The organism is Micromonospora sp. 067-2 (assembly GCF_046549295.1).
In the GTDB taxonomy this organism is placed as follows: domain Bacteria; phylum Actinomycetota; class Actinomycetes; order Mycobacteriales; family Micromonosporaceae; genus Micromonospora.
In genome coordinates, this window is record NZ_JAJPWB010000005.1 from 56,239 (window position 1) to 110,307 (window position 54,069).

Here is a 54,069-nt window from a genome sequence, read left to right on the forward strand (position 1 = left end):
CCCGGTGAGCAGGATGCCGGCACCGGCGTCGATCAGCTCGTCGGCGATCCGGATCCCCGTCCGCACCGCCGCCTCCGCCTCGTCCCGGGTGAGCGCGGCGGTCACCGCGAGGTCCCGGGTGCCCCGGCGCACGGTCGCGGCGACGAACCGCGGCGCGGACGGGTCGAGGGCCGGGCTGGCCGGGGCGGGCCCGACGGGAAGCGGGGTGGCCACGCCGACGTCGACCACGGTGACCGAGGCGCCGGCCTGCCGGGCGAACGCGTTGACGACGGCCCCGCCAGCGAGGAAGTTGCCGATCATCTGCGCGGTGACCTCCTGCGGCCACGGGGTCACCCGCTGGGCGTGCACCCCGTGGTCACCGGCGAAGATCGCCACCGCGGCCCGCTCGGGCACCGGAGGCGGGCAGGTCGCGGCCAGGCCGGCGAGGCGTACCGACAGCTCCTCCAGCGCGCCCAGCGAACCCGCCGGCTTGGTCAGCCGGCCGTGCAGCTCGCGGGCGTCGGCCATGGCCGCCTCGTCCAGCGGGCGGATCGCCGCGATCGTGGTCTCCAGCATCATGCCTCCATGGTCTCTCGTAGCACCTCGACGAATGCGTCGGTGGTGGATTGGTCGCGCACCGCCACCCGCAGCCAGTCCGGGCCGAGGCCGGGAAAGGTGTCGCCCCGGCGTACCGCCCAGCCCCGGTCGCGCAGGGCCGCCCGGATCCGGCCCGCGCCAGCCAGGTGCAGCAGCACGAACGCGCTGGCCGGGCGGCCGGCGACGCGTACCCCGGGCAGGTAGGCCAGGCGGGCCACCAGGTGGTCGCGGTCGGCGGCGAGTTCGGCGGCGATCGCGCGTTCGGCCCGGACCGCGACCGGGGTGGCGCAGGCCGACGCGGCGGCCAGCGCGGGTGTGGAGACGGCCCAGAGCGGCTGGACGGCGGCCAGCCGGGACAGGAGATCCGGCGCGCCGAGCAGGTAGCCGATCCGCAGGCCGGCCAGACCCCAGGTCTTGGTCAGGCTGCGCACCACGAGCAGCCCGGGCAGGTCACGCCTTTCCGCGAGCGACTCCGGCTCGCCGGGCCGCCCGGTGACCGCCGTGGTGTCGGCGAACGCCTCGTCGATCACCAGCACCCGGCCGGGGCGGGCCAACGCGGCCAGGGTCCGCGCCGGGTGCAGCACCGAGGTGGGGTTCGTCGGGTTGCCGATCATCACGAGGTCGGCATCGGCGGGAACCCGGTCCGGGTCGAGACGGAAGTCCTCGGCAGGGTCCAGCAGCACCCGCTCCACCTGGTGCCCGGCGGCCCGCAGCGCCGCCTCCGGCTCGGTGAACTGGGGGTGCACCACCACCGGCCGGCGGACGCCGCGCAGCGCCTGGGCGATCAGCACGAAGCCCTCGGCCGCGCCGGCGGTGAGCAGTACCTCGTCCGGGTGACGCCGGTGCCGGGCGGCGACCGCGGCACGGGCCGGCGCCGGGTCCGGGTAGCGGGCCAGGTCGGTGAGGGTGTCGGCGATCGGACCGGCCAGCCAGGTCGGCATCGGCGCCCGGCGTACGTTGACGGCGAGGTCGATCAGGCCGGCGCTCGCCTCCGCGTCGCCGTGGTGGGCCAGGTCCGGCTCACAGGCGCCCACGGAACCGGCGACCGGCGTCGGCGCGCTCGGCTGATCAGACATGTCCGCGATCCTGCCGGGAAGGCGGCCGGTGGGACAGCCGGTGGCGACGTAAGACGCATCACCACCGGATGGTTTATGAGTTCTTCTCATGTCGGCATTCGAATTGTCATAACTTGACCAGGTGAGCAACCGACCCCTTGCTGCCGCTGGTCGACTCGTTCCTCTCCTCCGCGCCGGACTGATCGCCGGCATCGTGATCGCCGCCGCCGCGTACCCGCTGGCCGCCGTCACCGGGCTCGGCGCGAAGGCCACCGCGCACGCCGTGGAGCACAAGACCAAGCTGCTGACCACCGCCCTGCCCGCCGAGACCTCCTACCTCTACGCCCCGGACGGCAAGACCGTGCTGACCATGTTCTACGAGGAGTACCGGCAGTACACCAAGCTGTCGGACATGTCGCCGAACATCCAGCAGGCGATCGTCGCCGCCGAGGACTCCCGCTTCTACCAGCACCACGGCGTCGACCCGAAGGGTGTGGCCCGGGCCTTCGTGGCCAACGCCCGCTCCAGCGGCGTGTCCCAGGGCGCCTCGACGTTGACCATGCAGTACGTCCGGATGGCCCTGCGGGACAGCGCGGTCACGCCCAAGGAGGTCCAGGAGGCCACCCAGCAGACCAGCCTGCGCAAGGTCAAGGAGATGCGGATGGCCCTGGACCTGGAGAAGGAGATGAGCAAGGAGCAGATCCTGGAGCGCTACCTGAACTCGGCGTACTTCGGGCACCGGGCGTACGGCATCTACGCGGCCAGTGAGATCTTCTTCTCCAAGACTCCCAAGGACCTCACCCCGGTCGAGGCGGCCACCCTGGCCGGGCTGGTCAAGTCGCCGTCGGAGTACGACCCGGCCGACTCCGACCAGAAGGACGCCACCGGTCGGCGCAACTACGTGCTGGACCGCATGAGCCAGCTCGGCTACCTCTCCCCCGACTCGGCCACCGCCGCGAAGACCGAGCCGATCAGGCTGAAACTCACCAACCCGCCGAACGACTGCGCCTCGATCCCGGAGAAGTACCAGAGCTGGGGCTTCGCCTGCGACTACCTGAAGAACTGGTGGAGCACGCAGCCCGCGTTCGGGGCGAACCGGCTGGAACGGATGGACAAGCTCCGCCGGGGCGGCTACCGCGTCGTACTCAGCATCGACCCGAAGATCCAGGAAGCGGCGGAGAAGAACGTCAGCGCCAAGGAGGGCACCGGCAGCCCGTTCGCCAACGGCATCGTGGTCTCCGAACCGGGCACCGGACGGGTCAAGGCGATGGCGGTGAACCGGACGTACTCGCTGGACCTGAGCGAGAACCCGCAGAGCTCCAACCCGGAGGCCGGACCGAAGGTGAAGGCCAACTATCCGAACACGGTGGCGCCCCTGCTCGGCGGCGGCGACCTGCCGGGCTACCAGGCCGGGTCGACGTTCAAGATGTTCCCGATGCTCGCCGCACTGGACTCCGGCATGACGCTCTCCACATCGTTCAACGCCCCGTACCGGTACAAGTCGGCGGTCTACGACGGCTGGGCGCCGTCCAACGCCAGCGCTGCCATGACCGGGCAGCAGACCATGTGGTCCGGCTTCGGAAAGTCGGTCAACACGTACTTCGTGTGGCTGGAGGAGAAGGTCGGTGCGGACCGGGCGGTGCGGCTGGCCGAACAACTCGGCCTGCGCTGGCGCACCGACGTCGACCGGGACCAGGCGTCACCGACCAAGGTGAAGAAGTGGGGCGCGTTCACCCTGGGTGTCTCCGACGCCACCCCGCTGGAGATGGCGAACGCCTACGCCGCCGTCGCGGCCGACGGCCGCTACTGCGAGGCCATCCCGGTGTCCGCGATCATGAACCGGGACGGGACTCCGGCCGCGTACGTCACACCCGCCGGCATCCAGCGCGAGGTGGCCAAGCCGCGCTGCCGCCAGGTGGTCAGCGCGGACGCCGCCCGGGCGGCCACCGACGCGGCCCGCTGCCCGACCGGGGACACCCCGGCGCGCGGGGGCTGCGGCGGCTGGTCCACCGCCGACAGCGTCCGGGGTACGGTCGGCCGCCCGGTGGCCGGCAAGACGGGTACCACCGACAGCACCCGGTCCGCCTGGTTCGTCGGCTACACCCCGGAGTTGGCTGCGGCCAGCTTCATCTCCGACCCGGACAACCCGTTCAACGCGGTCGGTGACGGGCAGTCCCAGATCCCGGTCGCGGCGGTCGCGCAGACCCTGCGCGACGGCCTCAAGGGCCAACCGACCCGCCAGTTCACCCCACCCTCGGAGGCCATCGTCGGCTGACCTCCGATCGGCGCACCGCCGCCCGACCGGTCAGGCCGGCACCACGCCGGGCTGCGCGGCCACCGCCTCGGCCGCCGGCTCGGCTGCCGCCGCCGCGACCAGCCGGGCCGCGGTCGCCGGGTGGGCGGCCCAGTGCAGGGCGAGCTGGGAGGCGTGCACGTTACGCCACACGAAACCCTCCGGCGTGCCACCGTCCCAGCTCCACGCCGGGCGCTGACCGGCCCGCGGGGTGAGCACCGCCCGATGCTCCTTGTGCCCCATCAGGACCGTGCCGCTCGCGGCGACCACGCTGTCGGTCTGGGCGGTCGCCTCCCGGTAGCCCACCACCAGGCCGTCCCGGCTGACGCCGACCGCGTCCAGCACCCCGCACATCGGCAACCCGTCCAGCTCCCGGGCCAGCCAGAGCAGGCCGGCTCCCTCGGCGACCACCGGACGTCCGGTACGCGCCAACTCGGCGACCGCGATGCAGAGCCGCCGGTTGGCCGACAGCTGCTCCGCGTACGCCTCGGGCAGCGCGCCGCCGACCACCAGCGCGCGGGTGCCGGCCGGCAGCGCCTCGTCGCGTAACGGGTCGACCATCACCACCTCGGCACCGGCGGCCCGCAGCAGCTCGGCGGTCTCCGGGTGGCTGAAGCTGCCGCCCGGTCCACCGGCCAGCGCCACCAGGGGGCGGTCCGCCGGAACCGACACCGGACCCAGCGCCTCCCGCGGCGACCAGGGCGCCGTGGGCAGCGGTGGGGCGGAGCGGGCCAGCCCGAGCAGACGTTCCAGGTCGACCGTCGCGGCTACCGCCTCACCCAGCCGGCGGACCGCGCGGACGGCGTCGGCGGACCCGTCGACCACCGGCGCCACACCGTGCCGGCGCGACGGCAGCACCGTCGGCAGGTCCTGCCTGCGCAGCGCGCCGTAGACCGGCACACCCACGTCGTCCAACGCCTCCCGCAGCATGCCCTCGTGCCGGGACGACGCCACCCGGTTGAGGATCACCCCGCCGAGCCACAACTGCTCGTCGTACGAGCGGAAGCCGTGCACCAGGGCGGCGACCGACTGGCCCATCGCGGCCACGTCGACCACCAGCACCACCGGGCTGCGCAGCGCGGCGGCCGCGGCGGCCGTGGACTCCTGCTCCGGGCGACCGCTGACCGAGTCGTACAGCCCCATGCTGCCCTGCACCACGGCGAGCCCGGCGCCCGCTGCGCCGTGCGCGACCAGCGCGGCGATCTGGTCGACGCCGACCAGCCGCGGGTCGATCACCCGGCCGGGCCGACCGGCGGCGAGACCGAGGTAGGCGGCGTCGACGTGGTCGGGGCCAAGCTTGAACCCGGCGACATCGACATCCCGGTCGGCCAGGGCGGCGAGCAGCCCGATGGCCAGCGCGTTCTTGCCATGCCCGGAGGACGGCGCGCTGAGCACCAGACGCGGCACGACGGTCATCATCGACTCCTCGCGGGGGCGGCGGGGGTACGCGACGGCCGGCCGGGGGGCCGATCCGTCCGCGTGACGATACCCGCCCGTCCCGGCGCGCGAGCACCGCCAACCTCGGCCGGTCGAGCCCTCCCGGCCCGGCCCAGGTCAGTGGCCCCCGTCATACGGGTAACCTCGGTGCCGTGTACCGGTTCCTGCTGAGCCCACGCTGGCTGGGCGCTCTCGCGCTAACCCTGGTCGCCTCGGCGGTCATGGTGCTGCTGGGCAACTGGCAGCTGGATCGCTACCGGGCGCGTACCGAGGTCAACGAGCGGATCGACGCCGGCCAGCGGATGGCTCCGGCTCCACTGGGTGACGCGCTGCGCGCCCCCACCGGGGGCGCGGGAACGGTCGGGCCGGCCCCCGCCGAGGACAAGGTCTGGACCAGGATCACCGCCACCGGCCGGTACGACCCGACGAACACCGTCCTGGTTCGTGGCCGCACGGTGGACAGCCGGGTCGGCTTCGAGGTGCTGACCCCGCTGGTGCTCCCCGACGGCTCGGCGCTGCTGGTGGATCGCGGTTGGATTCCGCCGGCACCGGGCGGGGCGACCGCCCAACCGTCGGTGCCCGCCGTGCCCACCGGCGACGTGACGGTGAGCGGCCGGGTGCACGAGAGCGAGAGCGGTGGCGGCGCGGTGGACCGGCGCGACGGCCGGCTCGAAACCCGACGCGTCGGCATGCCGCGACTGGCACGCGAACTGCCCTATCCGGTGTATGGCGGTTACCTGCTGCTGGACGCGCAGACCCCGGCCGCCGACCCGGTGTTCACGGCGGTGCCGGTGGGGCACACCAACAACTGGCAGAACTTCGGCTACGTCGTGCAGTGGTGGCTCTTCGCCGGAATGGCGCTGTTCGGCTATGGCTGGGTGGCCCGTCGGGAGGCCCGCCGTGCCGCCGGCCTCGGCGCCACCGGTGCCCCGCTGGACCGGGCCGCCGAGCCGACGCCGAGCCCGTCCGTCTGACCACCGGTCAGCCGCTGGGCCGCCCGGCGTGGATGGCGCGGACGGCATCGATGGTGTCCGCCTCGGCGGCCGACTTGTCGTCGCGGTAGCGCACCACCCGGGCGAACCGCAGCGCCACCCCGCCCGGGTAGCGCGGACTCGTCTGCACCCCGTCGAAGGCGATCTCGACCACCTGCTCGGGGCGCACCCGGACCACCCAGTCGCCGCGCTCCACCGCGAGGCCGAGGAAGCGTTCGGTCTGCCAGCGCAGCAGCTCGTCGGTGAGCCCCTTGAACGTCTTGCCCAGCATCACGAAGTCACCGGTGCGCGGGTCGCGGGCGCCGAGATGCAGGTTGGACAGCCACCCCTTGCGCCGGCCACTGCCCCACTCGACGGCGAGCACCACCAGGTCGAGGGTGTGCCGGGGCTTGACCTTCACCCAGGCCGCGCCGCGCCGGCCGGCGTCGTAGGGCGCGTCCGGTGCCTTGACCACGACACCCTCCTGGCCGGCGTCGAGGGCGGCGGCGAACGCGGCCCCGGCCTGCTCCGGGCCGTCGACCTCCATCCGCCCGACCAGCAGCGACGCGTCGACCGCGCCGGCGAGCGCGGCCCACCGCTCCCGGCCGGGCAGGTCGATCAGATCCGTGCCGTCGAGGTGCAGCAGGTCGAAGAAGTATGGCGTCAGCACGGTCTGGCCGGTGCTGGCGGCGGCTGCGAGCACGGCCGGGGCGACCGGTGTACGCCCCGTGGTGCTGGCTGTGGTGCGCCGGGCGGCCCGGCTCGAGGTCTGCTGGAACGGCAGTGGGCGGCCCGTCTCGTCCAGGCCGATCGCCTCACCGTCGAGCACCAACTCCCGACCGGGCAGCGCGCGGACCGCGGCGACCACCTCGGGCACCCGGGAGGTGATCTCGTCGAGGCTGCGGGTGAAGACGGCGATGTCGCTGCCGGAACGGTGCACCTGGATGCGGATGCCGTCGAGCTTCACGTCGACCACCGCCGGCGTGCCGGTGGCGGCCAACGCCTCGTCCACCGACGGGGCGCTCTGGGCGAGCATCGGCGCCAGTGGCCGGCCGACCCGCAGGCCGAACCCGGCCAGCTCGGCGGCGCCTCCGGCCAGCGCGGCCACCGCCACCGCGCGCAGGTCCCCGGCGAGCAGCAGTGCCCGACGGACCGCCGCGACCGGCACCTCGGCGGCTCGGGCCACCGCGTCGGCGAGCAACCCGGCCTGGGCGCCCTGGCGCAGCTCGCCGCCGAACAGGTCGGTGAGCAGCCGCTGCTCGTCGGCGGTCGCCGCCGCGAAGAGGGCACCGAGCAGCGCCCGGCGTCGGGCCTGCGAGCCCGTGCCCTGCACCGCCGCGATCTGCGCGATGGCCGCGTCGACGTCGGCCACGCTCAACGTCGGCTCGACCGCCGGTGGCGGCAGGTCACGCAGGCTCGCATAACCCACCCCGGTCTGCCGCTGGCGCAGCTCACCCGCGAGATAGCCCGCGCCGGGCTCCACCTCGGCCGGGTCGAGCCGGCGTAACGCGTCGGCGAGCAGCTCCACCTTGGCCCGCCGGCCACTGGTGGCGCCGACGGCGGCGGAGGTGGCTGCCAGGTCGAGAAACCGCACGGAGCTCATCCTGCCAGCCGCCCCCGACACCGCCCGGGCATTGCCGTGCCCGGGCGGTGTCGGCGGGGCGCCGCCACCCAGCCGGGCGGCGGGTCAGGCGGAGACGGGTTCCTCGATGCGCAACCCCCGGGCGCGGACCTCGCCGGCGACCCGGGAGAGCACCGTGTCGAGGGCGACCAAAGCGGCGGAGAGCTCACCGAGCTGTTCCTTGAGCGTGTCCTCGGGCCATGCGGAGACATCGACGTCCCCCAGCGCGCTGACCGCGGCCCCCAACCGGGCCATCACCTCGTTCGTACTCATGTACGAAAGGCTATAACAGCCGCGCGCTCGACACGCCGTAAATCCCCAGATCAGCCCACAAGTTACTGTTCCGACACCTAGCTCCCGTTCGAGCCCGCCGCGGCCACGTTGCCCAGCAGCAGCGCCTCGGCGAGGCAGACCCGGGCGAACTCGCCGAGGTGCAGGCTCTCGTTCGGGCCGTGCGCGCGGGCGTGCGGGTCCTCCACACCGGTCACCAGGATCGCCGCGTCCGGGAACATCTCCTGGAAGGTGGCGATGAACGGAATCGAGCCGCCGACGCCGATGTCCACCGGGTCGGTGCCGTCCCAGGCCGTACGGAACGCCGAGCGGGCGGCGTCGAACATCGGCCCGGACGCGTCGATCACACACGGGTCGCCGTCGTGCTCGAAGCTGACCGTCACCTGGGCGCCCCACGGCGCATGCTTCTCCAGGTGCGCGCGCACCGCCGCGTACGCCCGCTTGGGGTCGTCGCCCGGGGCGAGCCGGATGCTCAACTTGGCCTTCGCGGACGGGACCAGCGCGTTCGGCGCCTCGCCGGTGGACGGGGCGTCGACGCCGAGCACCGCCAGCGCTGGCTTGGTCCAGAGCCGGTCGGTGATCCGGCCGGTGCCGATGAACTGCACGCCCTCGGCCAGCCCGGCCTCGACCCGGACCCGGTCCTCCGGGTAGTCGACGACGGCGCCCTCGCGGCCCACCAGCCCGTCGACCGCCACGTCCCCGGCGTCGTCGTGCAGCGTGGCCAGCAGCCGGACCAGCGCGGTGAGCGCGTCCGGGACGGCGCCGCCGAACATGCCGCTGTGCACCGCGTGGTCCAGCGTGCGGACCTCGACGAAGCAGTTCACGATGCCGCGCAGGGAGGTCGTCAACGCCGGTACGCCGATGTCCCAGTTACCGGAGTCGGCGATCACGATGACGTCCGAGGCGATCTCGTCGCGGTGCTCGACCAGCAGCCGCTCCAGCGAGTCGGAGCCGTACTCCTCCTCGCCCTCGATGAACAGGACCACGCCGACCGGCAGCGCGTCGGAGTACGCGCGCAGCGCCGCGACGTGCGCCATGATGCCGGCCTTGTCGTCGGCCGCGCCCCGGCCGTAGAGCCGGCCGTCCCGCTCCACCGGCTCGAACGGGTCGGACTCCCACAGTGACCGGTCGCCGACCGGCTGCACGTCGTGGTGGGCGTAGAGCAGCACGGTGGGTGCGCCGGGCGGGGCGGCCCGACGGCCGATCACCGCGGGCTGGCCGCCGGAACGCACGATGTCGACGTCCAGGCCACAACCGCGCAGCAGCTCGGCGACCGCCTCGGCGGAGCGCTCCACGTGCGAGTGGTCGAAGCCCTCGAAGGCGATGCCGGGGATGCGGACGAGGCGTTCCAGGTCGGCCCGTACGCCGGGCATCTCCCGCTCGACGGCGGCCCGCACCTCGGACTCGGACATGATCGGTGTGGTCATGACCGGCATCGTATGCCGGCCTTACCCCGGCGTGCCGGGCGAGCCCGTGCCGTCACCGCCGGCCGGTGAGCCCGTGCCGTCACCGCCGGCCGGTGAGCCCGTGCCGTCACCGCCGGCCGGTGAGCCCGTGCCGTCACCGCCGCCCGGTGAGGCCGCGCCGTCACCGCCGCCCGGCGCGGTGGCACCAGCGGAGGCGCCCGGCGCGGCCCGGCCGGCTCGGCGGGCCCGGCCGGCGGCCTCGGTGGCGGCGTCCATCCAGGAGCGGGCCCGCCCGGCGCCGCCGCCCACCCACTCGCCCACGTCGGCGGCGCCGTCGCCGAGCCGGCGCAGCAGCCCCACCAGCGGGTCGGTGGACCGGTTGAACTCCTCCCGGTACGACTCCGCAGCCGCCTTGATCTCCTCCGAGACGCTGGTCGAGCCGTCGTCGTCGCGGCGCGGGTAGTCCCCGGCCAGCACCCGCCCGTACGCCCCGGAGTCGACCCACTGGCGCAGCTGGGCGGCGCGGGCCACCGGCGCCGGGTGGGTGCTCCACGCGGTCATCCTGATCTTGTGCAGGCTGTCCCGCAGGTCACCGCCTCCGGCGTACTCGGCGGCCTGCTCCAGGAACGCGGTGGTGTCGACCTGGGACAGGTCTCCCCCACCGGCGAGCTTCATGAGCAGCCGCAGCGCGGCGGCCGGATCCTGCCCGGCGAGCAGGCCGGCCCGGTCGGCGGAGAGCTCCGCCTTGCGCCACCACTCCAACATCGCCGCGATGATCGCCCGCAGCGCGATCGCGCCGACCGGCAGCCAGCTCAGGTTGGCCGCCCACCGGGTGAGGATCATCAGCATCGTCTTGTAGACCGCGTGCCCGCTGCCCACGTGGCCCAACTCGTGGCCGAGCAGGCAGCGCAGCTCGTCCTCGTCGAGCTGTTGGACACACGCGGAGTTGAGCACGATGAACGGCCGGTCCAGGCCGACGGCCTCGGCGCCCAACCAGGGCGACTGGGTCACGTACAGCTCGGGCAGCTCGGCCACGTCCAGCGTCGCGGCCGCCTCGGCGTAGCGCTGCCAGACCGCCGGGTACTGCCGGTGGTCGACCCGGATGCCGGAGGCCAGCACGGAGAGCCGGAAACCACGCTCGTTCCACATTCCGAAGAACGTGCGCAGCACGTCGTCGAACCCGCGCAGCTCCCGCAACGCCACGAGGGCGCCCCGGTCGGCGGGATGCTCCCAGGCCCGGGAACTGATGCCGGTGAGTGTGATCCGACGCCGCGCGGGCGTCTCCGCTGCCGTCATGCTGGCTCCCCGTTCCGCCGTACCCGACCCTGCACGCATCGTGCCGCAGCTCGCGGCCAGCGTCCATGGCCTACCCGGTCAGGGGATCCGCAGGTAGTACCGGTCGGCGTCGTGCGGCAGGTCCGGCGCGCCGTCGACGCGCAGGTCGGCGTGCCCGGCCGTACGGTCGGCGGCGAAGTGCGCCCGCTCCCCGGCGTGCCAGCGACGCAGCTCCGGCAGGATCTCCGGACCGTCGCGAGCCACCGCACGGGCCAGCCGCAGCGGCCCGGGCGCGCTGACGAAGATGGCCCGGGTCAGCTCCGGGCGCACCGCCGCGCGCGCGGCACTCACCCCCTCCACGATCAGCACCGGCGCGACCGGCACGGGCACCGGCCGGGGCAGGAAGGCACGCCGCACCCAGCTGTAGCGGCGGTAGGCGCCGGGCCGCCCGGCGCGCAGCGGGCCCAGCACCCACTCCTCCAGCCGGGGCCAGAAGCTGAGCTGGTCCTCCCAGCCGTCCAGCAGGTCGTCGGTGTGCACCACCGGCGGCCGCACCCCGCCGGTCAGCTCCGCGAGGGCGTCCGCGAGGCGCGCGGCGAACCGGCTCTTGCCCGCGCCGCTCGGTCCGTCGACCGCCACCAGGCGGGTCGGCCCCAACCGCGCCGGGTCCGCGAGCACCCGACGACCCAACTCGGCGTACGCCTCGACGACCGCCACGCTCGACCTGCCGGTTCCGTGGCCGGACGTCTCCTCGACGTCTCCGGCCATTCCTGCGACGTCCATGACCTCGCGGCCCGGTGCCGGCCGGTCGGTTCCGGGGCTCAGCGCGGCCTCGCGTGTTCGGGCCGCCTCCAGGCGGAATGGTGGATGCCGTCGACGAGTGGCCCTCGGCCGACGAGTTCGTACACGACCGCAGTATGCCGCCGTCGACGCTGGTTACCGTGGTCGACTCCACGGCACTGATCCAGCGGCACCATCACGTCCGGGGGAATTGGGGCGACGACGGGTGATGCGCGCCCCGTTCACCGTCGCACACGCACCCGAATCGGCATGATCGGGTGGTGCTCCGAGACGTGATGAGCCCCGGCATTGACGCCCTGCTCGAACAGGCCCGTGCCGGGCTGCACCGACTGACTCCGCAGCAGACCGTCGAGGCGGTCCGCGGCGGTGCGCTGCTGGTCGACACCCGTACCGAGGTGCAGCGCCGCGAGCAGGGCGATCTGCCCGGGGCGGTGGTCATCGACCGGACGGTGCTGGAGTGGCGGCTCGATCCGGCCAGCGCCTGGCGCATCCCGGAGGCCACCGCGTACGACCGGGAGATCGTGCTGGTGTGCCGACAGGGTTACAGCTCCAGCCTGGCCGCCGCGAGCCTGCAGACCCTCGGGCTGCGCCGGGCGACCGACATGATCGGCGGCGTCGACGCGTGGCTCGCCGCTGGCCTTCCCACCACCGACCGCCCCGCCGACATCCGCCTCTGACACTCGGCCCGGTCAGCCCGGTCAGCCCGGTCAGCCCGGTCGGCCCGGTCAGGCCGGTGGTGGGCCGGGTGGGACGAAGGGAAGCCCCGGAGGTGGACCCGCCTCGATGAGCTGCCAGAGGGCGGCGGTGTCCAGGTGTTCCTCGACCAGGTCACCGAGCAGGTCGAGTGAGCGCTCCCGGGCGGCGGCGAACGCGGTGTCCGGTGCCACCCGGAATCCGCTGCGGCCGGCCAGTCGGGCCGCCTCGGTGAGGAACCAGCGGCGGAAGCCGTCGGACTCGAAGGCGCCGTGCCAGTGCGTGCCGTGCACGACCCCGAGCACGGCACCCTCGCCGACCCCGTCCAGATCGGTGAGCAGCGGGGGCAGGGCGGGGTCGGTGTGCGAGACGTACCCGTGGTGGATCTCGTAGCCGCGTACCGGCAGACCCCCGGCGGCGGTGCCCACGGACTGGCGGACCGTCTTGCGGGGGTCGAAGGTGATCTCGACGGGCAGCATGCCGAGGCCCGGTACGCTGCCCCGGCGGCTCTCCACCGGATCGTGGATGGCTCGGGCGAGCATCTGGAAGCCACCGCAGAGGCCGAGCAACGGCTTGCCGGCTGCCGCGTGCGCGACGACCGCGTCGGCGAGGCCGCTCTCGCGCAGCCAGGCGAGGTCCGCCACGGTGGACTTCGAGCCGGGCAGGACCACCACGTCGGCGGCGGCCAGTTCGGCCGGCTCGACGGTGAGGCGTACGCGCACGCCGGGCTCGGTGGCCAGCGCCTCCACGTCGGTGGCGTTGCTGATCCGGGGGAGCCGGACGACGGCGACGTCCAGCCACTCGGTGCCGTACGGGGCGGCCGGGCGGCCGAGCACCCGGCCGTAGGCGAGCGAGTCCTCCGCGTCGAGCCACAGGTCGAGTGACCAGGGCAGCACCCCGTACGTGGGTCGACCGGTGACCTGACGCAGCATGTCCAGCCCCGGCTGGAGCAGGCCGAGGTCACCCCGGAACTTGTTGATCACGAAGCCGGCGATCAGCGCCTGGTCGGCCGGGTCGAGCAGCGCCACGGTGCCGAACATCGACGCGAACACCCCGCCCCGGTCGATGTCGCCGACCACGATCGTGGGCAGGTTGGCGTGCCGGGCCAGCCCCATGTTGACGTAGTCGCCGGTCCGCAGGTTGATCTCCGCCGGGCTGCCGGCGCCCTCGCAGATCACCACGTCGTACGCGGCCCGCAGCTCGGCCAGCGCCGCGTACGCGGTCTCGGCGAGCCGGGGACGCAGGTGCCGGAACGTGCCGGCGGTGATCGTGTCGACCGCCTCGCCGAGCAGCACCACCTGGCTGGCCAGGTCGCTGCCCGGCTTGAGCAGCACCGGGTTGAAGCGCAGATCCGGGGCGAGCCCGCACGCGGCGGCCTGCATGGCCTGGGCCCGGCCGATCTCGCCGCCGCGCCCGTCCGGCCCGACCACCACTGCCGAGTTGTTCGACATGTTCTGTGCCTTGAACGGCGCCACCTTCACGCCCTGCCGGTGCAGCCAGCGGCAGATGCCGGCGGTGAGCACGCTCTTGCCGGCGTCGGAGGTGGTGCCCGCGACCAGCAACCCGCCGCTCATCGACCGCTCCCCTGCCTCGCCCTGACGACGCGCCGCCCGATGGCGCCGGCCAGGCGTCCGATGGTCAGTGGGTACGCGGCGGCCAGCCCGAGGGCAGCCAGGCCGACGGCGCCGGAGATCCGGGCGGCCCGCTTCAGGTGCCGCGCCTCGGGGCGGGGGCCGTCACCCAGGAACGGGCGCACCTCGGATCGTCCGAAGTACACGTTGTGGCCACCGAGGCGGACGCCGAGAGCGCCGGCCATCGCCGCCTCGCACTGGCCGGCGTTGGGGCTGGGGTGGTCGTTGCGGTCGCGTCGCCACACCCGCCAGGCGCGGTCCCGGTCACCGTTCGCGACCGGCGCGACGGCGACGGTGAGCAGCCCGGTCAGTCGGGACGGCACCAGGTTCAGCAGGTCGTCCAGGCGGGCTGCCGGGGTGCCGAACCGGGCGTAGCGCGCCGACCGGTGCCCGACCATCGCGTCGAGGGTGTTCGCCGCTCGGTAGCCCAGCAGGCCGGGCAGGCCGGCGACCGCACCCCAGACCAGCGGGGCGACCACCGCGTCGGAGGTGTTCTCGGCCACCGACTCGACGGTGGCGCGGGCCAACTCCGACTCGTCCAGCGTCGACGGGTCCCGGCCGCAGAGGTGACCGAGGCGTCGGCGGGCGGCGGGCAGGTCACCGTCGCGCAGCTTCCGCCCCATCACGGTGGCCTCGTGCCGCAGTGTGCGACCGCCCAGCACCGTCCACGTGCCGGCGGCCACGAGCACCGCCCGGGTGACCGGCCGGTGCCGGGTGGCTGCCGCGACAACCGCTCCGAGCAGCACCGGCCCGCCCACGGCCAGTGCGGTGAATGCCGCACCGGCCGCTCGGTCCGGCCGGTAGAGACGACGCTCCAACGCCCCGGCGGCCTGCCCAAAGCCGGCCACCGGATGCCACCGGCGTGGATCGCCGAGAAGCCTGTCCAGCGCGTAGCCGGCCAGTAGCCCCACCGCGTTCGCCACCGGCGCTGTCCGTCGCACGCGCACCACCCCCGGCCGGCCAGCCTAGACGAGCACCCTAGGAGACCGTGGCCGCCGCGATCCTCGTTCGGCGCGGGCGAGGCTCGGCCGCCCCGGGTGCGGCCGGCCTGGACGAGGTTCGCCCCCGGTCGGTCGTCGCAGGCGACGCTCGGCCGCGCCCCCCGAGCCCGGCCGGACCACGCGAAACTCGCCCTCCTCACGCGGGGTGACGACGCCGGTCGCGTCGCCACCCCGCCCCCGTCGTGGTGTGCCGCCGGAGCGCCGACCGTCAGTGCGGTATCCATACCGGTACGGCCGGCCCGGCCGCCGCCCTGGCCGCCGTCCGCGGATGCCGGGGCTGGGGCGAGCATCGGGTCACGCCGGCTGCGGGACCCGCCCCCTGCCACGCCGCCCCCGGCCCGACGGCGCGGGCTCGGCCTCGTCAGGCACCGGGGTCAACTCGTCACCCAACTCGCCGTCCAGGTCGTCGCTCCGCGGGTCGACGCTGTCCGGGTCGTCGCCCTGCGGGTCGCCGTCCGGGTCGTCGTCGTCCGGGTCGAGCGGGAGGGTCAGTTCGGCGTCGAAGTCCCCACTCCGCGCACCGAGGCCGACGGCAGGGCCGGCGTACGTCGTGCCGTAGTCGGACAGCTCGAAGTCCTCGTCGAGCGGACGGCCGTCGGGCCGGACGGGCACCTGCCCGGCCGGCACGGGCTCGGTGGGCTCTCCGTGCACCCGGCTCTCCGCGTCCGCGTCGTCCACCGTGCTGGTGGACATGCTGGGCCGGTTGCGCAGGAATCGGGCCCGCCCCCGAGACAGGTCGTGGCCGACGGCGACGGCCTCCAACTCGTAGAGGGTGCGGTGGTTGCCGGCGTCGTCGGTCCAGTCGCGGGTGTAGAGCCGGCCGCAGACCACCACCGGGTCCCCGACCATCACCGAGGCCGCCACGCCTTCGGCGAGCTTGCGCCAGCAGTTGACGCGGACCCGGAGCGAGTTGCCGTCGACCCAGCGGCCGGTCTCCCGGTCGAGCCGGCGGGCGGTAGACGCGACCTTGAAGTTGGCCACCAGGGTGTTGCTCTGGGAGGTGCGGCGCCAGTCGGGCACCGTCAGAACATTCCCGACAATTGTCACGTACGTGTCGAACATCGTCCCTCCAGGGGGATCGGGGGCCTGCCAGCGCGAGTCGACTCGACACCGAGCCTGGACCGCGCCCAGCACCGCCGCCAGCACCCCACCTCGGCCTGTGGACGACGAAGCCACCTGTGGACAACGCCCTGATCACATCTCTCTGTGGTACGACCGACCAGCCCGAACGGTCGACGGCGGTTTCCGGAGCCGACCGAACTGGGTATGGATTTGATCAACGCAACACCGACAGCTCCACGTCGACGAGAGGTCAGCGCCATGATGATCACCACCATCGGCTCCGCAACCGCTTCCGAGGCGCGGCGATGAGCGCCGTGGCGAACCCGGCCACCGTGGCGGAGTGCCTGCGCGTGGGCACCGGGTTCTCCCAGGGCGACCGCAACTGGATCGCCGAGCAGTTCGCCACCCTCGACGCGCGGCTGGCCAGCTTCCACGCGGACGCCACCGAGCTGGAGGTGTCGGTGAAGGACCGGGAGGCCCGGGGCCAGAAGGTCACCCTGGAGTGCTGGATCGCCGGCCGCCAGAAGATCGTGACCACCTCTGCGGAGTTGGACCTGCACGCCGCGCTCAACGACGTCCGTGACGACCTGCGCCGGCGACTCAACGACGCCAAGACCCGCCAGGAGCCGCGGCACAACAAGCACCTGCGCGACGTCGGTCAGCCGCAGGTCGACCTCGACCCGGCCGAGGACGCGGAGGCCCTGCCCGCCGCCGACCCGTCCCGCACCGACGCCGAGACGGCGTAACCGCACCCCGCCAACCCCGCGATCTTGCGCCTGGGAAACCCCTTGCCGCGCCTTTCGTGCGCCACGAGGAGGCGGCACGTGCGAGATCGCGGGGTACGGCGCTGCGGGGCTACCGCTGGGTAGGTTGCCGGCGTACCGTCGCGGTCGTGGAACCGGACGTGTTGGGGCCGCCGTACGAGCGGCAGACGATCGACCTGGGCACCGACGACGAGGGGCCGGTCGTCGCAACCCTGGTGCGGCGGCGGGCCGAGCGGCCCACCGGGCGGGCCGTGCTCTACGTGCACGGGTTCGTCGACTACTTCTTCCAGACCCACCTGGCAGACTTCTTCGCCGAGCGCGGATGGGACTTCTACGCCCTCGACCTGCGCAAGTACGGTCGCAGCCTGCTCCCGCACCAGACCCCCAACTTCTGCCAGGACATCAGCGACTACTTCCCCGAGCTGGACGCCGCCGCCTCGATCATCCGCAGGGACGACGGGCACGACACCCTCCTGGTGATGGGCCACTCGACCGGCGGCCTGATCATCTCGCTCTGGGCGGACGCCCGCCGCGACACCGGCACCGTCGACGGCCTCGTGCTCAACAGCCCCTTCTTCGACCTGAACGCACCCTGGGCGGTGCGCCGACCCCTCGCGGCCGCCGTCTCCCGGCTGGGCCGCAGGGCGCCGCACCGCATCCTGCCGTTCGGGCTCGGCACGGTGTACGGCGAGAGCATCCACGCCGACCACCGCGGCGAGTGGACCTACGACCTGGCGTGGAAACCGCTGGCCGGGTTCCCGGTCCGAGCCGGCTGGCTGAACGCGATCCGCACCGGTCAACGCCGGCTGCGCGCCGGGCTGGACATCCCGGTGCCGGTGCTGCTGGCCTGCTCGACCCGCTCCTTCCGGGGCACCCGGTGGCACGACAACGCCACCCTGGCCGACGCCGTCCTGGACGTCGAGCACATGGTCCGGTACGCGCCGAGGCTCGGCCGGCACGTCACCCTGGCCCGCTTCGACGGCGGGCTGCACGACCTCACGCTCTCCGGCCCCGCCGTACGCCGAAAGGTCTTCGACGAGGTCGGCCGGTGGGCCGAAGCGTTCCTGGCCGCCGGCCCCACCGCCCCGGCGGGTGCTGCCCCGACGGACACCGGCTCGATCGACGACTCGTCGCCCACCCCCACCGCACCGGCCGCCGGCTCGACCGGCGACGAAGGTCGGCCGCCGGAGAGCCGACGGCCGGCGGACGATCCGGCCGAGGCGACGACGGCCGTCGGACGATCGGCCGAGGCGACGACAGCCGGCGACTGACCCCGCCGAGGCGACGACGGCCGTCGGACGATCGGCCGAGGTGACGGCGGCCGGGCTGACGCCGACCACGGCGGCACACCTCGCCGGGCCGGCAGGCCGGGCGCGTCTCAGACGTCGCTGGCCGTCGGCGGGAGGAGGGCCCGGATCCGGTCGAAGGTCGCGACCGGGTGACCGTCGACGCCGGGCAGCACAAGGCCCAGGCAGTACGGCGACATCTCCCCGGTCGCGTCGGCCTGCACGACGAAGACCGGCGCCCCGACATACCCCGGCGGCAGCTCGGCGGTGATTCCCACGGCGTCGCCGTCGCGGACCACCCGCTCGATGGCCACCTCCAGCGGGCGCGACCCGTCCTCGCGTACCCCGTGGGCCAGCACGAAGGCGGAAGTGGCGGCGGCGCCGAGGCGGGCGACCACCTCGGGCCCGGCGGCGATCCCGGCGGGAACCTGCTGCACCCGCCACCGCCAGCCGCCGTCGCCGGCGTAGCGGTGCAGCCCGGCGGTGGGCAGCACCGCGACGCCGTCGCCCGGGAAGCGGGCCCAACCGGGCCTGATGTCGCCCTCCGCGACGGCGGCCGGGGCGACCCCGGCGGGCTCGGTGACACTCGCCCGAAGGCCGAACTCCCCACCCTGGACGCCGACCAGGTCGGCCGCCGTCAGCAGCGACTCCCCCACCGGGTCGTCGGTGCCCTGATAGAAGAACGCGGTGCCGAAGCGCTGGTCGACGGCGTCCGACGACCGGTACGGCAGGATGGCGCGGCCGACGATCTGGCACAGCTCGTAGGCGACGTCGTTCTCGGCGTCGGGGTCCAGCAGCACCAGCCGAGGGTACGGTCCAGCGCCAGGGCGGTCCCCGGGAACCCGGATGCCGGCTGTCCCACCTCCGTGAGACGCTGCTCGGCGACGTGGACGCGGGCACCCTTTTCGCCGCCGACCGGCGGGGCGGCGGTACCCTCTTGGCGCGACATCCACGCCACGCGCCCGTAGCTCAGCGGATAGAGCAGGGGACTTCTAATCCCAAGGCCGCAGGTTCGAATCCTGCCGGGCGCACCACCTCTTATCAGCCGAATGACTGATCCCCGCCGCGCCTCGGTCGGCGGGATTCGCGCCGGGCCGGGCACAGCAGCATGCACAGCTGCCCGGTCCCTGAAGCAGAGACCGGGCAGCGGGATCGCGCGAGGATCAGACGTTGTGGGCGGAGCGGCTGCCGGCCTTGGCCAAGCCCCGGCTCACCATGTAACCGATGGTCAGCATCACGACGTAGAGCCACGCGCGGTCGGCGCGGAAGAAGTCGCCAGCGGCGCCGTTGTCGCCGTTGCCGTTGCCGTCCACCACGAGGGAGGCGATCAGCACGCCGAGGACGGCTACCACGTACGCGATGAACTCGGTGGTCTTGAACGCCGGCTTGGTCTCGTCGTGCAGGCGACGCGGCGAGGAGTCGGTCGTGTTGACGCCGCGCGAGGTGGAGGGGGACGTAGTCATGTGAAGCTCCTGTATCTGATGTGCCCAGGCGAGCAGAAAATTCCGTTCTGCGCCAGCCGTGGGCACGGATGCCGTATGGCATCGAAGAATTTGGTGCTGGTCACGGAAGCCGGGTGACCTGCCGAAAGCGCTGGTGTCCGCAGTGACGCGGTGAAGCGCTGTCGCCTTACCTGCCCTGCAGCGAATCGGGCAAACATCAATGTCGACCCCAAGCGGGGACAGTGGCGTACGACACGCCGCCGTCGCGCCTGTGGTTGTTTGGCGGCGCGACTGACGGGCATCTCTCTATCGAGGTCGATCGACCTCTTTGGTTGTGTCGCCAGCACGGTGCGTCGTACCGCATCGTCCGGCGGCCGGCTGCCCAGACTTCGCAGCCTTCCCGAACCCCGTACTACGGTTCGTGATCGTCACCCGTTGGCGTGGACTTCCCGCCTCGGTGCTCGATGATCGTCGGATCACTCGGAAGGCGAGTGGTGTGAGGCACGGATACGTACGCCCTTTCCGCCGGAGTGAGCCGGCCCGTGCCGAAGCCACTGATCGAGGGCACCCAGGCGACGGGCTCGCTGGTGCTGCTGTGGATCTTCCTGTTGGTGCCGATCGCGGCGCTGATCGCGGCGGTGCCCGTGGCCTGGGGTCGGGGCATGTCCGCGCTGGACGCCTCCATGGCGGTCGTGGGCTACGTGATCGCGATGGCCGGCGCGACAGTCGGGTTCCACCGGCACCTGACGCACGGATCGTTGCTGCTACCGGCCCGCCGCGCCGGACGATAACCGACCACCACTGATGACCGTCAGCACAGGCCCAGCTGACATCTCGTGCCGCGTACGGGCCAGTTGTCCGGACGTTCGGCGATCACCCATCACCACGAGGGCTTCCTGTCTCGAACGCACACCGCGCCCTGTCCACATACGGAGGAAACGATGAATGAGCGTCACACCGTAATCCGCAGCCTGCACGACGTCGGAGCCGCTCTGTGGCTCGGCGGATCCCTGATGGGTGCGGTCGGCCTCAACGGGGCCTCCCGGACCGTCAACGACCCCGACGAACGCGCCCAGGTCGCGTCGGCGGGGTGGGCCAAGTGGGCACCGGTCTCCGCTGCCGCGATCGGCGCGCACCTGATCGGTGGCGCTGGTCTGCTGATCGCGAATCGGCGCCGGGCCAGCACCCAGGCCGGTGTCACCGCCAACACCGCCGTCAAGACGGCGCTGACCCTCGCCGCGGTCGCCACCACCGCCTACAGCGGGCTGCTCGGCGCACGCATCGCCCGCGGGGGTGCGGTGCCCACCGACGGCGCCACCGATCCGTCGTCGGCTACTCCGCGGGACATCGCAGCCGCGCAGCGCCAGCAGCGGATCCTGCAGTGGGCCACCCCGGCGCTGACCGCGGTGATCGTGACCCTCGGTGCCCAGCAGGGCGAGCAGCAACGGCCCAGTCAGATGCTCGGCGGCATCGGCGCGCGGCTGGGCCGAGTGACCGGTCGCAGCCGGTGATCCTCCCGCCGGGTCAGGCCGTCGACGACGTCTGTGGTGGCATCGGCGGTGGCCTGCCCGCTGAACTCTGATCGATGTGACCTGTCAGGACGGCGAGAGGGGCCGCGACGATCGTCGCGGCCCCTCTCGTCACGTCTGATCGGTGCGCATGCGCGTTTGTCGATTAGCGACGTGGCCCCGCCGGCCGAGCCCGACAATCAGGACTATGCAGGCACGATGGATTCAGGAGAAGGTCATGGCACGTCGGCGAAAGTCCACGGCGCGGCGCGCGCTCATTCTTGCCTTCGCCGCCGGGGCGCTGACCGGCACGGCGGGCACGTTGACGCTGCGTCGCCGTCGGCAGGAAGACGGCTTCGCTGCGGGTGATGTCGCTGCGCAACTCGGCGGCGGCTCGGCTCCGTCCCTGGGAGGGCGTATCGACGGCCCTCAGCAGACCTCGACGAGCACGGCGGCGGCGCATCACAGCTGACCCGATCAGCGTCTTCGGGCGGTTCGAGCGAGAAAGATGAGGTTGCTCATGGCAGAACGTCCCAGCGACAGCCCCCGCGCGGCATCTGTTGACACGCCGGTCGCCGAGTTGGTGCAGCGCGCCACCGAGCAGATCACCCGGCTGGTGCGCGACGAGCTGACGATGGCGCGGGCGGAGATGACCGCGAAGGGCAAGCGCGCGGGCGCCGGTGCGGGGCTGCTCGGTGGTGGTGCCATGCTCGGCTTCTTCGCCGGGGGAACCGCCGTCGTCACGATCGTGCTGGCCCTGGCAGCGATCATGCCCGACGCGGTGGCCGCCCTGATCGTCACGGTGATCCTGGCCATCGCCGCCGCCATCGTGGCTCAGCGCGGTAGGAAACAGGTCAGCAGCGCCATGCCGGCAACGCCCACGGCGACCAGGGACAGCGTACGAGCCGACACCGAGGCGGTCCGTGACGCAGCGAGTCGGAGGCAACCATGAGCACGCCGTCGGGAAGCAACGACCCGGACCAGACGAGGCGCGACATCCAGCAGACCCGCACGGAACTCAGCGAGACCGTAGCCGCTCTGAGCGCCAAGACCGACGTCAAGGGCCGAGCGCGCACCAAGGCCACCACCACCGTCGGCGGGCTTCGCCAGCGCGTCACCCAGGCGGGCCAGTCGGCAAAGACCAGCGCGACCCAGCTCGCCCGCGCGATGAGCCAGAAGGCATCCCAGCGCGCCAGACCGATCATGAACAAGGCACAGCAGGCCACCAGAGCGATCGACGACTCCGCTCATGCCAGCGCGCAGGCCACCGGCAAGGCAGAGTCGGCCCTCCTCAGCAGCGCCCGCACAGCGAAGACAAGAATCGGCAGCTCGGTGCGCGGAAAACCCGGACCGGTCCTCGCGATCGCAGGCACCGCGGCCGCCCTCGCGGTCGTTGCCGTCCGGCGCCGTCGGTGGCGATGACCATCACGCAGACGCTGACGTGATTCGGGTCCGGGGCCGACGATGAGGTGCCCGGTCGCAGGGGCCGATGAGACGACGCGCCGCCTCAGGCGTAGAGGACCTGGGCCAGCATGGCGGGATCGCTGAGGAAGGCATGGGCCACGTCCGTCAGTTTCCGGTTGTGGCGCCGGGCGTAGCTGCGGATGACGACGAACGCCTCGTCGACGTCGACTCCGGCGGCTTGCGCGACCGCGCCCTTGGCCTGTTCGATGACGATGCGGCTGTTCAAGGCGCCCTGCAGTTGCTCGGTCAGGAGCTCGCCGCGTCGGATGGCGCGTTCCTGCAGCAGCCCGATCGCGGCGACATCCGCGAGGGCCTGCATGACGGGCACGTCGGCGTCCTCGAAGTCACCGCCCTTCGTGCCGCCGAAGACGTTCAACGCTCCGATCACCTGGTTGCGCAGCCGTAGCGGAAACGCGTGCACCGACTGGAAGCCCGCCGCGTTGGCGCGGGGCGCGAACCGGGGCCAACGGTCAGCGGCTGCGCTCAGGTTGACGTTGATGACGGGCACGCCGGTCTGGAAAGCTTCAAGGCAGGGGCCCTCGTGGGTCTGTATCTGGAACAGCTCCACGAGTTTGACGTTCTCGTTCGAGCCCGCCATGAACTCGAGCCGACCGTGTTGGTCAGCGAGGACGAGTCCGACGGCAGCCGCGTCAATCAGGTCGGCCGCCCGATCAGTCAGCATCTGTAGAAAGTCAATCAGGTCGAAGTCGTCCACCAGGGTGTCGGCGACCTCGACGAAGATCGTCGCCATCCGTTCGGCTGAAACGATGGTCATCCTTGCCTCCCGGCTTGTCCGGCCCTCACACACACAGTCATAGGAACCTGGGTTACCGCTCGTCGCGGTCGAATCGCAGCCGGCGGGCGACGATGTCTCGGGTCACATCGCCGAGGCGGCGATCCTCCGCATACGCGTAGGCCCGGATCCGCATCATCGCCTCACCGAGGGTGATCCCAAGTTGGACCATGACCATGCCCTGAGCCTGGAACAACTCCGCACGGTACTCGGCCGCGTCGTCGTAGATGTCGTCGATACCGCTGTCGCCGGTCCGCTCCTGCCGGTCGAGCAGGGCGGTCACGGTGACGTCGGCGAAGGTGAGGGCGTCGGCGAGTTCCCCGTTGGTCAGCGGGCCGACGCGGTCCCGGAACACGTCCAGGACGCCCAGGCGGGCAGCGCCGATCTGCAGCGGGAACGCGAACACCGCGCGGAGACCTCCCGCATGGGCGGCGGGTGCGTAGAACGGCCAACGACCGCCCGCGCTGGCCACGACGTCACCGAGATCGGAGATCAGCACCGGGCGACGGCTGCCGAAGGCGTCTATGCAGGGTCCCTCACCAAACATGAACTGCAACTCCTCGAGGCGCTCGCTGACCGGGTCGGACGAGGCGGTCGCCCCCCGGACCCCGCCCTCGGTCATCACGCTGATCCCGGCCCCGGACGCTGACAACTCCTGTGCGGCGGTACTGCACACCTGCCGCAGAAGGCCCTCCTTCTCGCCAGATCCGGCGGGATTCCGCAGGATGAGGTTCCTGATGACGTCGGCGCGGTCATCCATCACTCGCACCGACGTCACGACTGGCACCGGAGGTCGAGCACGGCGGCGACGGCCACCAGGACATCACGAGATGCGAATGCGGCACAGCGACACCTTCCAGATAAGGTGCCGCCGAGGGCTGGGGCAGCAAGACTCGCAGAGCCGGTTGGTCAACCCTAACCCCGAATCGACTGCAACGCATGGCCAACTCTGGCCGTCATGATCAAATCAGCGTTCGCGCAACGGGTAACCAGGCGGTAGCATCCGGGGCACGGCCTGTTGCTGGCCGTTGCCCCAGCCCCCGGCATGAGTCGAATCATGCCGAGGTGTGGCCATGGCCCAAATGTCCGGCGAGCATTTCGTCATCACCGTGCTGGCCGCTCCCGGCGGACCCACCGCCCTGGTCTGCCTCGCGGGTGAGATCGACCTGGCGGCCGGCCCGGCGTTGTCAGGCGTGGTCGACCGCCTGTCCGCCAGCGCGCCGACCGAGGTCGTCGTCGACCTGGCCGATGTCACCTTCGCCTGTTCCACGCTGCCCAATTTTCTGGTCCGGGTGCATCGCGCCCTCCCGGACAGCTCCGCACTGGTCGTCTGCCGCCCCACGGTCAACACCCGTCGGTTGCTACAGGTGACGAACATGACGCGAATAGCGACGCTGCGCAGCGACCTGCCGACGTCGGGTCACTGGGCACCGCGCACCGCCGTACGACCGATCACCCTGCCCGCCCCAGGTCGTATCGGCTGACTCACCCCCCCGGTCGCCCCTCCGTGCACCGATGCGCCTGATCGACGCACCTCATTTCGAGGAGTTTTGATGCCTGTACCACCTTCTGACACCAAGGATCCGGGCACCACCTGGGTCGACACCGCCCGGCGTAGGGCGCGAAACCGCCTCGCCGTGGCCCGGCGGGGCTGGGAGCCGCCGCCATTCACCGCGGGCGCACACCTCCAGGACGCGACCACGCCGGTCATGGTCGTGGAGCAGGCACCCACCGTCGATGACGGCCTTCCTCGTGGCGTACGCACGGCAGGCGCGTGGGCCTGGCGGATCATCCTGTTCATCGCGGCGGCGTACCTGCTCATCCGGGTTGTCGGCCTGTTGCGCGTGGTGGTGATTCCCATCGTGATCGCTCTGCTGCTGGCGGCGCTCCTCGAGCCGATGGCCGCGGCCCTGCGTCGGCGGGGCGTGAACCGTTCCGTGGCCGCCGTACTGGTCCTCATCACCGGGCTGACGGTCGTCTTCGGTGGCCTGACGCTGATCGTGCGGACCTTCATCTCGCAACTGGACGATCTGGGTACGCAGGTCGGCGAAGGCGTGGACCAGGTCCAGACCTGGCTGGCGCAGGGCCCGCTGCATCTGTCCCAGACCCAACTCGATGACGCCGTCGACCGCCTCCAGGCGTCGGTCACCGACAATCAGGCAGCGCTCACGTCCGGTGCGCTCAGCACGGCCGCCACCGTCGGTGAGGTTGCCGCAGGCTTCTTCCTCGTCCTCTTCACGCTGTTCTTCTACCTGCGGGACGGTGGTCAGATCTGGGCCTTCCTCTGCCGGCTGCTCCCCCGCGCCGCGCGGATTCCGACCGCTCGGGCCGGGCACTACTCCTGGCACACCCTGGTGTCCTATGTGCGCGCCACCGTTCTGGTGGCGCTCGTCGATGCCATCGGTATCGGCATCGGTCTCGCGGTGCTGGGCATTCCCCTCGCGCTGCCCCTGGCCGCGCTCGTGTTTCTGGGCGCCTTCATTCCGGTGGTCGGCGCCACCGTCACCGGCGCGGTCGCCGTCCTCGTCGCGTTGGTGACCGAGGGGCCGGTCAGCGCGTTGATCATTCTTGGCGTCGTCATCGCTGTTCAACAGGTCGAAGGGCATCTCCTCCAGCCGTTGATCATGGGCCGCGCGGTGGCGCTGCACCCGCTCGCCGTGATCCTCGCGATCGCCACCGGCGTCGTCGTCGCGGGCATCGTCGGCGGCCTGGTCGCCGTTCCGCTGCTCGCCGTGCTCAACACCGCCATCCGCTACCTGGCTCATCACCCCGACGGCGAACCCACCCCGGACCGGACGTCACCGGGCACCACGCCAACCGACGACGAACAGGCCGAGGTCGAGGAGGCAGCCGACCACGCCGACCAGCGCGCCGACCCGACCGCACCGCCACCCGCCGCCACCTCCGTCGACCCGACCGACGAGGCACGCGCGCACACCGATCAGCAGCCGTTCGCCACCAGCAGCACCGGAAAGGACGCGCTGTGACCACCATTCGCGCAGCGGCCGCGTCACATCCCGAAAGCCGGCCGAGCCGCCACAGCGATTCCGGCGGGAATGACCTGTTGCGGCAGATAGCCGCGACACCGACCGGCGATCCCCGGCGGGCGGAGATGCGGCAACACGCGATCGAGGCGTGGCTTCCGCTGGCCAACCACCTCGCCAAGCGCTACGCGGGCCGCGGCGAACAGCTCGACGACCTGACCCAGACCGCCGTGATCGCCCTGGTGAAGGCCGTCGACCACTTCGACACCACCCGGGGCGTCGACTTCACGGCGTACGCCATCCCGACCATCATCGGTGAACTCAAGCGGTACTTCCGTGACCGCGCCTGGGCGGTCCGGGTGCCCCGCCGCCTCCAGGAACTCCGCATGGCGATCAGCGCGGCGAACAGCACCCTGACCCACACGCTGGGACGCTCCCCGAAGGTCGCCGACATCGCCACCTATCTCGGCGTCACCGAGGAGGCCGTCCTGGAGGGCATCGAAGGTGCGCGCGCCTACCGGAGCACCTCGCTGTCCACCCCGCTCGGCACGGAAACCACCACCGAACTCGGCGACACCCTCGGCAGCACCGAACGCGACTACGAACTGGTCGACCTGCGCGTTTCCCTCACCCCCGCGATGGCTGCCCTCCCCGACCGTGAACACAAAATCCTCATCATGCGCTTCTACGGCAACATGACTCAGGCCCAGATCGCCGATCAGATCGGCATCTCCCAGATGCACGTGTCCCGCCTGATCAGCAAAGCCCTGACCAGGCTGCACGGTCGCCTCGCTGACGACGTCCGCTGAGGAGGGCGTCGTCTCCGGGAGCAGGCCCAGGGCGGCCTGGCTGGACTCAACCCGGCCAGTCGATCTCGTCCAGGAACTCCTGCACGGTGACCACGACCCTGCTGAGCACCCCGATCGAATCCGTCAGCGGACCCGGTACGTACATCCCGTGGTCCGCGTCGGGCACCTCGAGCACGTGGGGGTGACAGCCGGCGGGCAGCGCCGCCGTCCCACAGCTTGTCGGCGGTGCCGCCGACGAGAAGGAACGGTGCGGTCGCGCGGCTCAGCGCGTCGACCACCCACGGCAGCGTGAGCACGGGCGTGAGCCACACCACCTCAGGCCGGCGGGTCGTCCCGGCTGTCGGCCGTCTCTTCGCGGTACCGGTCGATCCACTGCCGGTTGAGGTCGTCGGCCTGGCGCTGATGCCGGGCAACGATGGTGCGCCCCGCTGGCAGGGCCAGCCCGAGAAAGTCGAGGATGCGCCGCGTGGTGGCGACCATGTCGGTGTCGAGTTCCTCGTAGCGCACGACCAGCGGTCGGATCCCCCACGCGGCGAACCACGACTCCCACGCCGCGTCGTGTTCCCTGATCATCTCGATGATGTCCGTGATGCCGGCCGCGTCGAAGCGGGGCACCTGCCCGTTGCCGGCGTCGCCGCCGATCTCCCCGTTGCCGCCGACGAACCACCGGGCCGTCTGCTCCGCGCGCAGCCAGGACACCGCCTGCGCCAGTACGTCGTCGCGTCGCACGAAGACGAAGCGGGTACGGCCGAAGGCCCGGTTCAGTAGTGCGACGTCGTTGCCGGCAAGATCCGGGTAGACCCGCGCGAGCTTGTCGACGACCTCCTCCAGGGTCCCCCACATGAGCTTCGCGCCGAACACCCCGTTGTCCGTCCGGCCGGTGGCCAGCGCAGCCCGCACGTAGTCCGCGTAGTCGAAGCCACCCTCGGCGGTGCGGCGGATCTGCCAGCGATCAACCCACCGCGGCTCGTCAGGTGAGCGGAAGTACGCCTGCGGACGGCCGGCGACACCGGTGGACTCCAACAACCCGAGCAGTAGCGAACTGCCGGTGCGGGGAGTACCGCAGATCAGGTACGAGTCGACGCGATCGATGGGATCCGGCATGCCCGGCAGACAACCGCAACGCCGGTACCTCCGCAACGGAATTGCGCCCGTGGTGGCGCTGGCGTGGGACACGCATCCCAGCTCGGGCCAGTCCAACGACGCCGGCGCAGCCTGGAGCTGGTGCGGCGTCGTCACCGCCCCGGATGCAGCAGGACCTTGGTGTAGCCGTCGACCCGGCGGTCGAACTTGTCGTACGCCTCCACGGCGTCGGTCAGGGGCAGGTCGTGCGAGACGACGAACGACGGCGTCGCACGCCCTCGAATGATCAGGTCACGGAGCTGTCGGTTGTACCGCTTGACCGGGCACTGCCCGGAGCCGATGGCGATGCCCTTGGTGAACACCTGCCCGTAGTCGAACCCGTAGCGGCCATGCTTGGCGCCCTCGGTGCTCGCCTTAGGGTCTTCCGGCTCGTAGACACCCACCACGCCAATGCGGCCGGCGGCGCGTACCACCTGGACCAGGTTGTCCAGGACCAGGTGCGGGTGCTCCTGGCCGGACGGGTCGTGGGCCTGGTAGCCGACTGCCTCCACGCCGCAGTCGACGCCGAATCCGTCGGTGGCATCCATGATCGCCTGTACCGGGTCGGTCTTCGACGCGTCCACCGCGGTGACCCCGATCCGGTCGGTCAGGGCGAGCCGGTCCGGCTGAAAATCCACGACGAACACCTGGGCCGCGCCGCGCAGCACCGCGCTGTACGCGGCCATCAGACCGACCGGGCCGGCACCGAAGACGGCCACCGCGTCACCCGGCGCGACGCCGGCGAGTTCGGTGCCGTGGTAGCCGGTGGGGAAGATGTCCGACAACATCGCGAAGTCCGACTCGTGCTCGGAACCGGCCGGTAGCTCGAGGAGATTGAAGTCCGCCCACGGCACGCGCAGGTACTCCGCCTGTCCACCCCGGTAGGGGCCCATCTCCGGGTAGCCGTAGCCGGCCCCCGGGTTACCGGACGGGTTCGCCCGCAGGCACGCCGCCGTCCATCCCTCGTCGCAGTTGCGGCAGGTGCCACAGGCGAGGTTGAAGGGCACGGAAACCCGGTCACCCACCGCGACCCGGTCGACCCCGTCGCCGACCTCGACCACCACGCCCATGTTCTCGTGACCCAACACCATGCCGGCGTCCAGCTCGACGCGGCCCTCGTAGGGGTGCAGGTCGGAACCGCAGATGTTCGTGGTCGTGATCTTGATGATCGCGTCCTTGGGTGCCTCGATCCGGGGGTCGTCGACGTCCTCGACGGCCAATGTGCGCGGCCCGCGAAACACCACTGCCTTCAACGCGCTCTCCCGTGTCTGCTCGATTCGTGCGACAACGACGACGCTAACCGGCTTCGACCATCTCGTCCTGAGAACGACGACCGACACTTCTCCCACGGCCGCCTCGCCGATCGCCCCCGCGCGCTCGGCTGACCCGCGCGTCACCTCACCTGCGCTCAGGCGTCGGCAAGTGTGTCGAGGTAGCGGGCGAATCCGGCAGGCGCGCGGCTGTGCTGGCGGGCGCTGGTGTCCACCGGGCAGGTGGCGTCGGCGACGATCCGCAACCCGGCCTGCCGGCCGCGGAACACCAGATCGTGGTCCTCACCGTGGGTGAGGGGAGCGAATCCGCCGAGATCGTCGTAGGCGCTGGCCGCGCAACCCAGATTCGCGCCGTGGACGTGGGTGTGGTCGGAGCCGTGCAGCTCGCTGCGGTACCGCTTCTCGTACCGATCGCGGACCTGTCGTGGACGTAGCGTCCAGTCGGCGACGGTGACGGTGCCCACGAGGATGTCGGTGCCGCGCAGCGCGTGGCGCCGGTGCCAGTCGATCCAGTTTCGAGGGACACGGCTGTCGGCGTCGGTGGTGGCAAGCCACAGTCCTTCTGCGCCACCACGCAGTGCGTGGGCGAACCCGGCAGCTCGCGCGGAGCCGACGTTGCGGGCTGCCAGCTCCACGACGGTGGCGCCAGCCTGCGCGGCGATGGCGGCGGTGCCGTCGCGGCACTGGTCCGCCACCACGATCAGCTCCGTGCGCACCGGCTGGTCGTGCAGCGCCGCACGCAGCGCGCTGAGGCAACCCGGGAGCATGGCCTGCTCGTCGTGCGCGGGCACGACCACCACGACACGGTTCAGCACAGACCCTCGACCTGGGCGACGGACCTGGCCTGCGGGGGTACGCGGAGGAACACGTCTAGGAGAAAGTCATCTTCCTCGTGCCGTACGAGGCGGTGCAGGCCGGGTTCGGCGTTCAGCACCCGGTGGACGTCGTCGCCGGTGCGCGTGTGTTCCGCGACGGTCGGACGCCAGTGCACCGCGACGAGGGTGCCACCAGGCTCGAGAGCCTGTACCGCCCGGGTCGTCAACAGGCCGAGGTCGACGTCGTCGAAGTAGTAGCAGAGTTCCGACAACACGACGAGGTCGAAGCGGCCGTCCGGCCACTGGTTCGGTATCCGGAGTTGCCGGACCTGCACGTGCGGGTGGTCGGCGAGCCGCTCGGCGGTGGTGCTCACCGCAGCGGCGGCGGTGTCGACGGCCAGTAGCCGGTCACACCGCTCCGCCAGCCTGAGGGTGAGCATGCCGGTGGAACAGCCGGGTTCGAAGCCGGAGCGGTATCGCCGCTGCGGGAGGCAGGCCACGGTGAGGTCGTGTTTACGCTGCTCGTACCAGCGCGTCTGGAAACTCCAGGGGTCGTCGTTGGCCGCGTACATCGCGGTGAAGTACTCCGGCGGAGTGCTGCGGGCGGAGGCTGTCATCAGATGAACACCGTTTCGTACGGGCGGGCGAATCGTGCCAGGACGTTCGGCGGCAGGATCGCGGCATCGGCCGGCTCCGGTCCCAGGGGCAGGATCTGGCTGGGAAACTCGTTGATCGCACGGGCTTTGGCGGCGCGCGCGGCCTCGGTCAGGTCGACCCGTCGGGCGCGCTGCCAGGGCACCTCGGGGGCGTCGGGAACGGCCCAGTGCCACGTCCAGATGGGAAATTCGAGCAGGACCGCCCCGGTGCGTCGACACGCCTGCGCCGCGGCTCGGCCGACCGCCTCGTGGTCGGGATGTCCGTCGCCGCGCCAGGTGGTCAGGCACCACTGCCCCGGCCGCAGCCGCCGGCACAGCGCGTCGGTCAGCGACGCCTCGTCGACGGCGCCGTCCGGCTGACCGAGGTGATCAACGGCCGAGCGGGGTACGCCGAGGAGCTTGCAGGCGGCGGCTGTCTCGGCACGGCGGATCGCGGCCAGTTCGGCGCTGTCGAAGACCCGCGACCCGGGATGCGAGGCCTCGCCGTCGGTGACGACGATCACCTCCGCTCCGTCGATCATGCTGAGCAGACCGCCGACCCCGAGAACCTCGTCGTCCGGGTGGGGGGCGACAACCAGCGGCGGGGTGGCACCGCTGGAGCTCAACGACAGCCTCTCCCAGGTGCCGGGGGCCGACCACGCGGTCCACCGTTGTTCGTCGGTGCCGGCGGCGACGATCGGCTTCACCACTGCGGGTCCTCCTGTCCGGCCACGAGCGCGCCGAGCCCCGCGAGGTCGGCCTCGGCGTGGCTCTGACGCAGGTACACGGTGAGATCGGCGACGCGGCGGGCGTGCTGCGCGTCCCGGCACAGCGGGCCTGCCCCCAGTGCACGGCCGACCCGGTCGATCACCGTCGTCGCCGCCTGCTCGACGGCGGCGCGGACCTGGTGCGCGAGCCGGCCCGCGTCACCGGTGGGGTCTGCGTCGATACGAGCTGCGGCGGCTGTCAGCGTGGCGCGGGCAGCGGCGAGGACCGCATCGACCGCGCCCAGATGCGCCAGGGCGTGCTGATCGAGTGTCCGCGCCCGGGCAGCTCGGTGCAGGGTGTCGGCAACGCCGACCGCTCCCCCGTACCAGCAGGCGGCCACTCCTACCCCGCCGTGCCAGAAACCGGGGCGGTCGGTGTACGCGCCGGGACCGCCGACCGGAGTCGCCGTGACATCGGCGAAGCGGACGGTTCTGCTGTCGCTGGCTGCCATGCCGACCGCCGGCCACGTCCCGTCCAGTGCGTCGACGCCAGCCTGATCCAGGTTGACGGCGAACAGCTGGATCCCGTCCGGGGTGGCGGCGGTGACCAACGCTCGATCGCAGACTCCCGCTCCCGAGCACCAGGGGCGGTCGCCGGTCAGACGCCAGCCGTCACCCTTGGCCGACGCGGTCACCGAGGTCGGCGTCGCCGCCCAGACTCCCCAGGCACCGCGACGCCCGGCCACGTCGGACGGCCCGTCGAGCTCGGCGAGAATCGCCAGCGCGTCGGCGTGCCCCTCCCCCAGCCGAGCCAGGACAACGTCCTGGCGGCCCAGCTCCGCCAGGCGCAGAAGGCGTTCGGCGGTCCGGCCGCTGCCAGGCAACGGAAGATCGAATCGTCCGGTGTCGACACCGTCGCGGAAGGCCTCGTTCACCGATCCTGTGTCTTCATCCGCGGGCATCAGGCACTCGCCCGTTCCGCGTCGAGCCGGTGTGCTGCCGGCTGGCCCACGTCGGGGCCGCCACACTGCTGGCAGACACACACGCCGTCGTGCCGCTGGCAGCCATACCCAACTCCTGAGATCCGTCGGTGATCAGACCGCGGGCGGTGGAAGATCCAAGCCCGGCGAGACGTGCACAAGGTGCCCAGCGCGCATCCGCTCAAACATCGCGGAAACCGGGGGTCGGTCGGAGAGCCGGTGCTGCGCCGACATCGTCGATCGACGCTCTCATCCCATCGCAAGGTGGTCCGTCAGACTGAGGCGGCAGCGACGCAGAACTCGTTGCCTCCGGGTCGGCCATCACCACGTGGTGCCCGTCGTCCTCGATCAGGACGACGCCACCCGCCCGTCCGGAGACGCGCCCGGTCCCCTCACGCCCCGACGTAGGCCGCGAGGTGCTCGCCGGTGAGGGTGGAGCGGGTGGCGACGAGGTCGGCGGGTGTGCCCTCGAAGACGACCCGGCCGCCGTCGTGGCCGGCGCCGGGGCCAAGGTCGATGATCCAGTCGGCGTGTGCCATGACCGCCTGGTGGTGCTCGACGACGATGACCGACTTGCCGGAGTCGACGAGCCGGTCCAGCAGGCCGAGCAGCTGCTCGACGTCGGCGAGGTGAAGACCGGTGGTCGGCTCGTCGAGGATGTAGACGCCACCCTTCTCGGCCATGTGGGTGGCCAGCTTGAGCCGCTGCCGCTCACCGCCGGACAATGTGGTGAGCGGCTGGCCGAGGCTGAGGTAGCCGAGGCCGACGTCGGCGAGCCGTCCGAGGATGGCGTGCGCGGCCGGTGTGTGCGCCTCGCCGGCGGCGAAGAACTTCTCGGCCTCGGTCACCGACATGGCGAGCACCTCGCTGATGTCGCGATCGCCGAGGTGGTATTCCAGCACCGACGCCTGGAACCGCTTGCCCTCGCACTCCTCACACAGGGTGGCGACGCCGGCCATCATCGCCAGGTCGGTGTAGACGACGCCGGCCCCGTTGCAGGCGGGGCAGGCTCCCTCGGAGTTGGCGCTGAACAGCGCCGGCTTCACGCCGTTGGCCTTCGCGAACGCCTTGCGGATCGGTTCGAGCAGACCGGTGTACGTCGCCGGGTTGCTGCGCCGCGAGCCCTTGATCGGCGCCTGGTCGACCGAGACCACGCCGTCCCGGCCCGACACCGAGCCGCGGATCAGCGAACTCTTGCCCGAGCCCGCCACCCCGGTGAGGGCGACCAGTACGCCGAGCGGGATGTCGACGTCGACGTTCTGCAGGTTGTGGGTGGTGGCGCCGCGCACCTCCAGCGTCCCCGACCTCGTCCGCACCGAGGGCTTCAGGGATGCGCGGTCGTCCAGGTGCTGGCCGGTGAGGGTGCCGCTGGCCCGTAGCCCTTCGACGGTCCCCTCGAACACCACCTCACCGCCCTCGGTGCCGGCGCCCGGGCCGAGGTCGACGACGTGGTCGGCGATCGCGATCGCCTCCGGCTTGTGCTCCACGACGAGCACGGTGTTGCCCTTGTCCCGCAGTCGCAGGAGCAGGTCGTTCATCCGCTGGATGTCGTGGGGGTGCAGCCCGATCGTCGGCTCGTCGAACACGTAGGTGACGTCGGTCAGCGACGACCCGAGGTGGCGGATCATCTTGGTCCGCTGGGCCTCGCCGCCGGACAGCGTCCCCGACGACCGGTCGAGGCTGAGATAGCCCAGCCCGATCTCGACGAACGAGTCGAGCGTGTGCTGCAGCTTCGCCAGCAGCGGCGCCACGGACGGCTTGTCCAGACCGCGTACCCACTTGGCGAGGTCGCTGATCTGCATGGCGCACGCGTCGGCGATGCTGGTTCCGTCGATCTTCGACGAGCGGGCCGCCGCACTGAGCCGGCTGCCCTGGCACTCGGGGCAGGTCGTGAACGTGACGGCCCGCTCGACGAAGGCGCGGATGTGCGGCTGCAGCGTGTCGACGTCCTTGGACAGGAAGGACTTCTGGATCTTCGGGATGAGACCCTCGTAGGTGAGGTTCACGCCCTCGACCTTCACCTTGGTCGGCTCCCGGTACAAAAAGTCGTGCATCTCCTTCTTGGTGAACTTCCGGATCGGCTTGTTCGGGTCGAGGAGGCCCGACTCGGCGTAGGTCCGTACCGTCCAGAAGCTGTCCGACTTCCAGCCGGGGATGGTGAACGCACCCTCGGCGATCGACTTGGAGTCGTCGTAGAGCTGGGTGAGGTCGATGTCGGACACGCTGCCCCGACCTTCGCAGCGCGGACACATGCCACCGGTGATGCTGAATTCGCGACGTTCCTTCACGGTTCGTCCGGCGCGCTCCAGGGTGACCGCGCCCGCGCCGCTGATCGAGGCGACGTTGAAGGAGAATGCCTGCGGCGAGCCGACGTGCGGCTGCCCGAGTCGGCTGAACAGGATGCGCAGCATCGCGTTGGCGTCGGTGGCGGTGCCGACGGTGGAGCGCGCGTCGCCACCCATCCGCTGCTGGTCGACGATGATCGCGGTCGTCAGCCCGTCGAGCACGTCGACCTCGGGCCGCGCCAGCGTCGGCATGAAGCCCTGTACGAAGGCGCTGTACGTCTCATTGATCATCCGCTGTGACTCCGCGGCGATCGTGCCGAACACCAGCGAGCTCTTGCCGGAGCCGGAGACCCCGGTGAAGACCGTGAGCCGGCGCTTCGGGAGCTCGACGCTGACGTCCCTGAGGTTGTTCACCCGCGCGCCCTGCACGCGGATCAGGTCGTGGCGGTCGGCAGCGTGCGACACCGACGGGTCTGCGGCCTTGCTGGTGATGGGCATGACAGTCAGGCTAAACGCGGGTCGGGAGCAGGCGCTTCTCGATTCCTGACGGGTCTGGTCACCTGTTTCGCCAGGCAGGAGGGCATCCCCGCCGCCGCGTCCCGCACCTGTCGCCGGTAGGTGCTGGGCGGCACACCGACCAGCTCGGTGAAGCGGGTGCTGAAAGTGCCCAGCGACGAGCAGCCCACGGCAAAGCAGACGTCGGTGACGGTGAGGTCGCCACGGCGCAGCAGTGCCATCGCGCGCTCGATGCGCCGCGTCATGAGATAGCTGTACGGCGATTCGCCGTAGGCGAGGCGGAACTCCCGGCTGAGGTGTCCGGCCGACATGTGCGCGCGGCGGGCGAGTGCCTCGACGTTGAGCGGAGACGCGTACTCCCGGTCGATCCGGTCGCGGACGCGACGCAGCCGCGCGAGGTCGTGCAGGTGGTGCGTCCCGTCAGATCTGCTGGTCACCTGCCGAATCGTGCCACAGAGGGAGGCGGCGGGACCCACCCCCTGCGCAGCACAGCGTGATGCCTCGGCAACACTCCGCGCACAATGGGTGATCCGCTGCCGCCGACCATGCTATTCTCCGACGTCGATCTCCGCCGCGCGGACCCGGACCGGGTCGTTGTCGGAAGGACGCCTCCCGATGCCGGCCGTTGCCATCCGGACCACGCCGCCGCCCGCGCTGGACAATCCGGCCGGCGGCGCGCTCGGTCTCATCTTCACCACGTTGCCGGCCCTGTTGCGGCTGACCTGCGGGCTGGTCGCCGCGGTGGTGGCGCTGTGGGTGCGTACCCCGCCGGTCGACCCGGCCCTGCTGCTGCCCGGCGTGGCCGCGCTGACCGGCTGGTCGCTCTGGTACGCCGCCCGGGCGCTGCGCCACGGGATCACGCCGGCCCTGGTCGCCGGTGACGTCGCGGTCACCGCGGTGGCCTGCCTGCTCATCCCGCACCTGGTGGCACCCGGGGTGCTGCCCGGCGAGGGCAGCTGGATCGCGGTGCTCGCCAGCGCCACGGTGATCAACGCGCAGGCCACCGCACGGGCGCGCTGGTCGATCCCGGCCGGGCTGCTGGTCACCGCCACCTACGCGGCCGGCGCCCAGGCGGCCGGCAACCCCACCGAGGCTCGGGCGCACGCCGCCACCCTGCTGGTGCAGACCGCCTGTACGGCGATGATGGCCACGGTGATGCGCCGCCGCATCGGTCGGGCGGACCGGGTGTTCGCCGAGCACCAGCGGATGACCCGGGACGCGTTCGTCGCGCGGGCCGCCCGGGAGGCCGAACGTCGGCAGAACCGCGACCTGCACGACACCGTGCTCGGCACGCTGACCATGGTGGGGCTCGGCGCGGTGCCCCGGCGGTCGGCCGCTTTCCGCGAACGGTGCGCAGCCGACCTGCGTACGCTCGTCGCGCTGACCGACGCCGGCCCGGTGCCCGGCGACGGCCCGGTGCCGCTCGACGGGCGGTTGCGGAGGGTGCCGCAGCGGCTGCCCGAGCTACGGGTGAACCTGGAGCTGGCGTCGTGCACGGTGCCCGCCGGGGTCGCCGACGCGATCACCGACAGCGCCTACGCGGCGCTGTCCAACGTGGTCCGGCACGCTCCGGGTGCGCGGGCGACCCTGCGCCTGACCCGGGACGCGGTCGCCGTCGTGGTCGAGGTGACCGACGACGGCCCCGGCTTCGACCCGACCGGCGTCCCGCCGCAGCGGTACGGGCTGCGCGAGTCGGTCCGCGGCCGGATGGCGGCGATCGGTGGGCGCGCCGAGATCCGGTCGGCGCCCGGCGCCGGCACCCTGATCCGGCTGGAGTGGCCCGGTGTCGGCTGACCTCGGCGCCCAGACGGAGCCCACCGGAGCACCGCAGGCACCGCCACGAGCTTCGCGGTCGGCGCCCCGGCCGGGCCGGACCGGCGTGCCGTGGCCCCGGACCCCGGCGCCATCGGCGGTGCCGACCACCGCGCCGGCGGCGGTGGCGCACGCCTCCGACCGGGGTGCCCGGATCGCCGCCGTCGCGATCGCGCTGGTCTGGCATGTGGCCATCGGACTACCGGCGGTCCTGGCGGCCCGTGCGGAGTTCGCCGCGCCCGCGGTGGTGCTCGGCGGCTGGGCGCTGGTCGCGGTCGCCGGCACGGTCGCCGGGATACGGCTGCTGCGCGGTACGCCATTGCCGCCGTGGCCCCTCACCGGGCTGTTGCTCGCCGTCGACGCGGCGGTCTTCGCCGCCGTTGGCGAACGCCAACTGTTCGCCGCCGCCAACTGGGTGTGGGGGACGCTGGCGTGGTTCTTCGTGCTGGCGCTGTGGGGTCGGCAGGTGACCGGCCTCGTCGCGCTGCTGGCCACCCACGCGCTGATCGCGCAGGCCGCCGTGCTCTGGCACGGCCCCGACGCGGCCGACCTGGCCCGCTACGTGATGTACGTCTACGGCACCTCCTCGCTGCCGGTGGCGGTCTTCGTCGGCAGTGCGGCGATCGTCGACCTCGCCCGGCGGCGAGCCGCCGCCGCGGCGGCCGGTTCCGCGATGGCCGCCGAGCGGGAAGCCGCCGAGCGGGGTCTGCGGGAACGCCGCGACCGCCTCGCCCTGGTCGGCGCGGCGGCCGGGCGGTTGCTCGCGGAACTCGCGGCCGGGCAGGCCGACCCGGATGACCCGGAGGTGCAGCGCCGGTGCGTGCTGGCCGCGGCTCGGTTGCGCCGCCTGATCGCCGAATCCGACGACGTGCCCGACCCGCTGCTGCACGAACTGCGCGCAGCCGCCGACCTGGCCGAACGCAACGGACTACCCATCGACCTGGTGACCATCGGGTCTCCGCCGCCGCTGCCGGTGGAGATCCGCCGCCGGCTCGCCGACCCGCTCACCGGCCTCCTCGCCGACGCCCGGGAGTGGGCCCGACTGACCGTGGTCTCCGGTCCCGACGAGGTCGTGATCAGCCTGGTCACACCGGACCAGGAGGGGCCGGACTCGACCGGCCCGCCTCTCGGCGAGCACGACGACGGGCCGGTACAGCACCTCTACGAGCGGGACGGGGACATCAGATGGGCGCAGACCCGGTGGCGGAGGTGACCGGCGACCGGCCGATCGGGGTGGCCATCGTCGACGACCACCCGGTGGTGGTCGACGGGGTGCGCGCCTGGCTCGCCACCGAGCCCAGGCTGACCGTGCTGGCCACCGGAGACGATCCCGACGAGGTGCTGGGGGCCGCGCCGGACGCCGACGTGGTCCTGCTCGACCTCCGGCTGCACGGCCGGATGGCGCTGGGCAAGGTGGCCGAGCTGAGCGCCGCCGGACGGCGGGTGGTGGTCTACTCGGAGCACACCGACCCGGAGACGATGCTCGCCGCCCTGGACGCCGGGGCGGTCGCGTTCCTGGCCAAGCACGAGGGTCGGGAGCACTGCGTGGCGACCGTACTGGCCGCGGCGAGCGACCGCCCGTACGTGCCACCGGCGCTGGCCGGCGCGATGGTCGGCGACCCACGACCGGACCGGCCGCTGCTGTCCGACAAGGAGCGCGAGGCGCTGCTGCTCTGGTTCCAGTCGATGTCCAAGGCGTCGGTGGCCCGCCGGATGCAGATCAGCGAGCACACGGTCAAGCAGTACGTCGACCGCGCGCGGATCAAGTACACCCGTGCGGGGCGGCCGGCTGCCACAAAGGCGGCGCTGCTCGCCCGGGCGATCGAGGACGGCCTCGTCCGCCCGGAGGAGATCGGCATCTACCGGTCATCGGCGGCGTACGACCAGCCGACCCCCTAACAGGCGTCATGACAGCGCCTCCCGGATCCGCCAGGCTTGCCCCACAGCCAGCTGACCGGGAGGTCGTGACGATGCACGCCGACGCGTCCCCCTTCTTCATCGGCCCGCACCGGTTCGACGCGCCGGAGGACGACGGCGGTCCGACCCTGGACCGTCGCCACGACCTGTGCCCGCTGCCCGGCGAGCGGGTGCTCGGCCGGTACCGGCTGTTCGTCGCGGGTTACCTGCTCGGGCCGACCGAGTCGTGGCGCGGCTGGCGGGCGCCCGGGCAGGCGCTGGTCACCGTCACCGACCAGCGGATCTGCTGGGTGGGCGGCGGCTCGCAGCTGTCCCTGGTGACCGACGACACGGGCCGGTCCCCGGGGCGGCTGAACGGCCTGATGAGCGGGCAGATCCGCTGGCAGTGGCCGTCCCGGTTGGAGCTGCGGGCGGCCAGGTCGGACGACGTGACGCAGCTGCTGATCGTCTGTGACGCGCTGCGCACCATCCAGCAACCGGCGCTGGCCCTCGGCGGGTCGACCGCGGAGATCGTCGCGCTGGCCCGGCAGGTCCGCCGGGCGGTGGCCACGTTCCGGCTCACCCATCCACAGCTGGTCGACCTCTCCGCTCAGGAACGCGACGTGCTGCTGCTGCGAGCCGGCTCCGGATGGCTCGCCGGAAAGACCAGGGTCACCCTGCCGGGTTCGCTGCCCGTGGAGTTCCGGTCCCGGGACGACTACTACCGTTCGGGGCCGGCGCCGACCTCGCGGGCCGGGCTCGCAGGCGGCGCAGCATCCGGGCGTCGGTGAAGCCGACCGCCCGCGTAGCCGTCAGGCGGTGGGCGCGCGGTCCTCGTCGGCGGCGTCCAGGGCGGCGGCCTCCTCCGGCGTCGGTGCGCTGCCGCCCAGGTGCGCCGGCTGCCACCAGGTGTCCTCCGGGCCGGCCGGCGAGTCCGGGTAGTCCCGCTGCGCCCGGTCGACGAGCGCGCTGAGCCGGGTGGTCAACTCGGCGGCCAGGACGTTCGGGTCCGGGAAATCCGCGGGGTTGATCGGCTCGCCGATGAGGATGGTGATCGGCGTGTGCCGACGGGTGAGGGTGCGCGGGCGACCCTTCGTCCAGAGCCGCTGGGTGCCCCACAGCGCCACCGGCAGCACCGGCACCTTCGCCGAACGGGCCATCCGGACGGTGCCGCTCTTGAGCTCCTTGACGGTGAGTGACCGGCTGATCGTCGCCTCGGGGAAAACGCCGACCACCTCGCCGCGCTTGAGCGCGTCCACCGCAGCGCGGAACGAGGCCGCACCGGCCTGCCGGTCCACCGGAATGTGCTTCATCCCGCGCATCAGCGGGCCGCTGACCCGGTGCCCGAAGACGGACTGCTTGGCCATGAACCGGACCAGCCGGTGCGACGCGTTCGCACCCAGGCCGGCGAAGATGAAGTCGAGGTAGCTGACGTGGTTGCTGGCCAGCACGGCTCCGCCGGTGCGGGGTACGTGGTGGGCGCCCTCGATGGTGATCTTCAGGTCGAGGACCCGGAACAGCGTCTTGGCGGCGGTGATAACGGGCGGGTACACGAGCTCCGGCATCCGCAGAATCTACCCTGCCCGAATGGTGGACGCCCGGGTGGCGACCGGCGGCGACGCCGGGCTGCGTGTCGCCGCCGGTGTACCGGCGCGGCCGGCGCGGGTGGCTCAGTCGGAGAGGTTGTCGAGGTCGAGCCGGCCCCGGGCGAACGCGTCCACCCGACCCCAACGGCCCGGGATGTCCAGCACCTCGATCCGGCCCATCCCGACCGGCAGCCGTGGCTCGACCGCGAGGTGCCCGTCGTGCGGCTCCAGACCGAGCATGGTGCGCAGCAGCAGCAGCGGCGTACCGGTCGACCAGGCCTGCGGGCTGCACGCCGTCGGATACTCCACCGGAAACTTGGTCAGCTCCCGCGGGTAGCCGCCGAACGCCTCCGGCAACCGCCCGTCGAAGTAGGTGGCCGCGTCCAGGATTCCGCTGGCGATGGTGGCGGCCTCCTCGGCGAAGCCGTACCGGCGCAGGCCCCACGCGACGAAGGAGTTGTCGAACGGCCAGATCGTGCCGTTGTGGTAGCCGATCGGGTTGTAGCGGACCTCCCCCTCGGCCAGTGTCCGCACCCCCCACCCGGTGAACAGCCGCGGTCCCACCAGGTGCTGCGCGAGCATCTCTGCCCGCTCGGGTTCGACGATTCCACTCCACAGCAGGTGGCCGATGTTGGAGCTGAGGACATCGCACTGACGCCCGTCCGGGTCCAGGGCCAGGGCGTAGTACTCACCGTCGGCCACCCACCAGTCCCGGTTGAACCGTTGCTTCAGCTCCGCCGCCTCCCGCTCCAACTGGTCGGCGAACTCCGGGTCGTCCCAGAACTTCCGGGCCAGGCGGGCCCCACGGACCTTCGCGTCGTACGCGTACCCCTGCACCTCGCAGGTGGCTCGCGGAAACGGCGGCAACGTGCCGTCGGCGTAGGAGATCGAGTCCCAGGAGTCCTTCCAGCACTGGTTCTCCAGGCCGGTCTCGGTGTTACGCCGCTCGTACCAGATGTAGCCACTGCCGACCAGGTCGGCGTAGTCGTCGATCCACCTGAGCGCCGCCCGGGATTCCCGCTCCAACTCCTTTACCAGCGCCACGTCACCGGTCCAGCGCTCGTACTCGTCGAGCAGCACCACGAACAGCGGCGTCGCGTCGACCGAGCCGTAGTACGGCGAGTGCGGTTGCTCCTCGAACGCGGCGGTCTCGCCGTAGCGCATCTCGTGCAGGATCCGCCCCGGGTCCTCGTCCCGGAAGTCGTCGAACCGGGTGCCCTGCAGGGAGGCCAGGATGCGCAGCGTGGTCTTCGACAGTTGCGGGGTGAACGGCAGCGTCTGCAGGCAGGTGAGGATGCTGTCGCGACCGAACATCGTCATGAACCAGGGCAGGCCGGCGGCCGGCAGGGTGGCGCCACCGAGCGACAGCGGCGAGAAGCGCAGCGCCGCCAGGTCGATGAGGCTCCGCCGGTACGTGCTGGCCACCCGGCCGTGCTCACTGTTGACCTTGGGAGCGTCGGCCACCCACTTCTCCAGGTCGTGCTGGAGGGCGAGCCGTTCGTCGCCGTGCACCCGCAGCCCGAAACGCAGGTCCCGACCGCCGGGCCCCAGCGCGTGGGTCTCGACGTCGATGGCCGTCTCCCACTGCTCGTTCGGCTCCAGGTGGATGGTGTAGGCGAACCCCCTGTTGTCGTAGCGGGCCGCCACCGACGAGGAGATCGTCGTCTCCCGCCGGAAGTTGCCCCGGCGGTAGCCCAACCGCAGCTGGTCCGCCTCGACCTCGGTGTAGATCTCACCCTTCTTGTTCAGGATCTCGTCCTTGACCTGGAACAGGTCGGCGAAGTCCGACGCCGCCTCCATCCGGATCTCCAGGTCGACGGGCTTCTCGTCATGGTTCAGGATGGTGAGCTGCTCGTGGAAACTCCCGCCGACCGAGCGCTCCCGAATGATCGACAGCTTCGCGTCGATGTAGTGCGTCGCCATCCCCGGCACCAGGAAGAACCGCGACTCGAAGTATTGAAGGTCGTCGTAGGAGAGCGAGTTGAGCCGCTCACCGTTCACGGTCAGCACCCAGGTCGACAGAAACCGGGTGTCAATGGAGAAGAGCCCGGTCGGCTCGCTCGGCGTGGCTTCGATGTCGCCGGTGTCCTCACAGACGACGAACGTGTTGCCGTCCAGGATCCGGATCGTGTTGCTCTGGCCCATCAGTTCACCTCCCCCACGAAGCGTCGGCGTGGCCCACGGGCATCCGGCGAGCCCGGGAAGACCCTCTCGATCTGCACCACCAGCCGGGCGTCGCCCAGCACCGTCATGTCTCCCCGCAACAGGGCGGCAAGGCCGTGCTCGCGGCCCGCGGCGATGTCCTCGAAGAGCGCCGGGCTGGTCCCGATGACCGTGTCGGCCTCCCGGTCCTCCTGGCTCACCTTCAGCCGGCCCTGGTCGATCTGCACCAGCCAGTGCCAGGTCTGCGCCCCCTCGTGCAGGTCGATGCGCAGCGTCCCGGATGCCTTGGCCAGCAGCGGCTCGTACCCCCGCCGGTCCAGGTCCTCGAAGAACCTCGTGGTCGCGTCCACCATCGGGTCTACTCCTCCCCAGTTGGCCAGGCCCGGGATCCCACCCGGCGCGCCCGCGTCGCAGGCAACGGCCGGCTCCGCACGGGTCCCCGCCGGCTTCCCGGTCAACCTCGCCCGGATCGGGTGAGCGTCCGGGTGGTGTCGGAGGGGCCGGGTAGCGTGCCGGACATCGGGGCGGGAGCGAAGGGACATCCGGGACGGAGGCGCACATGGCGGTGCAGACGCCGGAGGTCGACCGGCGGCAGGTGCTCGCCTACCGGGTGGCGGCCCAGCAGCTCGACCGCTCCGGTGGCCGGCGTGCGGGCGACCTGGCGGTGCTGGCCCTCGGCGTCCAGGACACGCCCTACGGCAGCGCCCGACAGGCGCTGGCGGCGCGCGGCGCGACCGGGCCGGACGACCAACTGGACCTGGTCTGGTCGATGCGCGGCGCGCCACATCTGCACCGACGTGCCGAACTGCCGGCCCTGGCTGCGGCCATCTGGCCACTCAGCGATGCCGACGCCACCCGTCGGATCCCCGGGCAGATCGGCGCGGGTGCGCGGCTCGGGCTGGCCGCGTTCCAGGCCACCGCCGAGGCGTTCGGAGCGGTGGTCACCGCAGAGCTGGAGCGTGGCGCGGTGAGCAGCGCGGTCTCCGCCCGGGTGCCCGAGGAGCTGACCTACGACTGCCGGGCGTGCCAGGCGCGGCACATTTCCGGGGCCGTTTTCCAGCAGGCCGGTCTGGCTGGCGGGGTGCGTCTGGTGGTGACCGGCCGGGCGGCGCGGCTCGCTCCGTTGCCCGACTGGCCCGGCCCGCCCGCCTCGGCGGCGCACACCGCCGAACTGGTCACGACCTATTTGCGGCTGCTCGGCCCGGCCACCCCGGCCGACGCGGCCGGTTTCCTCGGCTGCGCCGCGACGGAGCTGCGCCGGGTCTGGCCGGCCGGTCTGGCCGAGGTGCGCGTCGACGGTCGGGCCGCCTGGCTGCCGGCCGACGCGCTCGACGCGTTGACCGGCGCACCCGCGGCCCGGCTGGTGCGACTGCTGCCGCCGGGCGACCCGTTTCTCGCCGGCCGGGACCGCCACCTGCTGGTGCCGGAGCGGGACCACCAGCGGCAACTGTGGCGTGCGATCGGCAATCCCGGCGCGCTGCTGAGCGACGGCGAGGTGGTGGGCACCTGGCGGGCCCGGCAGGCCGGAAAGGGGCGGCTGGAGCTGACCGTCAGCCCGTGGTCGGCGCTGTCGGCCCGGGTCCGACGGGAGCTCGACGCCGAGGCCGCGACGGTGGCCGCCGCTCGCGCCGCCACCGAGGTACGGGTGCAGGTCGATCCGGCCTGACCCCCGGGTTCCGATTCGGACAGCGGAGCGCCGGCCCTCCCGTGAGGGAAGAGCCGGCGCGCCCGCGGCGGACGGTCAGTTGTTCGGATCGTCGGCGCTGATGTCGGCCAGCACCGACTGCGGTTCGCGCTCGACCGCGAGGTCGCCCATCGAGACCAGGCCGATCAGGCGCCCGTCGTCGATCACCGGCAGTCGGCGTACGGCGTACGTGCGCATCAGGTCCGCGGCGGCCACCACGTCGTCGTACTGGCTCACGGTCACCACGTCTCGCGTCGTGATCTGGCTCAGCCGGGTCGTGCCCGGGTCCATGTTCTCCGCGACACCCCGGACCGTGATGTCCCGGTCCGTGACGATGCCGACCACGCTGTCGCCGTCGGTCACCACCACGTCGCCAATCGCGCTGTCACGCATCTCCTGCGCGGCTGCGATGAGCGTGTCGTTGCCGTCCATCGTCACCAACCGGGTCGTCATGAACTCTCCGACCGTTGTCATGGTGCTCCCCTCTCGGTGTCGGCACGGCACGTCTACCCGCCGCCCGGGAGGGGGTAACGCCGACTGGCCAGCTGGCTATCCGTGAGGGTGTCGCCCGCGTCGCAGCTCGTACAGGCCGCTGCTGGTCAGGGCGAAGAAGATCGGCAGGAGGAGGAAGAACGCCAGCGCGAACAGCGGGTTGACCAGGAGTCCGATGACGATCGCCAGCGTGTAACCCAGCACGCCGGCCGCGGCCCGCGCCCGTTCGGTGGGAAAGAACCTCCTCGGCACCGCCTGATCGAGCAGATCGTGGTGCCGGGCGAGGTAGTGGTACAGACCCAGCCAGCTCGCCGAGAGCAGCCCGCCGACCAGGCCGTAGAGGGCCACGCCGGCCCGCTGGTCCGCCCGGTCGCCCTCCCGCATGGCCTGCGAGACGACAGAGGTGGCGAACGGCAGCAGCGCGGTGCTGAACAGCACCGCGAGGTTGCACCACTGGAGGCCCTTTCCACTGCTTGTGACCCGGTGGAGGGCGGACCGGTGGTTCAGCCAACTGACCGCCACGAACAGGTACGACGTGACGTAGGCGAGGTACGCGGGCCACTGCCCGAGCAGCGCGTGCAGCAGCTGACCGTGGCCCACCTGGGGTGCGTGCAGACCGAGCACCAGCAGCGTGATGACGATGGCGAAGACCGCGTCGCTGAACGCCAGCAGCCGGGAGGTCTCCAGCCGCAGGGTCGGGCCACCGGGGCGGGTGTCGTCGTTGCCCTGGTCGGTGCCCATCCCACACCCCCTCCCCGAGGTCCCGCGACGGCGGAGCAGCGCGGTATACCCGACGACGGGCGGCACACCCACCTGCGGGCAGCACACCTCGTCTCCGTTGCCTAGCGTGGGCGGATGAGAACGGGCGAGGACGACCTGCGGGAGCTCGTGGTCGGCAACGACTGGCTGACCCGGGCGCTGACCGTGGTGCGGGACTCCGGGCTGCCGGACGCCTGGATCGGCGCCGGCGCACTGCGTGACCTGGTCTGGGGCGAGCGGTACGGCGACGGGTTCGACCCGACGACCGTCCGGGACGTGGACGTGGTCTTCTTCGACCCGACGAGGCTGGCCCGCGCCGACGACCATCGAGCCACCGCCCGCCTGGTGGCGGCCTGGCCGGAGCCACCGTGGCAGGCACGCAACCAGGCGGCGGTGCACACCTGGTATGCGGCCAGGTTCGGTGGCGACCCGATCGAGCCGTATCGCAGCGTGGCAGAGGCGATCGCCACCTGGCCGGAGTACGCCACCGCGGTGGCCGTCCGGATGGACCCGGCTGACCGGCTGGAGGTCTGCGCCCCGTACGGCCTGACGGATCTGCTGGGCGGGATCTGGCGGCACAACCCGGCCCGGGTGGACGTGGCCCGGTCCCGGCAGCGGTTGGCCCGGCACCGGCCGGCACAGCGTTGGCCCCGGGTGACCGTGATCGAACCGGGCTGACCGGCGGCGACGGGCGCGTCAGCCCCGGGGCGGCATGCCGTAGACGCGCTCCACGTGCAGGCGCAGCACCAACCGCCCCTCGTCGACCATGACCTGGCGGTACTCGGCCCAGTCGGGGTGCTCGCCGCGCAGCGACCGGTAGAGCCCCACCAGTTCCTCGACCGTCCCGTCGTCGGGCTCGGCGGCCGGCGCGGTCAGCTCGGCGCGACCCTCGACGACCGCGTACGCCCAGCCGTCCTCGCTGCCGACGTGGAAGCTGGCCCGCGGGTCCCGGCGCAGGTTGGCGGTCTTGGCCCGGCCGTCGGTGACCGAGACCCGGATCAGGCCGGCGTCCCGGTCGAAGGAGTAGACCACGGTGGACAGCTGTGGCCGCCCGTCGCGCTTGATCGTGGCGAGGACGCCCATCGAGCGACCGGCGACCAGATCGGTCAACGCCTGCTGGGTGCGGTCATCCGGCACGGTTACCTCCAGGTGGGACGGTCGGCTTCGTTCCATCCAAGCACGACCGGCCGCCCGCCGCGCCCGACCACCACGGGCCGCCTCGGCACGGAACCGAGCCCTCACCGGCGTGCGGTGAGGGCTCGGTGGACAGCGATGGCGTCGGTGCCGGTCAGTGACGCTCGGCGGCGACCAGTTCGGCGATCTGCACCGCGTTGAGCGCGGCGCCCTTGCGGAGGTTGTCGTTGGAGCAGAACAGGGCCAGCCCGTACTCGACGGTCTCGTCGGCGCGGATCCGTCCCACGTAGGTCGGGTCCTGCCCGGCGGCCTGCAGTGGAGTCGGAACGTCGGTCAGTGCCACCCCGGGCGCGTCGGCGAGCAGTTCGTGGGCGCGCTGCGGCGGAAGCGGCCGGGCGAACCGGGCGTTGATCTGAAGGGAGTGACCGGTGAAGACGGGCACCCGGACGCAGGTGCCGGAGACCAACAGGTCGGGGATCTCGAGGATCTTGCGGCTCTCGTTGCGCAGCTTCTGCTCCTCGTCGGTCTCGAACGAGCCGTCGTCGACGATCGAGCCGGCCAGCGGCAGCACGTTGAAGGCGATCGGCTCGGAGAACGAGCGCGGTGCGGGAAACTCGACGGCCGACCCGTCGAAGGCGAGCGCGCTGGCGTGCTCGGCGACCTTGCGGACCTGCTCGTCCAGCTCGGCGACGCCGGCCAGGCCGGCGCCGGAGACCGCCTGGTAGGTCGAGACGACCAGGCCGACCAGACCGGCCTCGGCGTGCAGCGGGCGCAGCACCGGCATGGCGGCCATCGTGGTGCAGTTGGGGTTGGCGATGATGCCCTTGGGCCGGTCGGCAACGGCGTGCGGGTTGACCTCGGCGACCACGAGCGGCACAAGCGGGTCCATCCGGAACGCCGACGAGTTGTCGATCACCACGGCGCCGGCTTCGGCCACCCGGGGGGCCAACTCCCGGGCTGTACCCTTACCGGCCGAGAAGAGCACGATGTCCAGATCGGAATAGTCCGCGGTCGCGGCGTCCTCGACGGTCACCTCGCCGTCGCGCCAGGGCAACGCCCGCCCGGCGGACCGCGCCGAGGCGAACAACCGCACCTGCTCCGCCGGGAACTCCCGTTCCGCCAGCACCTGCCGCATCACGCCACCGACCTGGCCGGTGGCCCCCACAATGCCGATCCTCATGCCCGCGAGGCTACCCAGCCCACCCCCACCACCGGCAGCCCTTTCCCACCACCGGGTCTCGCGTCACAACCAGCCCTCTCCCACCGCGCGCCACTTCCGGCAGCCCGCGGTGGGGGGATCACTCGATCAGGTCGCCCAGGTCGGCGGCCCTCAGGTCGTCGCGGATGACGGCGGCGTCGCCCTCGACGACCAGGGTCAGCGCACCCGTGTGCAGGTGGGTGGCCGCCGCCGCGGAAACCTGGTCCACGTCGGCGCCGAGCAGCTCCTCGCGCAACCGGGCGTGATAGTCGTCCGGCAGGTCGTGCACCACGAGCGTGGTCAGCGCGGAGGCGATCGCCCGCGGGCTCTGCAACTCGACCGAGAGCTGACCGGCCCGCCAGGAACGCGCCACCGCAAGCTCGTCCTCCGTCACCCCGCCATCCTGGGTACGGGTGATCTCGCCGACCGCCTCGACCAGCGCCGGGGTCGTCACCGCGGTCTGCACGCCGGAGCTGACCGCGAACCGGCCGAACCGCCGGGACGAGGCGAAGTCGGCGCGGATGCCGTACGTGTAGCCCCGCACCTCACGGATCAGGTGGTTGAGCCGGGATGTGAACGCCCCGCCGAGCACGGTGCCGGCGAGCGTCATCGGCACGTGGTCGGGGTGCGCCCGGTGCGCCGACGGGTGGCCGAGCCGCAGCGTCGACTGCACGGAGCCGGGACGGTCCACCAGGATGATCCGCCGCTGGGCGTGCAACGGCACGTCGATCGGGCCGCCCCGGTCGGCCGGGCCACCGCCCGTACCGGCGAACGCGGCGGCGGCCAGCGCGTCCAGGTCGATCCGGTCCAGGTCACCGGCGACGATCAGGGTGCCGGGTCGCAGGAACCACTCGGAGTGGAAGACCGTCACGTCCTCCACGTCCAGCCCGGCCACCGACTCCGGGTCGCCGTACATCGGGCGTCCCCAGCGGGTCTGCCCGCCGAACAGGTCGGCGCGCAGGGCGGCGTCCGCGCGCGGGCCGGGGTTGGCCCAGTCCATCCGCAGGGCGGTCGCCTCGTCGTCACGGACCCGGCGGACATCGGCCGGGTCCATCCGGGGCGTCCGGACGGCCTCGGCGAGCAGCTGCACCGCCGCGGTCAGCCGGTCCACCGGCACCTGGACGCTGACCTGGAACGAGTCCCAGTCCAGCCCGGTCACCAGCTCGGTGCCGAGCGCCTCGATGGCCAGCGCGTACGCGGTGGCGTCCCGCTGCGCGGTGCCCTCCTCCAGCGCCTTGGCCAGCACACCGCCCAACCCCTCCTTGCCGGTCAGCTCCCGGCCCGCGCCGGCGTCGAGCAACAGCAACGCGACGGCGAGGTTCTGCCCGGGCAGGTGCGCGGCGACCACCTGACCACCGGCCACGGCGCGGCGGACCACCGGCGGGAACCGGTACGGGCGGGCGGCGCCCGGGCCGGGACGATCGGCGATCAGCGTCATCGGGTCTCCTCGGGCACGTAGGTCAGGGTCACCCGGTTGTCGGCGTCGAGCACCTCGGTGGCGGCCTCGGCGATCTGCTCGGCGGTCACCGCGAGCCAGGCGGGCAGCCGGTCGGCGGCCCGGGCCGGGTCGCCGAACTGGGTGGTGTACCGCCCGAGCGTGTCGGCGCGGCCGTCCACCGTCGACATCTGCCGCCACCACGCGGTGCTCAGCAACGCCTTGGCCCGGTCCAGCTCGGCGGCGGTCACCGGCACCGTGGCCAGCTCGTCGACGACCTCGGCCAGCCCCTCGGCCAGCCGCTCGGCGCTCACCGAGGGGCGGGCGGTGGCGCTGGCGATCAGCGGCGCCGGGGCGTGCGCGAGGTCCACCCCGTACGCCCCGACCAGATCCGGCTGGGCGATCCGCTCACCGTCGGCGAGCCGCTGGTAGAGGCGACTGCCCCGGCCGCTGCCGAGGATGGTGGAGAGAACCGTGAGCACGTCGTACCCGGGACTGCCGAACGGGTAGCCCCGGTGTGCGACGTACACCCGGGGGGCCGGCACGTCGGCGATCACCGTTTCCACGGCGGGCCGGCCGGTCGCCGGGACGCTCCGGCCGTCCGGGGCCGGCGGGATGTCGTCGCGGGCCGGCAGGGCACCGAAGTACTTGTCGGCCAGCGCGAACACCTCGGCGGCCGCGGCGTCACCGACCACGGTGAGCACCGCGTTGTTGGGCGCGTAGTACGTCCGGTGGAACGCCTGGAAGGTGGCGAGGTCCGCGGCGTTCAGGTCGGCCATCGAGCCGATCGTCGAGTGGTGGTACGGGTGCCCCGGCGGATAGAGCAGCGGCAGCAGCCGCAGCCACGCGTCCCCGTACGGCACGTTCTCGTAGCGCTGCCGGCGCTCGTTCTTCACCACGTCGCGCTGGTTGTCCAGGGTCTCCTGGGTGAGCGCGGGGACCAGGCCACCCATCCGGTCGGCCTCCAACCAGAGCGCCAGCTCCAGGTGTTCGGCCGGCACCGTCTCGAAGTAGTTGGTCCGGTCCGGGTTGGTGGTGGCGTTGAGCGAGCCACCAGAGCCCTGGATCAGCTTCATGTGCTCGGTCTTCGCCACGTTCACCGAACCCTCGAACATGAGGTGCTCGAAGAGGTGCGCGAAGCCGGTCTGCCCGTCCGGCTCGTGCCGGGAGCCGACGTCGTACCAGAGGTTGACGGCGACGGCAGGTGCGGTGCGATCCTCGCTCACCACCACGCGCAGGCCGTTGTCCAGTCGGGACGTCTCGATGGGCCAGGGATAACCGCTGTCGGGCATGGCACGACGCTATCCGATCTCGCGGGCGCAGAGGTGACGTGCCGCCGGTCGGCGAGCCGGCTGCTGCATCCGGCCGGTCGTTCGCCGGCGAGGTGCTGATCCGGGGGTACGCCCGGACCTCCGACCGGGGTCAGCCTGCTCGACGACCCCGGCCGGTAGCGGGCGACGGTCAGTCCGGCGGCTCGACAGCGACCACCGTCTGATCCGAGGTGCGGTGCTCCAGCACCGTGTCCGGGGCCGCGTTCTGGTCCTCCTCACGGATGTCGGAGTCGGCGAGGATGGCCTCCGCCTGCGCCTCCGGGTCGTCGCTGCCCACCGCCGCCTCCTCGGGCAGGAGGTGCGCGCGGGACTCCACCCGGTCCTGGTCGCTCTGCTCGTGTGTCATGGCACCCCTGTTACCCCGGCCCCGGTCCCGCCACGCGGTGATCGTCCAGCGTCTTGGGACAACCCGCTGAGTTCCCCCGGCGTCGGGTACGCTGGGCCCGTGACTCGTTCGTATCGATGGTTTAGGCAGCCGGCTCGCAAGCCGGTGACTTCATCATGATCTGACGTCACCACAGACCGAGCCGGCTGGGCAGGAGCTATCGTTCCTGCCCTTTTGCGTACGAGCAGCCGGCTCGTCCCGGGCACCGGCCCCGGGCGCGATCGGCGGAAGGAATCCCACCGTGACGACCCCGGAGACCGATCGGGTCAGCGATCAGCGGATCGACCGTGTCGTGCCGCTGACCACGCCCGCCCTGCTGCACCACGAGTTGCCCCTGGACGCCCCACTCGCCTCGGCCGTGCTGACCGGACGGCGCGCGGTGGGTCGTGTGCTGGATCGCGAGGACGACCGCCTGCTGGTGGTGGTCGGTCCCTGCTCGGTACACGACCCGGTTGCCGCCCTCGACTACGCCCAGCGGCTGCGTGTCGCCGCCGACCGGCTCGCCGACGACCTGCTGATCGTGATGCGGGTCTACTTCGAGAAACCGCGATCGACGGTGGGCTGGAAGGGTCTGATCAACGATCCGGGGCTGGACGGCAGCGGGGACGTCAACACCGGTCTGCGGCGGGCGCGGGCGCTGCTGCTCGACGTGCTGCGGGTCGGGCTGCCGGTGGGCTGCGAGTTCCTCGACCCGATCACTCCGCAGTACATCGCGGACACGGTGGCTTGGGGCGCCATCGGCGCACGGACGGTGGAGAGCCAGGTGCACCGCCAGCTGGCGTCCGGCCTGTCCATGCCGATCGGAATGAAGAACCGCCCGGACGGCAGCATCGGCACCGCCGTGGACGCGATCCGCGCCGCGGGTGTGCCGCACGTCTTCCCCGGCATCGACTTCTCCGGCACCCCGGCGATCATGCACACGCGGGGTAACACGGACGGGCACCTGGTGCTGCGCGGCGGAGGCGGCCGGCCGAACTACGACGCCGAGTCGGTGGCCGGGGCGCTCGACCTGCTCCGCGCGGCCGATCTGCCGGAGCGACTGGTGATCGACGCCAGCCACGCCAACAGCGGCAAGGACCACCGCAACCAGCCCCGGGTGGCGGCGGACGTCGCCGCCCAGCTGGCCGCCGGCCAGCGCGGCATCACCGGCGTGATGCTGGAGTCGTTCCTGTTGCCCGGTCGGCAGGACCTCGACCCGACCCGGGAGTTGGAGTACGGCCGCTCGGTCACCGACGCCTGCCTCGGCTGGGACGACACCGCCGAGGTGCTCGACCACCTTGCCACCGCCGTCCGCGCCCGCCGGGCCACCGTGTCGACTCCCGCGTAACCCGCACACCGGCGCCCAGCGCCGCCCCCGGCCCACCAGCCGAGGGCGGCGCTGTCGCGTGTGCCCCAGGGCTCGGGCCGCGCGGCGCGACGTTTGACCGATTCCGGCCCGGGTAGCTGATCGTCGTGACCGACGACGCATCCGTGGCCGGCGAGCCGGACACCCGGCCCCTCGACGACCTGCTCGACGACATCTACCGAGGTCAGGAGCGGGTCACCCAGGGAGACATCTACCGCCGCGCGGTGGCCGCCGAACTCCCGCCGGACCTGCTCGCCCGCATCGACTCCCTACCCGAGGGCGAGTACGCGGTGGACGAGGTCAGCGACCTGCTGGGCGGCTCAGTCGCGTGATCTCGCCGACGACCTGGATTTCGCCGACGACCTGAGAGAGGGACACCGACATGACCGACCACGAGGACCACGACGAGACGGTGCCCGCGCTGGGTCAACCGCCGAAGGGCCGGGACACCACGCCCGAGCCGGACTTCGCCAACGAACACGACCGCACGGCGGTGGACCGGGACATCATCACCGGGGAGGACGAGGACGAACGGGAGCCGGAATCTCCGCACGGCTGGTCCGGCATGCAGCGTTGACGCGTACGCAGGCGGGGGCCGGCATCAGCCAGCCCCCGCCTCGCTCGTTTCCGGGTCAGTCGTCGTCGGGCCCGCCACCCTCGGCGGCCTGCTGCGCCGCCGCGTACGCCATCTGGAGGAAGTCGGACGCGGCGACCGCGGTCAGCGCGGTGGCCACCAGCCGGGTCAGTCGGGGCGCGAGCACCAGTCCGCCGGTCAGCCCGGTGGCCACCCACACCGCCAGGCAGAACGGGCAGCTCAGCAGCTCGCCGATGGCGTGCCGCGTCGGGCTGCCCGAGTCGCGGACCTGCTCCATCACCTCACCGCTGCCGATCGGGTGGTCGTAGCGGGTGAACGGCGCCCGCAGCGGGCTTGTCACCGCATCCTTGGACAGCAGCCGGCTGAGCTTGTGCGTCGCGATGGAGAGCAGCACGACGTCGGCCGGAGCGGGCCGCTCGGGTACCGGCCGCCCGGTCGCCTTGACCAGGCCGGCCAGCACGCCCGTCACTCCGGCATAGGTGCCCATGGCCACCAGGTAACCGCCGAGCGGGCGGTGCTCGTGCGGCGCGTACGCCCTGCGCAGCCGCGCCGCCTTTTGTCGCAGGCCAGTGTCGGTCACCCGATCTCCTCACGTGTCTGGGTGGTGCGGATGCGGCCGTTCAGCGCGGCCGCTCGCTTCTGGTGGACCCGGCTCGGGCCGGCGGTCTCTCAGCCGGCCTGGAGGTTGTCGGACACCTCGCGGATCAGGTTGCTCAGTGCCTCGTCGGCCAGCTGGTCCGGGTCCGGCTCGCCGGGTCCC

57 protein-coding genes and 1 tRNA gene (2 of these 58 cut by a window edge) are annotated in these 54,069 nt (G+C 72.2%); 23 read left to right on the forward strand and 35 right to left on the reverse strand.

Going from position 1 to position 54,069, the window contains the following annotated elements; translation table 11 throughout:
• Together cobT and cobC are read right to left on the reverse strand one after the other, a co-directional pair.
• Positions 1-555, reverse strand: the 5' portion of a protein-coding gene (cobT, locus tag ACLJN9_RS13045; RefSeq protein WP_410811975.1) for a nicotinate-nucleotide--dimethylbenzimidazole phosphoribosyltransferase. It extends 531 nt beyond the left edge of the window; 555 of the gene's 1,086 nt are visible here — the first part of the coding sequence; its start codon is at positions 553-555; its stop codon lies beyond the left edge, outside the window.
• On the reverse strand, positions 555-1,652 hold the full coding sequence (gene cobC, locus ACLJN9_RS13050; protein ID WP_410811507.1) for an Rv2231c family pyridoxal phosphate-dependent protein CobC: 1,098 nt from the start codon (positions 1,650-1,652) through the stop codon (positions 555-557). The genes cobT and cobC overlap by 1 nt, the downstream gene beginning before the upstream one ends.
• 121 nt (positions 1,653-1,773) lie before the next feature.
• Here cobC and ACLJN9_RS13055 point away from each other — a divergent pair, with 121 nt between their 5' ends.
• Positions 1,774-3,906 carry a transglycosylase domain-containing protein gene (locus ACLJN9_RS13055; RefSeq protein ID WP_410811508.1) on the forward strand — a complete coding sequence of 711 codons (2,133 nt, stop codon included), beginning with the start codon at positions 1,774-1,776 and terminating at the stop codon, positions 3,904-3,906.
• Between the two features lie 30 nt (positions 3,907-3,936).
• Here the strand turns inward: ACLJN9_RS13055 and ACLJN9_RS13060 are convergent, their stop codons facing one another.
• Complete coding sequence (locus tag ACLJN9_RS13060) at positions 3,937-5,340, reverse strand: cobyrinate a,c-diamide synthase (protein ID WP_410811509.1); 1,404 nt, start codon at positions 5,338-5,340, stop codon at positions 3,937-3,939.
• Between the two features lie 173 nt (positions 5,341-5,513).
• On the opposite strand from ACLJN9_RS13060, the gene ACLJN9_RS13065 reads away from it, so the two are divergent.
• Entirely contained in the window at positions 5,514-6,335 is an 822-nt protein-coding gene (locus ACLJN9_RS13065) for an SURF1 family protein (protein WP_410811510.1), read from the forward strand.
• A 7-nt stretch (positions 6,336-6,342) separates the two neighbouring features.
• Here the strand turns inward: ACLJN9_RS13065 and ACLJN9_RS13070 are convergent, their stop codons facing one another.
• From ACLJN9_RS13070 to ACLJN9_RS13090, 5 genes are all read right to left on the reverse strand, one after another.
• A complete protein-coding gene (locus ACLJN9_RS13070) occupies positions 6,343-7,935 on the reverse strand; it encodes an ATP-dependent DNA ligase (protein ID WP_410811511.1) in 1,593 nt (530 codons plus the stop codon).
• A gap of 84 nt (positions 7,936-8,019) precedes the next feature.
• Positions 8,020-8,226 (reverse strand): hypothetical protein, encoded by a 207-nt coding sequence (locus ACLJN9_RS13075; RefSeq protein WP_410811512.1) that lies wholly within the window; start codon positions 8,224-8,226, stop codon positions 8,020-8,022.
• A 77-nt stretch (positions 8,227-8,303) separates the two neighbouring features.
• Positions 8,304-9,656: a dipeptidase gene (locus tag ACLJN9_RS13080; protein ID WP_410811976.1), complete on the reverse strand. Its 1,353-nt coding sequence runs from the start codon at positions 9,654-9,656 to the stop codon at positions 8,304-8,306.
• Between the two features lie 36 nt (positions 9,657-9,692).
• Positions 9,693-10,946, reverse strand: coding sequence for a M48 family metalloprotease (locus ACLJN9_RS13085; RefSeq protein WP_410811513.1), 1,254 nt, complete (start codon positions 10,944-10,946; stop codon positions 9,693-9,695).
• A 78-nt stretch (positions 10,947-11,024) separates the two neighbouring features.
• Positions 11,025-11,693, reverse strand: a complete 669-nt coding sequence (locus ACLJN9_RS13090; protein WP_410811977.1) for a uridine kinase — start codon at positions 11,691-11,693, stop codon at positions 11,025-11,027.
• Positions 11,694-12,001: 308 nt separating this feature from the next.
• Here ACLJN9_RS13090 and ACLJN9_RS13095 point away from each other — a divergent pair, with 308 nt between their 5' ends.
• Complete coding sequence (locus ACLJN9_RS13095) at positions 12,002-12,403, forward strand: rhodanese-like domain-containing protein (RefSeq protein ID WP_410811978.1); 402 nt, start codon at positions 12,002-12,004, stop codon at positions 12,401-12,403.
• Positions 12,404-12,451: 48 nt separating this feature from the next.
• Here ACLJN9_RS13095 and ACLJN9_RS13100 read toward each other — a convergent pair whose 3' ends face one another.
• From ACLJN9_RS13100 to ACLJN9_RS13110, 3 genes are all read right to left on the reverse strand, one after another.
• Positions 12,452-13,993: a cobyric acid synthase gene (locus ACLJN9_RS13100; RefSeq protein WP_410811514.1), complete on the reverse strand. Its 1,542-nt coding sequence runs from the start codon at positions 13,991-13,993 to the stop codon at positions 12,452-12,454.
• The gene (locus tag ACLJN9_RS13105) at positions 13,990-14,991 is read right to left on the reverse strand and encodes a cobalamin biosynthesis protein (protein WP_410811515.1); all 1,002 of its coding nucleotides are present in this window, start codon (positions 14,989-14,991) and stop codon (positions 13,990-13,992) included. Before ACLJN9_RS13105 ends, ACLJN9_RS13100 begins: the two co-directional genes overlap by 4 nt.
• 354 nt (positions 14,992-15,345) lie before the next feature.
• On the reverse strand, positions 15,346-16,113 hold the full coding sequence (locus tag ACLJN9_RS13110) for a single-stranded DNA-binding protein (RefSeq protein WP_410811516.1): 768 nt from the start codon (positions 16,111-16,113) through the stop codon (positions 15,346-15,348).
• A 305-nt stretch (positions 16,114-16,418) separates the two neighbouring features.
• On the opposite strand from ACLJN9_RS13110, the gene ACLJN9_RS13115 reads away from it, so the two are divergent.
• Together ACLJN9_RS13115 and ACLJN9_RS13120 are read left to right on the forward strand one after the other, a co-directional pair.
• Positions 16,419-16,859 (forward strand): HPF/RaiA family ribosome-associated protein, encoded by a 441-nt coding sequence (locus tag ACLJN9_RS13115; RefSeq protein WP_410811517.1) that lies wholly within the window; start codon positions 16,419-16,421, stop codon positions 16,857-16,859.
• A gap of 146 nt (positions 16,860-17,005) precedes the next feature.
• On the forward strand, positions 17,006-18,148 hold the full coding sequence (locus ACLJN9_RS13120) for an alpha/beta hydrolase (protein WP_410811518.1): 1,143 nt from the start codon (positions 17,006-17,008) through the stop codon (positions 18,146-18,148).
• A 107-nt stretch (positions 18,149-18,255) separates the two neighbouring features.
• Here ACLJN9_RS13120 and ACLJN9_RS13125 read toward each other — a convergent pair whose 3' ends face one another.
• Positions 18,256-18,963: a hypothetical protein gene (locus ACLJN9_RS13125; protein WP_410811519.1), complete on the reverse strand. Its 708-nt coding sequence runs from the start codon at positions 18,961-18,963 to the stop codon at positions 18,256-18,258.
• A 158-nt stretch (positions 18,964-19,121) separates the two neighbouring features.
• On the opposite strand from ACLJN9_RS13125, the gene ACLJN9_RS13130 reads away from it, so the two are divergent.
• Positions 19,122-19,197 (forward strand) — tRNA-Arg (locus ACLJN9_RS13130).
• Positions 19,198-19,326: 129 nt separating this feature from the next.
• On the opposite strand, the gene ACLJN9_RS13135 is transcribed toward ACLJN9_RS13130, so the two are convergent.
• Positions 19,327-19,626 carry a hypothetical protein gene (locus ACLJN9_RS13135; RefSeq protein WP_410811520.1) on the reverse strand — a complete coding sequence of 100 codons (300 nt, stop codon included), beginning with the start codon at positions 19,624-19,626 and terminating at the stop codon, positions 19,327-19,329.
• Between the two features lie 521 nt (positions 19,627-20,147).
• Between ACLJN9_RS13135 and ACLJN9_RS13140 the strand changes: the two genes are divergently transcribed.
• The 5 genes from ACLJN9_RS13140 to ACLJN9_RS13160 all read left to right on the forward strand — a co-directional run bounded on the left by ACLJN9_RS13140 (position 20,148) and on the right by ACLJN9_RS13160 (position 22,535).
• The gene (locus ACLJN9_RS13140) at positions 20,148-20,396 is read left to right on the forward strand and encodes a hypothetical protein (protein ID WP_410811521.1); all 249 of its coding nucleotides are present in this window, start codon (positions 20,148-20,150) and stop codon (positions 20,394-20,396) included.
• 150 nt (positions 20,397-20,546) lie between these two features.
• Positions 20,547-21,116: a hypothetical protein gene (locus ACLJN9_RS13145; RefSeq protein WP_410811522.1), complete on the forward strand. Its 570-nt coding sequence runs from the start codon at positions 20,547-20,549 to the stop codon at positions 21,114-21,116.
• A gap of 205 nt (positions 21,117-21,321) precedes the next feature.
• Positions 21,322-21,585 (forward strand): hypothetical protein, encoded by a 264-nt coding sequence (locus tag ACLJN9_RS13150; RefSeq protein ID WP_410811523.1) that lies wholly within the window; start codon positions 21,322-21,324, stop codon positions 21,583-21,585.
• Between the two features lie 48 nt (positions 21,586-21,633).
• Entirely contained in the window at positions 21,634-22,065 is a 432-nt protein-coding gene (locus ACLJN9_RS13155) for a phage holin family protein (protein WP_410811524.1), read from the forward strand.
• Positions 22,062-22,535: a DUF3618 domain-containing protein gene (locus tag ACLJN9_RS13160; RefSeq protein WP_410811525.1), complete on the forward strand. Its 474-nt coding sequence runs from the start codon at positions 22,062-22,064 to the stop codon at positions 22,533-22,535. The genes ACLJN9_RS13155 and ACLJN9_RS13160 overlap by 4 nt, the downstream gene beginning before the upstream one ends.
• Before the next feature lie 85 nt (positions 22,536-22,620).
• Here the strand turns inward: ACLJN9_RS13160 and ACLJN9_RS13165 are convergent, their stop codons facing one another.
• Together ACLJN9_RS13165 and ACLJN9_RS13170 are read right to left on the reverse strand one after the other, a co-directional pair.
• A complete protein-coding gene (locus ACLJN9_RS13165) occupies positions 22,621-23,352 on the reverse strand; it encodes a GAF domain-containing protein (RefSeq protein ID WP_410811526.1) in 732 nt (243 codons plus the stop codon).
• Positions 23,353-23,404: 52 nt separating this feature from the next.
• Positions 23,405-24,130 (reverse strand): GAF and ANTAR domain-containing protein, encoded by a 726-nt coding sequence (locus ACLJN9_RS13170; protein ID WP_410811527.1) that lies wholly within the window; start codon positions 24,128-24,130, stop codon positions 23,405-23,407.
• 313 nt (positions 24,131-24,443) lie between these two features.
• Here ACLJN9_RS13170 and ACLJN9_RS13175 point away from each other — a divergent pair, with 313 nt between their 5' ends.
• The 3 genes from ACLJN9_RS13175 (at position 24,444) to ACLJN9_RS13185 (ending at position 27,163) form a co-directional block, all read left to right on the forward strand.
• A complete protein-coding gene (locus ACLJN9_RS13175) occupies positions 24,444-24,854 on the forward strand; it encodes an STAS domain-containing protein (protein WP_410811528.1) in 411 nt (136 codons plus the stop codon).
• Between the two features lie 69 nt (positions 24,855-24,923).
• Entirely contained in the window at positions 24,924-26,357 is a 1,434-nt protein-coding gene (locus ACLJN9_RS13180; RefSeq protein WP_410811529.1) for an AI-2E family transporter, read from the forward strand.
• The gene (locus tag ACLJN9_RS13185; RefSeq protein ID WP_410811530.1) at positions 26,354-27,163 is read left to right on the forward strand and encodes a SigB/SigF/SigG family RNA polymerase sigma factor; all 810 of its coding nucleotides are present in this window, start codon (positions 26,354-26,356) and stop codon (positions 27,161-27,163) included. Before ACLJN9_RS13180 ends, ACLJN9_RS13185 begins: the two co-directional genes overlap by 4 nt.
• Positions 27,164-27,478: 315 nt before the next feature.
• Here ACLJN9_RS13185 and ACLJN9_RS13190 read toward each other — a convergent pair whose 3' ends face one another.
• From ACLJN9_RS13190 to ACLJN9_RS13225, 8 genes are all read right to left on the reverse strand, one after another.
• Positions 27,479-28,267: a Stf0 family sulfotransferase gene (locus ACLJN9_RS13190; protein WP_410811531.1), complete on the reverse strand. Its 789-nt coding sequence runs from the start codon at positions 28,265-28,267 to the stop codon at positions 27,479-27,481.
• Positions 28,268-28,398: 131 nt separating this feature from the next.
• On the reverse strand, positions 28,399-29,529 hold the full coding sequence (locus ACLJN9_RS13195) for a glutathione-independent formaldehyde dehydrogenase (RefSeq protein ID WP_410811979.1): 1,131 nt from the start codon (positions 29,527-29,529) through the stop codon (positions 28,399-28,401).
• A gap of 164 nt (positions 29,530-29,693) precedes the next feature.
• Positions 29,694-30,371 (reverse strand): glycosyltransferase, encoded by a 678-nt coding sequence (locus ACLJN9_RS13200; protein ID WP_410811532.1) that lies wholly within the window; start codon positions 30,369-30,371, stop codon positions 29,694-29,696.
• Entirely contained in the window at positions 30,365-30,988 is a 624-nt protein-coding gene (locus ACLJN9_RS13205; protein ID WP_410811533.1) for an SAM-dependent methyltransferase, read from the reverse strand. The genes ACLJN9_RS13200 and ACLJN9_RS13205 overlap by 7 nt, the downstream gene beginning before the upstream one ends.
• On the reverse strand, positions 30,988-31,716 hold the full coding sequence (locus ACLJN9_RS13210) for a PIG-L deacetylase family protein (RefSeq protein WP_410811534.1): 729 nt from the start codon (positions 31,714-31,716) through the stop codon (positions 30,988-30,990). Before ACLJN9_RS13210 ends, ACLJN9_RS13205 begins: the two co-directional genes overlap by 1 nt.
• A complete protein-coding gene (locus tag ACLJN9_RS13215; protein ID WP_410811535.1) occupies positions 31,710-32,648 on the reverse strand; it encodes an acyl-CoA dehydrogenase family protein in 939 nt (312 codons plus the stop codon). The genes ACLJN9_RS13210 and ACLJN9_RS13215 overlap by 7 nt, the downstream gene beginning before the upstream one ends.
• A gap of 437 nt (positions 32,649-33,085) precedes the next feature.
• On the reverse strand, positions 33,086-35,476 hold the full coding sequence (locus ACLJN9_RS13220; RefSeq protein WP_410811536.1) for an ATP-binding cassette domain-containing protein: 2,391 nt from the start codon (positions 35,474-35,476) through the stop codon (positions 33,086-33,088).
• Between the two features lie 5 nt (positions 35,477-35,481).
• The gene (locus tag ACLJN9_RS13225; protein WP_410811537.1) at positions 35,482-35,931 is read right to left on the reverse strand and encodes a helix-turn-helix transcriptional regulator; all 450 of its coding nucleotides are present in this window, start codon (positions 35,929-35,931) and stop codon (positions 35,482-35,484) included.
• A 178-nt stretch (positions 35,932-36,109) separates the two neighbouring features.
• Between ACLJN9_RS13225 and ACLJN9_RS13230 the strand changes: the two genes are divergently transcribed.
• From ACLJN9_RS13230 to ACLJN9_RS13245, 4 genes are all read left to right on the forward strand, one after another.
• Positions 36,110-37,288: a sensor histidine kinase gene (locus ACLJN9_RS13230; RefSeq protein WP_410811538.1), complete on the forward strand. Its 1,179-nt coding sequence runs from the start codon at positions 36,110-36,112 to the stop codon at positions 37,286-37,288.
• An 85-nt stretch (positions 37,289-37,373) separates the two neighbouring features.
• A complete protein-coding gene (locus ACLJN9_RS13235) occupies positions 37,374-38,519 on the forward strand; it encodes a hypothetical protein (RefSeq protein WP_410811539.1) in 1,146 nt (381 codons plus the stop codon).
• A complete protein-coding gene (locus ACLJN9_RS13240; RefSeq protein ID WP_410811540.1) occupies positions 38,492-39,205 on the forward strand; it encodes a response regulator in 714 nt (237 codons plus the stop codon). The genes ACLJN9_RS13235 and ACLJN9_RS13240 overlap by 28 nt, the downstream gene beginning before the upstream one ends.
• A gap of 71 nt (positions 39,206-39,276) precedes the next feature.
• Positions 39,277-39,993, forward strand: coding sequence for a hypothetical protein (locus ACLJN9_RS13245; protein ID WP_410811541.1), 717 nt, complete (start codon positions 39,277-39,279; stop codon positions 39,991-39,993).
• Positions 39,994-40,014: 21 nt separating this feature from the next.
• Here the strand turns inward: ACLJN9_RS13245 and ACLJN9_RS13250 are convergent, their stop codons facing one another.
• From ACLJN9_RS13250 to ACLJN9_RS13260, 3 genes are all read right to left on the reverse strand, one after another.
• On the reverse strand, positions 40,015-40,767 hold the full coding sequence (locus ACLJN9_RS13250; RefSeq protein ID WP_410811542.1) for a lysophospholipid acyltransferase family protein: 753 nt from the start codon (positions 40,765-40,767) through the stop codon (positions 40,015-40,017).
• A 105-nt stretch (positions 40,768-40,872) separates the two neighbouring features.
• A complete protein-coding gene (locus ACLJN9_RS13255; protein ID WP_410811543.1) occupies positions 40,873-42,933 on the reverse strand; it encodes a glycogen debranching N-terminal domain-containing protein in 2,061 nt (686 codons plus the stop codon).
• Positions 42,933-43,304 (reverse strand): SCP2 sterol-binding domain-containing protein, encoded by a 372-nt coding sequence (locus ACLJN9_RS13260; protein WP_410811544.1) that lies wholly within the window; start codon positions 43,302-43,304, stop codon positions 42,933-42,935. The genes ACLJN9_RS13255 and ACLJN9_RS13260 overlap by 1 nt, the downstream gene beginning before the upstream one ends.
• Before the next feature lie 206 nt (positions 43,305-43,510).
• On the opposite strand from ACLJN9_RS13260, the gene ACLJN9_RS13265 reads away from it, so the two are divergent.
• On the forward strand, positions 43,511-44,617 hold the full coding sequence (locus tag ACLJN9_RS13265; RefSeq protein ID WP_410811545.1) for a DNA glycosylase AlkZ-like family protein: 1,107 nt from the start codon (positions 43,511-43,513) through the stop codon (positions 44,615-44,617).
• A gap of 75 nt (positions 44,618-44,692) precedes the next feature.
• On the opposite strand, the gene ACLJN9_RS13270 is transcribed toward ACLJN9_RS13265, so the two are convergent.
• Entirely contained in the window at positions 44,693-45,109 is a 417-nt protein-coding gene (locus tag ACLJN9_RS13270) for a CBS domain-containing protein (RefSeq protein ID WP_410811546.1), read from the reverse strand.
• A gap of 75 nt (positions 45,110-45,184) precedes the next feature.
• A complete protein-coding gene (locus tag ACLJN9_RS13275; protein ID WP_410811547.1) occupies positions 45,185-45,868 on the reverse strand; it encodes a TMEM175 family protein in 684 nt (227 codons plus the stop codon).
• A 114-nt stretch (positions 45,869-45,982) separates the two neighbouring features.
• Here ACLJN9_RS13275 and ACLJN9_RS13280 point away from each other — a divergent pair, with 114 nt between their 5' ends.
• On the forward strand, positions 45,983-46,564 hold the full coding sequence (locus ACLJN9_RS13280) for a nucleotidyltransferase family protein (protein WP_410811548.1): 582 nt from the start codon (positions 45,983-45,985) through the stop codon (positions 46,562-46,564).
• A gap of 18 nt (positions 46,565-46,582) precedes the next feature.
• Here the strand turns inward: ACLJN9_RS13280 and ACLJN9_RS13285 are convergent, their stop codons facing one another.
• From ACLJN9_RS13285 to ACLJN9_RS13305, 5 genes are all read right to left on the reverse strand, one after another.
• A complete protein-coding gene (locus ACLJN9_RS13285; protein ID WP_410811549.1) occupies positions 46,583-47,059 on the reverse strand; it encodes a PPOX class F420-dependent oxidoreductase in 477 nt (158 codons plus the stop codon).
• A gap of 115 nt (positions 47,060-47,174) precedes the next feature.
• A complete protein-coding gene (locus tag ACLJN9_RS13290; protein ID WP_410811550.1) occupies positions 47,175-48,200 on the reverse strand; it encodes an aspartate-semialdehyde dehydrogenase in 1,026 nt (341 codons plus the stop codon).
• Positions 48,201-48,318: 118 nt separating this feature from the next.
• Positions 48,319-49,656: a M16 family metallopeptidase gene (locus ACLJN9_RS13295; RefSeq protein ID WP_410811551.1), complete on the reverse strand. Its 1,338-nt coding sequence runs from the start codon at positions 49,654-49,656 to the stop codon at positions 48,319-48,321.
• The gene (locus ACLJN9_RS13300) at positions 49,653-50,945 is read right to left on the reverse strand and encodes a M16 family metallopeptidase (protein WP_410811552.1); all 1,293 of its coding nucleotides are present in this window, start codon (positions 50,943-50,945) and stop codon (positions 49,653-49,655) included. Before ACLJN9_RS13300 ends, ACLJN9_RS13295 begins: the two co-directional genes overlap by 4 nt.
• 169 nt (positions 50,946-51,114) lie before the next feature.
• The gene (locus ACLJN9_RS13305; RefSeq protein WP_410811553.1) at positions 51,115-51,330 is read right to left on the reverse strand and encodes a hypothetical protein; all 216 of its coding nucleotides are present in this window, start codon (positions 51,328-51,330) and stop codon (positions 51,115-51,117) included.
• 280 nt (positions 51,331-51,610) lie between these two features.
• On the opposite strand from ACLJN9_RS13305, the gene ACLJN9_RS13310 reads away from it, so the two are divergent.
• The 3 genes from ACLJN9_RS13310 (at position 51,611) to ACLJN9_RS13320 (ending at position 53,291) form a co-directional block, all read left to right on the forward strand.
• Positions 51,611-52,696: a 3-deoxy-7-phosphoheptulonate synthase gene (locus tag ACLJN9_RS13310; RefSeq protein ID WP_410811554.1), complete on the forward strand. Its 1,086-nt coding sequence runs from the start codon at positions 51,611-51,613 to the stop codon at positions 52,694-52,696.
• Between the two features lie 116 nt (positions 52,697-52,812).
• Positions 52,813-53,046 carry a hypothetical protein gene (locus ACLJN9_RS13315; protein WP_410811980.1) on the forward strand — a complete coding sequence of 78 codons (234 nt, stop codon included), beginning with the start codon at positions 52,813-52,815 and terminating at the stop codon, positions 53,044-53,046.
• Positions 53,047-53,096: 50 nt separating this feature from the next.
• On the forward strand, positions 53,097-53,291 hold the full coding sequence (locus ACLJN9_RS13320; RefSeq protein WP_410811555.1) for a hypothetical protein: 195 nt from the start codon (positions 53,097-53,099) through the stop codon (positions 53,289-53,291).
• A gap of 55 nt (positions 53,292-53,346) precedes the next feature.
• Here ACLJN9_RS13320 and ACLJN9_RS13325 read toward each other — a convergent pair whose 3' ends face one another.
• Together ACLJN9_RS13325 and ACLJN9_RS13330 are read right to left on the reverse strand one after the other, a co-directional pair.
• Complete coding sequence (locus tag ACLJN9_RS13325; RefSeq protein ID WP_410811556.1) at positions 53,347-53,889, reverse strand: DUF1360 domain-containing protein; 543 nt, start codon at positions 53,887-53,889, stop codon at positions 53,347-53,349.
• 89 nt (positions 53,890-53,978) lie between these two features.
• A protein-coding gene (locus ACLJN9_RS13330; protein ID WP_410811557.1) for a hypothetical protein crosses the window boundary here: on the reverse strand, positions 53,979-54,069 show its final stretch. The gene runs 245 nt beyond the window's last position; the window shows 91 of its 336 coding nt (coding positions 246-336); the start codon falls outside the window, past its right edge; it ends in the stop codon at positions 53,979-53,981.

Excerpts from the sequence above, each read along its gene's own strand:
- ACLJN9_RS13240 (WP_410811540.1), top strand. The coding sequence starts at position 38,492 with ATGGGCGCAGACCCGGTGGCGGAGGTGACCGGCGACCGGCCGATCGGG.
- ACLJN9_RS13265 (WP_410811545.1), top strand. The coding sequence starts at position 43,511 with ATGGCGGTGCAGACGCCGGAGGTCGACCGGCGGCAGGTGCTCGCCTAC.
- ACLJN9_RS13095 (WP_410811978.1), top strand. The coding sequence starts at position 12,002 with ATGAGCCCCGGCATTGACGCCCTGCTCGAACAGGCCCGTGCCGGGCTG.
- ACLJN9_RS13260 (WP_410811544.1), bottom strand. The coding sequence starts at position 43,304 with ATGGTGGACGCGACCACGAGGTTCTTCGAGGACCTGGACCGGCGGGGG.
- ACLJN9_RS13300 (WP_410811552.1), bottom strand. The coding sequence starts at position 50,945 with ATGCCCGACAGCGGTTATCCCTGGCCCATCGAGACGTCCCGACTGGAC.
- ACLJN9_RS13100 (WP_410811514.1), bottom strand. The coding sequence starts at position 13,993 with ATGAGCGGCGGGTTGCTGGTCGCGGGCACCACCTCCGACGCCGGCAAG.
- ACLJN9_RS13230 (WP_410811538.1), top strand. The coding sequence starts at position 36,110 with ATGCCGGCCGTTGCCATCCGGACCACGCCGCCGCCCGCGCTGGACAAT.
- ACLJN9_RS13285 (WP_410811549.1), bottom strand. The coding sequence starts at position 47,059 with ATGGAACGAAGCCGACCGTCCCACCTGGAGGTAACCGTGCCGGATGAC.
- ACLJN9_RS13245 (WP_410811541.1), top strand. The coding sequence starts at position 39,277 with ATGCACGCCGACGCGTCCCCCTTCTTCATCGGCCCGCACCGGTTCGAC.
- ACLJN9_RS13205 (WP_410811533.1), bottom strand. The coding sequence starts at position 30,988 with ATGACAGCCTCCGCCCGCAGCACTCCGCCGGAGTACTTCACCGCGATG.
- ACLJN9_RS13295 (WP_410811551.1), bottom strand. The coding sequence starts at position 49,656 with ATGACGCTGATCGCCGATCGTCCCGGCCCGGGCGCCGCCCGCCCGTAC.
- ACLJN9_RS13180 (WP_410811529.1), top strand. The coding sequence starts at position 24,924 with ATGCCTGTACCACCTTCTGACACCAAGGATCCGGGCACCACCTGGGTC.
- ACLJN9_RS13060 (WP_410811509.1), bottom strand. The coding sequence starts at position 5,340 with ATGACCGTCGTGCCGCGTCTGGTGCTCAGCGCGCCGTCCTCCGGGCAT.
- ACLJN9_RS13150 (WP_410811523.1), top strand. The coding sequence starts at position 21,322 with ATGCAGGCACGATGGATTCAGGAGAAGGTCATGGCACGTCGGCGAAAG.
- ACLJN9_RS13255 (WP_410811543.1), bottom strand. The coding sequence starts at position 42,933 with ATGGGCCAGAGCAACACGATCCGGATCCTGGACGGCAACACGTTCGTC.
- ACLJN9_RS13305 (WP_410811553.1), bottom strand. The coding sequence starts at position 51,330 with ATGACACACGAGCAGAGCGACCAGGACCGGGTGGAGTCCCGCGCGCAC.
- ACLJN9_RS13070 (WP_410811511.1), bottom strand. The coding sequence starts at position 7,935 with ATGAGCTCCGTGCGGTTTCTCGACCTGGCAGCCACCTCCGCCGCCGTC.
- ACLJN9_RS13080 (WP_410811976.1), bottom strand. The coding sequence starts at position 9,656 with ATGTCCGAGTCCGAGGTGCGGGCCGCCGTCGAGCGGGAGATGCCCGGC.
- ACLJN9_RS13085 (WP_410811513.1), bottom strand. The coding sequence starts at position 10,946 with ATGACGGCAGCGGAGACGCCCGCGCGGCGTCGGATCACACTCACCGGC.
- ACLJN9_RS13175 (WP_410811528.1), top strand. The coding sequence starts at position 24,444 with ATGGCCCAAATGTCCGGCGAGCATTTCGTCATCACCGTGCTGGCCGCT.
- ACLJN9_RS13275 (WP_410811547.1), bottom strand. The coding sequence starts at position 45,868 with ATGGGCACCGACCAGGGCAACGACGACACCCGCCCCGGTGGCCCGACC.
- ACLJN9_RS13170 (WP_410811527.1), bottom strand. The coding sequence starts at position 24,130 with ATGGATGACCGCGCCGACGTCATCAGGAACCTCATCCTGCGGAATCCC.
- ACLJN9_RS13135 (WP_410811520.1), bottom strand. The coding sequence starts at position 19,626 with ATGACTACGTCCCCCTCCACCTCGCGCGGCGTCAACACGACCGACTCC.
- ACLJN9_RS13220 (WP_410811536.1), bottom strand. The coding sequence starts at position 35,476 with ATGCCCATCACCAGCAAGGCCGCAGACCCGTCGGTGTCGCACGCTGCC.
- ACLJN9_RS13155 (WP_410811524.1), top strand. The coding sequence starts at position 21,634 with ATGGCAGAACGTCCCAGCGACAGCCCCCGCGCGGCATCTGTTGACACG.
- ACLJN9_RS13280 (WP_410811548.1), top strand. The coding sequence starts at position 45,983 with ATGAGAACGGGCGAGGACGACCTGCGGGAGCTCGTGGTCGGCAACGAC.
- ACLJN9_RS13115 (WP_410811517.1), top strand. The coding sequence starts at position 16,419 with ATGAGCGCCGTGGCGAACCCGGCCACCGTGGCGGAGTGCCTGCGCGTG.
- ACLJN9_RS13145 (WP_410811522.1), top strand. The coding sequence starts at position 20,547 with ATGAATGAGCGTCACACCGTAATCCGCAGCCTGCACGACGTCGGAGCC.
- cobC (WP_410811507.1), bottom strand. The coding sequence starts at position 1,652 with ATGTCTGATCAGCCGAGCGCGCCGACGCCGGTCGCCGGTTCCGTGGGC.
- ACLJN9_RS13090 (WP_410811977.1), bottom strand. The coding sequence starts at position 11,693 with ATGGCCGGAGACGTCGAGGAGACGTCCGGCCACGGAACCGGCAGGTCG.
- ACLJN9_RS13165 (WP_410811526.1), bottom strand. The coding sequence starts at position 23,352 with ATGACCATCGTTTCAGCCGAACGGATGGCGACGATCTTCGTCGAGGTC.
- ACLJN9_RS13250 (WP_410811542.1), bottom strand. The coding sequence starts at position 40,767 with ATGCCGGAGCTCGTGTACCCGCCCGTTATCACCGCCGCCAAGACGCTG.
- ACLJN9_RS13110 (WP_410811516.1), bottom strand. The coding sequence starts at position 16,113 with ATGTTCGACACGTACGTGACAATTGTCGGGAATGTTCTGACGGTGCCC.
- ACLJN9_RS13270 (WP_410811546.1), bottom strand. The coding sequence starts at position 45,109 with ATGACAACGGTCGGAGAGTTCATGACGACCCGGTTGGTGACGATGGAC.
- ACLJN9_RS13190 (WP_410811531.1), bottom strand. The coding sequence starts at position 28,267 with ATGCCGGATCCCATCGATCGCGTCGACTCGTACCTGATCTGCGGTACT.
- ACLJN9_RS13075 (WP_410811512.1), bottom strand. The coding sequence starts at position 8,226 with ATGAGTACGAACGAGGTGATGGCCCGGTTGGGGGCCGCGGTCAGCGCG.
- ACLJN9_RS13290 (WP_410811550.1), bottom strand. The coding sequence starts at position 48,200 with ATGAGGATCGGCATTGTGGGGGCCACCGGCCAGGTCGGTGGCGTGATG.
- ACLJN9_RS13160 (WP_410811525.1), top strand. The coding sequence starts at position 22,062 with ATGAGCACGCCGTCGGGAAGCAACGACCCGGACCAGACGAGGCGCGAC.
- ACLJN9_RS13320 (WP_410811555.1), top strand. The coding sequence starts at position 53,097 with ATGACCGACCACGAGGACCACGACGAGACGGTGCCCGCGCTGGGTCAA.